Source organism: Aquimarina sp. 433, assembly GCF_054054605.1.
This window is the reverse complement of record NZ_JBSWZK010000004.1, coordinates 403,701-461,371: the sequence shown is the minus strand read 5'-3', so window position 1 is coordinate 461,371 and position 57,671 is coordinate 403,701. Positions and strand designations below refer to the sequence as shown.

Below are 57,671 nucleotides of genomic sequence, written 5' to 3'. Positions count from 1 at the left end.
CCTACCGGTGGAATTATATATGGTTATGATGGAGTAAGAGAGGCTTTTAAAACTGGTAGAGGTAGAATCGTAATGCGAGCCAAAGCAAGTTTTGAAGAGGTAAATGGAAGAGAATGTATTATCGTGTCTGAAATACCTTATCAGGTAAATAAAGCAGACATGATTAAGAAAACGGCAGACCTTATCAACGATAAAAAAATTGATGGAATTTCCTCTATTAGAGATGAATCTGATAGAAAAGGTATGCGAATTGTATACATCCTTAAAAGAGATGCGATTCCTAATATTGTATTGAATCTTCTATATAAATATACTGCCTTACAATCTTCATTTAGTGTAAATAATATTGCACTAGTTCAAGGAAGACCTCAGTTATTGAATGTAAAAGATATGATTCATTATTTCGTAGAACACAGACACGATGTGGTTGTGCGAAGAACAAAATATGAATTAAGAAAGGCAGAAGAGAGAGCTCATATACTGGAAGGATTAATAATTGCTTCAGATAATATCGATGAGGTAATTAAATTAATTAGGGCATCTTCAAATGCAGACGAAGCGAGAGAGAAGTTGATTAAACGATTCAAGCTTACTGAAATTCAGGCTAAAGCGATTGTTGAAATGCGTTTACGTCAACTGACAGGATTAGAGCAAGACAAGCTGCGCGCAGAGTATGAAGAATTAATGAAGACTATCGAAGATCTTAAAGATATTCTTGATAAGAAAGAACGTCGAATGGATATCATCAAAGAAGAGCTTCTCGAAGTGAAAGAAAAGTATGGTGATGATCGTCGTTCTCAAATAGAATACGCTGGAGGAGATCTTAGTATTGAAGATATGATTCCTAATGAGAAAGTGGTAATTACGATTTCTCATGCAGGATATATAAAAAGAACGTCTCTTACTGAATATAAGAAACAAAATAGAGGAGGAGTAGGTCAAAAAGGTAGTACTACGCGTAATGAAGATTTCTTAGAGCATCTTTTTGTTGGTACGAATCACCAGTATATGTTATTCTTTACTCAAAAAGGAAAATGTTTCTGGATGCGTGTTTACGAAATACCAGAAGGAAGTAAAACTTCTAAAGGTAGAGCTATCCAAAATCTTATCAATATTGAAAATGATGATAAGGTTAAAGCCTTTATTTGTACTCAGGATCTTAAAGATGAGGAGTATATTAATTCCCATTATGTCATCATGGCTACTAAAAAAGGTCAAGTTAAAAAGACCTTGTTAGAGCAATATTCTAGGCCAAGAACTAATGGTATTAATGCAATTACCATTAAGGACGATGACGAATTACTTGAAGCGAAATTAACAAATGGTAAAAGCCAGGTAATGCTTGCTGTAAAATCTGGTAAAGCTATACGTTTCGAAGAAGAGAAAACTAGACCTATGGGTAGAGGTGCTTCTGGAGTTAGAGGAATTCGCTTGGCGGATGATAATGACGAAGTAATTGGTATGGTAGCTGTAAATGATATGGAAAGTAATATTCTTGTTGTTTCTGAAAACGGTTACGGAAAGCGTTCTAGTTTAGAAGATTATAGAATTACGAATAGAGGAGGAAAAGGGGTTAAAACAATATCCGTTACTGATAAAACTGGAAAACTAGTTGCTATTAAAAATGTAACAGACGCTGACGACCTTATGATTATCAATAAATCAGGAATTGCTATAAGACTTTCTGTAGAAGATCTGAGAGTTATGGGAAGAGCTACTCAAGGGGTTCGATTAATAAATCTGAAGGGGAAAGATTCTATTGCTGCAGTAGCAAAAGTTATGCAAGAAGAAGAGGATGTTGATAATATAGATGAGAATATTGAAGAAATTGATATATCTTTGCAAAATGGAAATGATGCCAATGATGGCACAGCAATTGATGAAACAAAAGAAGAATAACAAAGAATCCCATAAAAAAACGAGTAATGAGAACTAAATTTATCTTGGCACTTTTTTTAACAGTTAGTGCACTAGGATTTTCACAAAAGAAAGCTTTAAATGCTGCAAAGAAGGCACTAAAGTCTGGTAACTTAGAAGTTGCCAATGAGGCACTTAAAGCAGCAGAAGGGCAAATAGAAACTGCAGAAGATAAGCTTAAAGCGCAATATTATTTATTAAAAGGACAAGCTACTGCAGCTTCTCCAGATAAGTCTCTAACTAAATTTGAAGAAGCAGCTAATGCTTACGCTAAAGTGGTAGAGATTGAAGAAGCTTCAGGAGGAAAGAAATTTTCAGCTCAAGCGAATACTGCATTGCAAACCTTACGCCAATCTCTAGTAGAGCAGGCAGTAGCAGACCAGAATGCAGGAGATAATTTAGCCGCTGCAGAAAAGCTATACTTAGGGTATAAGACTCAGAAAAAAGATACAGCATATCTTTACTTTGCGGCTTCTAATGCTGTAAATGGAAAGGATTATGACAATGCTTTAAAATACTATAACGAGTTAATTGAGGTTGGTTATAAAGGTATTGAGAACAAATACACAGCAGTGAATAAAGAAACTGGTGAGGTAGATCCTTTTGAATCTAAAGAGTTAAGAGATTTTTCTGTAAAAGCTGGTACACATATTAAGCCAGAAGTAACAAAGACGAAGTCGAGACAAGCAGAGATTACTAAAAACATTGCACTTATCTACATTACACAAGGTAAAGATGAGGAAGCAATAAAAGCTATGGAAGCTGCAAAGGCTCAGAATCCTAACGATCCTGCTTTAATGCAAGAAGAAGCGAACATGTTCTATAAGTTAGGTAATTTAGAAAAGTATCAGGAGTTAATGCAAGCAATTGTTGCTAATGATCCTGAAAATCCAAACCTTTTATATAACTTAGGAGTTAGTGCTTCTCGTTTAGGAGATAATGAGCAAGCAATTAAGTACTATGAAAAGGCATTGGAGATTAAGCCTGATTATAGTTCTGCGCAAATTAATATTGCTGCGATTATTTTAAGCGGAGAAACTGCATTAAATGAAGAAATGAATAGTCTTGGTGGTTCTGCAGCAGATTATAAAAGATTTGATGTTCTTAAGAAACAAAAACAAGATTTATATAGAAAAGCTGTTCCTTATTTAGAAGGAGCTCTACAATCTAAGCCTGATAATGTAGAAGCGGTTAGAACGCTAATGCAAATCTTCTACCAATTAGATGATCCTAAGGCAGAGGATATGAAAAATAAGTTAAAAGCTTTAGAGGGAGGCAACTAAATCCCTCTAGTTATTATAGATAAAAAAAGAGCGAATCAATTAGATTCGCTCTTTTTTTTTATTAATGTACCGCTAGAGGTTTTTCTAGTAACTGAAGATTACTTTGCAATCTTTCTCTAACAATATTCATCATTCTTTTATTCAATGCGGATGAATTTTTAATGTAAATCAAATATTCATCGACAGTAAATTGACCAATGATCATTCCTTTAAGGCTATTTCTGAATTTCATATCTTTTTGAACTGCATTTTCAATGTAAAGCAGTCTTTTTTCAACAGATAATTCATAAAAAGTGTTTTTTCTTTTTTTGATGTAATTTCTAAACACTTCAATTAATAATTCATTTTGTAATTTAATAATGGGCCGAATAGTCTTGTTCTGAAATTGTTCGTCTTCTGACATATTTTCAGTCACTCTGGCATTTAAAATTTGAGGCCTAATCGCCAGTAAATTTGATTCCCTGTTTTCCATAATAAAGAGCGTTTACTAAAAATACTGAATAGTTTTATCCAAAATTAAGAAGTATATGTAGAGTTTTAAACCATTTATGAACATTTATAAATAAGAAAGAGCTCCATAATGGAGCTCTCTTATAATTCGATAGACAAATGATGTTATTTGCTAATGAATTCTTTTTTAGTTTTCATTTCAACTGGCTTAATACTATTTTTTTCTAAATACTTATTGAATTTAGCCAATTGTTTGCTTTCTATTTTTTGATAGGTTGCTTTAGCATCATTTAATTTTTTTTCTAATACACCTTTATTCTCAATTTGAGATGAAGAAGGCTTTTCATACAAATTTGCAACTTCACTATATAATAGTGCGAGCTTTTCTCTTAATTGAGGTTCAGCTTCAGCAACGTAATTATCACCAGTTGTTACTACCAGAGATTCTTTAAGAGTAGTTAACTCTTTGATTAAAGCATCGGAAACTTTAGTTGATTTAGGATCATCTTTTTTAACCTTTTCAGCTTTGTTGATTGTCTGATTAATCTGATATACTATGTATGCAAGTTCTTCCATATCATTGTAAAGTTCTTTTGTAGTTTTAGCTTGAGCAGCACGATCGGTATCACTTACTTCAGAATTTGGATCATTTTTAACCGTTATAGAACTTTCATAGGAGTTTTTACCTTTTTTAAGAACTATCTTGTAAGTTCCTGCAGAAGCTCTTGGGGCAGTAAACCCCCCAGCAGTATAGGATTTACCCGCTGCTACCTTCGGAGCTTTAGTTCTGTAGTTCCAATTTACAATGTTAATTCCTTTTGATTTACCAGGTACAAGAGAAACGATTTCATTTCCTTGATTATCTTGGATAGACAAGGTCATTTTACCAAACGTGTGTCTTTTCTTTAAATAATATATAATCTGTCCAGCTGAAGATGGATTGCTTCCCACAAATTGTAGTTCTGTACTTCCACCACCAAAACCACCTTCTTCTTTTATAATACCTGGTTTTGTAGTAAAGAAATGCACATCTTTTTTAAGAACCTCCTGATTAATCTGCCTTAATGGTGAGATGTCATCAATAATAATAACACCTCTTCCATGAGTCCCTAATACTAGATCATTTGTTTTTTTCTGTAAATCTATAAAATGAACTGCAGTTGCAGGCATATTATTAGTAAATCGAGACCAATTCTTTCCCCCATCTATTGTTATAAATAATCCAAATTCGGTACCTAAATAAAGAAGATCTTCATTTTCATAGTCTTCTTGTATATTTCTTGCAAAGCCTATAATGTCATCAGTAACTAATGATTTCCAAGTCTTGCCAAAATCTGATGTTTTGTAAACATAAGGTTTCATATCGTTTTGAGCGTGACCATCAAAAACAGCATAAGCAGTTCCTTTAGCATGACTACTAGCTTCTATATGGTATACCCAGGTATTCTTTGGCACTCCTTGCAGGTTAGGAGTTGTATTGGTCCAAGTCTTTCCGCCATCTTGTGTAACTTGCACATTACCATCATCGGTTCCTACCCAGATAATTTTTTCATCCAACGGAGATTCTGCGATGGTAAATATTGTCGTATGAGTTTCTGCACCAGATTTATCGGTAGAAATACCACCTGATTCTTTATCTTGTTTAGTCGGGTCGTTAGTAGTAAGATCAGGAGAAATGATTTTCCAATTATCTCCCATATCCTCACTTATATGTAAAAATTGACTACCTATGTATAATCTATCCGGTTGGTGATCACTAATCGCGATAGGAGCATTCCAATTAAATCGCAAGTCAGCTTTTCCTTTCACTTCTAGTGGTTTTACATTTTTAGTGCTGTTTTTATCGATATCATATCTCCAAACGTTCTGAGCGCCTTGCATTTCTGAATAGATGATTTTTTTAGTTGGATGTCTTAAAACTCTAAAACCGTCTCCAACTCCAACACGTTTCCAATCACGAGCTTCTATACCACCAGGAGAAGATGAAGGCCCATACCAGGAACCATTATCTTGTAATCCTCCATAAATATTATAGGGTTCTTCATTATCAACACTGATTTGATAAAATTGTGATAGCGGTAAGTTGTCTACTATATCTAAAGTAGCACCACCATCCCAACTTCTATAAACACCCCCATCAGTTCCTACATACATTCGATCTGAATTGTTGATATCAAAAGTAATATCATGAATATCGGAATGCATATTACCAAGATTTTTAAAGGTTTTTCCTCCATCTCTGGATATAGAACCTGATAATCCACCTTTAACTACAATATCCGGATTCTTCGGGTCAACCACAATTCTAGCGAAGTAAAAAGGTCTTACTACTAGTCCAAAATCTCCATTAAGCAGCTTCCAACTAGCTCCAGCATCATCAGAACGATATAAACCCTTATCTTCTTTACTTTCTACTACAGCGTATACAATTTTTGGATTAGATGGAGCTACTGCAATAGCAAATCTTCCTAAATCTCCTTTAGGGAAACCATTATGGATTTTATTCCAAGTTTTCCCTGCGTCAGTAGATTTATAAAGAGCACTATTAGGCCCACCAGAATTAAAATTCCAGGCAGTTCTTCTAAATTCCCACATAGATGCATATAATGTATTTGGATCTTTTGGATCCATAATTACTTCATTGGCGCCAGTTCTTTCATTAACATAAAGGATTTTATTCCATGTTTTTCCTCCATCGGTTGTTTTATAAACACCTCGGTCTTCACTATCTCCCCATAACGCACCAATAACACCCACATATATTTCATTAGAGTTTTTTGGATTGATTTGAATACTACTAATTCTTTCAGAATTTTCAAGTCCCATTTTTTTCCAATTGGCACCTCCATCAGTTGTTTTGTAGATACCGTCTCCAATTGAAACACTGTTTCTCGTCCATATTTCTCCTGTTCCTACCCAAACGGTATTATCAGGATCATTGGGATCTATCGATACAACACCTATAGATTGTGCATAATCATCGAACATAGGTGCAAAACTGGCACCTCCATTAGATGATTTCCAAACTCCACCACCAGCAGTACCCGCATAGATGATTCTATCATTGGTAGGGTGGTTTTCTAAATCAATGATTCTACCACTCATAAGCGCAGGACCAATATGGCGCGCTTCTAACTTACCAAAAAGTTCTTTGCCTTTTAGAACTATATCTTGAGCTTGAATTCCAAAAGAAAATAGAATACTAAGCCCAGTAATTATAAATTTTTTATTCATAATTTTCTTGATTGATTTGTGTTTAAATGAAAAAAATCCCCAAACAAATGGGGATTGTATTCTTTTTGTATGAATTACTTTTTCTCAGGAAAAGCAAATTTAGCAGTATCAATTTCAGGATTTAACTTGATCTCCTTGAAACTCATTGTAGTAAAGTCACTTCCAACAGTGAACGGAAAGTACATTCCGTTTACTTCCTGGTAGTCACTAATAGATGTTTTAACTGTTTGACCTTTCATAGGACCCGCATTAACCTGTGTTTCCATGATAATAGGAACAAAATTTTCGGTATCAAAATAATAGTGAACAATATTTGGAGTAGATTGTCCATCTACAACGATTGGATCTTTAGTCATCTTGATTTTAAAAGTTTCTGTACCATCAATAGTCTCTTTTCCAACTAATTCTACGGTATATCCTTTTTCTTTATAGTTTACAAATGGATCGGGAAAATCTTTTGTTTGTTTTTTCATATTCTCCGTTGCTTCGTTATCACTTTTTTCAGCTTCCATCGTCATTTGATTTCTTTGCCACGAAGTAGTTCCGTCAAAAGCAGACCATATCATACGATTACCTTGTAATTCAATGGTTACCAATTGTTTTCCATCTTTTGTAGAAACTTGCTCAAATGGGATTTCCATACCTTGCATTTTCATAACGCCAACCATTTCCACTCCTTCTAATTTTTCCCAATTTTCTTTTCCACCCGTATTTTCAAGATAATTTGAAACAATTTCCTCAGCAGTTTGCGCATTTGCTGGAGCAATAATTGCAATAATTAAAGCTACGATTAGTGATTTTAAAGTATTCATTGTTAAATTTTTATTATTGTTACTGTAAAGTTAGACATTCGAAACCTATTTTTGTTACACTTATTTACAAGATATTTTAAAAAAATAATTATGAAGTTTGGTAAAGTAGAGCATCCTGAGCAAATCAATTTTATGTTACCCAAAGATCACAAGGATACCAAAACAGTTTTGGAAAAAGGAATATCCAAAGAAATTTCTATTTATGTGGGATGTGCCAAATGGAATAAACAAGATTTAAAAGGCTTCTACCCGAGAGGAACCAAAGATGAATTACAGTATTATTCAAGACAATTTAATTCCATTGAGTTGAATGCTACTTTCTATAGAATTTTTCCTGAAGATCAGTTTAAAAAATGGTATGATAAAACACCAGAGAATTTTAAATTCTTCCCTAAATTAGTTCAAAATATATCTCATCTTAAAAGGCTAAACGATGATGTACAACCTTATGTAGATCAATATTTGGCGAGTGCAATTCATTTAAAAGAAAAGTTAGGAACTATTTTTCTACAAATGCATAGTAATTTTGCACCTAAATATTTCGATAGAGTAGTGAGTTTTGTAGAGCGATGGCCGAAAGAATTACGTTTGGCTATCGAATTTAGACATACCGATTGGTTTAATGATGATTTGGTAGCAAATGAATTATATCAACTTTTAGAAGATAATAACATTGCAAACATCATTACCGATTCTGCAGGTAGAAGAGATTTACTACATATGAGACTTACAAATAAAGAGGCTTTCATTCGCTATGTAGGAGCTAATCATGAGACAGACTACGGAAGATTAGATGTTTGGGTAGAAAGACTAAAATCCTGGAAGGAACAAGGTATAGAGGATATTCATTTTTTTGTGCATCAAAATGTGGAAAAAGAATCTCCATTACTCTCTAAGTACTTTATTGAACTTTTAAATAAAGAATTGGGAAGCCAACTGACCTTACCGAATCACTCCTCTGAGGGAGCTACTTTATTCTAGTTCTTATTAAAATTACGGTTTTCACTTTCTTGTGTTGATAAAAAGTTGTAGAAAATAGTGTTAAAGTTTTAAGATTTTTTGCACTTAATCTTGTTTTTGTGTATTTTGCCGATGTTTTTAAGGATTGTTGTTAAGATTTTCCGACAAAATACTAAGGTAATGCTTTAATTTGAACTTGTATTAACGAACCAAAATCTCCCCCTATGACTAAACTATTACGCTTCACTTTATTATTTGTTTTTGTATTTACAACTAATCATATCTTTTCTCAAGAAGATCTTTTAAAAGAAAGAAATAGTACTTTTACAACTAATTCAACTGATTTAAATGAATTCGTTTTAGTGCCATTTACTAATTTTTCACAGAAAGAAGTTTTTTCCTACAAAGAGTGTAGTGGAGTACACAGTCATGGACACCATGAACATCATGAAGGTGATTTACATTCAAATAGTTTCACATTAATAGATATTATTTCTTCAGATGAAGGAGCAGACTTTAACTGTTCTGGTGGTTTCTGTATGGACGAGTCACATTTCCATAAAAGAGGACTTACGCTTAAGAAACAATTATTCGATTACTTTATGAGTATTTCTTGTTAGTATACTTTTCTTACTAAAAGGTATTTTCTCAATTTTATTGGGCAATGAATATATTCATCTATTTTTGTAGTCAAAAAATAGCATGAAGTTTTCCGAGTTAGGTGTTCCTAAAAATTTAAATAAAGGTCTAAAAGAGATGGGAATTATTATTCCCACTAAAATTCAGGAACAAGCGATACCTGTATTGATTAACGAAGATGTTGATTTTATCGGTAAGGCTCAAACAGGAACAGGGAAAACAGCAGCTTTTGGTATTCCATTATTGGCAGCAATTAATCCTAACAAAAAAGAAGTTCAAGCTCTTATTCTAGCTCCTACCAGAGAATTAGGCCAGCAAATAGCTAAGCAGTTATTTAAATTCACTAAGTATACAGAAAAAATCTATACCGAATCTGTGTATGGGGGAGAACGTATAGAAATACAGATATCTAGATTAAAAAGACCCACTCATATCATTGTAGCTACTCCTGGTAGATTAATAGATCTTATGGAGCGTAAAGCGGTTGATATTTCTAAAATTAAGACAGTCGTTTTAGACGAGGCAGACGAAATGCTTAGTATGGGCTTTAAAAAAGATCTTACAACAATTCTAAGTAAAACCAAAGGACGAAGAAATGTTTGGCTTTTTTCTGCAACTATGCCCGCCGCACTTAACGAAATTATCAATTCGTATGTAAGCAGAGATGCGATTAGAGTTTCGGTGGATAAACAAGATGCAGTAAATAAAGGTATCGATCATCACTTTGTAGTAGGAGAAGAAATAAATAAACTGGACACTTTAACGTATTTTTTGAAATCTCATAAAAAACAACGTGGTATTATTTTTACCAAAACAAAAGCCGCAGCACGAAAGCTATCAAAACAATTAATTGCAAAGAACTATGAAGTTGGTTTGTTAGAAGGTGACATGACACAAAAAGACCGAGATAAGGTAATGAGAGCTTTTAAAAAAGGTACTATGGAATTATTGGTGTCTACTGATGTGGCTGCAAGAGGAATAGATGTGGCAAATCTAGCTTTTGTAGTGCATTATCAATTGCCAGATCAAATAGAGTATTATACACACCGAAGTGGAAGAACTGCCAGAGCTGGTAAAACTGGTTTATCATTAGCATTAATAGTAAGTCAAGAAATCAAAGCTATAAGGGAACTTGAGAAAAAACTAGGGATTAGATTCACCCAAATTCGTTAAATCATCTACAAAATACCTGAAAACAGGGGGCAATACTTACCAAAAACGAGGTAAATATTTCTTATTCTATGTATTACTTTTGATTCGTATTGTAAATAATCGGTTAATTTTGAACAAAATATTAACTGGTATTACGTAAATACGGTAATTTAGAGCCAGCAATAAGATAATTTTTTGCTAATTATTAGGTTATTTATTTACTTTACGAAAAACCAACTTCATGCAAATATTAGACTACAAATTGTCATCAAAAGTTGATAACGCAATTCACATAGCGCAATCGATCGCTAAAGAATATCATAATGATGAATATAATGCTGCTCATTTATTAAAAGCACTTTTACATAAAGATGTAGGTTTAAAAGATTTTTTTAATCAAATCGATGGTGATATTTATTATTATGAAGAATGGTCAGAGGTTAGGATAGAAGCACTTCCAAGAGTAGTAAATGTGCCCGATACAATACAGGGCGATAAATCGATAGAAGCTGTTTTTAATGAAGCGGATACATTAAAGCTTAAGTTAGGAACTGATGAGATAACTCCACATGCAGTTTTGATCGCTTTATGTACTCCAGGAGTAGGGTTCTCATATGAGCAATTAAAAACTTTACCATTGAAAGCAGATGAAGTATTGATCGCTGCAAGTCAAGGTAAATCTACTTCAGGAAATAAGGTTGTTAAAAATGGATTAGAAAGTTCTGGTGGGAAAAAAGTTGACGCTGGAATATTAGATGAATATTGTATTGATAAAACTTTTGCTGCTAAAAATAAACAATTAGACGATGTATTTGGGAGAGATGCAGAAGTGAAAATGATTACTGAAATCCTTGGAAGACATTCAAAACCGAATGTATTAATTACGGGAGAACCAGGAGTTGGTAAGACCGTTCTTTTAGATGGTTTTTCGGAAGCTGTTATTAATGGTAATGTTCCAGAAGGATTAAAAGAGGCTCAGATATACGAATTGGATTTTATAAATCTAGTTTCTGGTGCTAGTTATAAAAGTGAAGTAGAAGATCGATTTAAAAAGATTTTAGCAGCACTGAAGGAGTTTGATAAGCCAGTTTTATTAATTGATGAACTCAATAATTTAACAGATAAAAATAGCGGTAATCAAGGTTTAGTAAATATATTGAAATCTGAATTGGCTAAAGGAGAAGTTACCTTTATTGCCACAGCAACAAATGATGCTTTTAGAAAGCATATAGAAACGGATGAAGGACTCGCCAGAAGATTTGAAATTGTAGCGTTAGATGAACCTTCAGAGCAGGATGCATTAACTATGATTTCTAATACAATTGACAAATATAAAAAGCATCATGGGTTAGATATTATTGACGAGACGATTGCGGAAGCTATTAGACTTTCTAAAAGATTTAATAAAGATAGAAGTTTACCTGATGCTGCAATAGATCTTATTGATAGGACTATGTCTGCCTCAAGATATATGATAGAGACTACAGCAAATAATGTAGAATCTTTATTAAAGGAAGTTAAGGAGATAGGAGAGAACAAGACAGAAGAATCCGACAAGGTGAATTCTATAAGTTGGATGTATAATAATCTCAAAAGTAAGTTCAGTTATCTTTTGTTTACCGAATTAGGAGAGGAAGAGATGATACTAGGCGAAGAAACTTTTGAGAATTACAAAACTAAAGTAGTTTCTATTTTGGATCGCTTTTTTAAGAAAGCTTCCGAAGAAAAAACCTTTATAGATAAGAATGATGTTTCTGCTACTATTGCTAATAAAACAGGTATTCCAGTAGGGAAACTTCAGGCAGATGAAAAGGAACGTTTATTGAATATGGAAGATCACCTGAAAAAAAGGGTGATTGGACAAGATCATGCTATTAAAACAATTTCTGAAGCTGTACTGGAATCAAGATCAGGTTTAAGCAAACCAGGACTTCCTATAGGCTCTTTCTTTTTTACAGGACCAACAGGTACTGGTAAGACGGAATTAGCCAAATCCCTAGCGGAGTTCTTATTTCAGACAGAGGATGCTATTATTAGATTCGATATGTCAGAATTTAAAGAAGAACATTCTGCAGCACTGTTATATGGAGCACCTCCAGGATATGTTGGATACGAAGAAGGAGGTTTATTAGTAAATAAGATCAGACAAAAACCATATTCGATAGTATTGTTTGATGAGATAGAAAAAGCACATCCTTCTGTATTTGATATTTTTCTTCAGATTTTGGATGAAGGTAAGTTAAATGACAGGCTAGGTAAAACTGGAGATTTTTCTAATGCTGTGATCCTTTTTACTTCTAATATAGGAAGTGAACATGTGGTGAAATCTTTCACGGATGGAGAAATTCCTGCATCTTCTGATTTATTAGAAATCATGTCGAGACATTTTAGACCTGAATTTTTGGGAAGGTTGACTGAAATAGTGCCTTTTGCTCCTATTACTAAGGAGAATGTCGTGAAGATCTTCAATATTCAATTAAAGGATCTGCACAAAGCATTGAATAAGCAAGAAGTTACTTTGGAGCTTACAGAAGCAGCTCAGGAATTTTTAGCATATAAGGGATTTACCCCCAAATATGGAGCAAGACCATTGCGTGGGGTGATTAGAAATGACTTAAGAGGTCCTTTATCTAAAATGTTGATTACAGGAAAGATAGGTAAAGGAAGTAACGTTAAGTTAGATATAAAAGATGAAAAAATGCAGTGGACATACGAATAAAAATCGTATCCTGCGATAAAATTAGTATATTTATAATTCACAATCATTATTCAGAGAAAGTATGAGCAATAACACATATGGATTAGGAGGAACAGAGGTAAAAACAGATGCCAGTGAAGCGATATTGGAAATCGGACAGAATAAAACACTTCTTGTTCAGAAATTAACTCAGGATCAACCAATAAAACCACAAATAGTAAGTGGATTAACTTCTATAGATCACGTATTTGAAAATTATAAACCTGAAGTAGAGGTGGAGTTTGAAGATGCTGATGGTGTTGAAAGTAAAGAAATGCTGAAATTCAATAATTTAGGAGATTTTGGTAAAAAAGGAATAACCAATCAAAGTAAATTTCTTAATGACTTAGATACAGAAAAAGATCAGTATCTAAAGGTTGTAAAACAACTAAAATCAAATAAGATCTTAAAAACAGCGTTGGCAGATCCAGATGCAAAAGCAGCGTTAATTAGATCGATACAATCATTATTAGCAGAGTTACAACAAGATTAAAAAGGATAAACAAATCATTTTATGGCAGCAGGAAAACAAGCTCAAGAGAGTGTTAAAATAGAAAATCCAGCAAAGGAATTAAAAATAAATGAAGAGAAATTAGCTAGATATGGTGGTTTTGATCTTTTAGAGTCATGTATAGATGACGTTCAAAATATGAACCCAGATCGTAAGGCACGTAAAAAGATTTTTCTTACTGAGTCTACAAAAAAATTAGAAAGAGCCAAATTAGAAAAAACCTTAGAAATTTGGAGAGATGTTCTTTCTTCTTCGGATGATTTATCAGAAATGGTAGAAGAATCAGAAAAGCGTTCTGAAATTGCTGGTAAATCTTTAGAAAGAAATTTAGGAGCTGCTTTAGAGCAGACAAGAGATTTAGAACAATCGTACAGATCAGTTGCTCTATTCTTTAAGAATACAGAATCACAGAAAGTAAAAAATATCAATATTATGAATGCTGAGCTTGAGCAGCTGAAAGATCTGGATAATACTAGATTTATTGATGCAGTTCAGGAAGAGCTAGTACAAGGATATGACCGTTTAGATCTTAGAGATAACTATGGTATTCTTGTGATACCTGGTTATTTAGGTTCTAATAAGGTTGTAGAGAAATGGGCTAAAATTGCTCATGAGAATAAGGTAATGATGATTACAGATTTTGAGCATCTTGATGAACCAGATGATGTAATGGAAATGTTTGAAGCTGCGAATCTTACAGGTGGAGATAAATACAGATCTAATGTAATGATGACCTGTAACTGGTTAGTAGGACGCGGAAAGCACGATGAGGTAGGAGAGGAAGATGATCTTTTTGTTCCGCCATCTAGTGCATTAGCAGGTCAAGTATATAGAACATTAATGTCTCAGGTAGCTGCTGGTAAGAAACATGGTGGAATTAATGAAGTAGATGGTGTTCGTTTTGATCTTAAGAAGAGTGAGATTGCACAGTTAGAAAAGCTTGGATTAGTGCCTATGGTAAATGAGTATGGAAAAGTAATGGCTTTTTCTGCTAAAACTTTATTTAATGGAGATAATCTAGGATTACAAACATATTCTGTAGTTAGGGTGTTTGATTATGTGACCAAAGTTTTAATGGACTTCTTAAACAGAAGAGCTTTTGAAAACTTTAATGCTAGAACTCGTAAAGAACTTATGGGACAAATAGTGAAGTTTTTGGATGGTATTACTGGTCCAGACAAGTTAATTGAAGACTTTTCTATTAAGCGTTTCGAACAAGATCCGAATCAGAAAGATAGAGTATATCTGGATATTCATATGAAACCTTATTTCCCAGCTAAGAACTTTATGATCAAAATGGATGGTCAAAAAGGTGATGATGGAACGGAATGGGATGCTGATTATGAGCAGCAGTAAATAGAAAATACTACTAAATCATATTTCTTAAAAAGCGAATGTTATTATTAATGTTCGCTTTTTTTATTATTCATTCTTGACTGTACTTTGGCAATAGCCGATAATAACTTTTCGAAGTTTACGGGTTTCGAAAAATATTTGTCAAATCCAAGCTTTAAGAATTTTTGGGCATCACCAGGCATAGCATACGCAGTAACAGCATATATTGGTGTGTTTTTAAGTAACTCTAGTTTTTTGAATCGTTTTAATAACTCACACCCATCCATTTGATTAAGTCCTAAATTTATATCTACCAGGATTAAATCTAGAGAAGATTTCTTAACAATTTCTAGGGCAGATGGCCCATTTTCGGCTATAACCACATTAGATGCATTTTTGGTAAGCATCTTATTCATCACCATTGCGTTAATTTTATTATCCTCTACGTAAAGTATATTCATATGTTTTTCGGAATTGTAATCACAAACTTAGTTCCTTGGTTTAATTTACTAGTTACTTTAATTTTTCCTCCCAAGATTTCAATATATCTTTTAGATAAACTTAAACCTATACCTGTACCTTCATACTTTCGACTTAAACCAATACTCTCTTGTATAAAGGGATCAAATATCTTTTTTAGATTGTCTTTCCCTATTCCGATCCCAGAATCTTTAATAGATATTTTCACTGTCGACTTTTCATCCTTCACCTTTATCATCACTTTACCCGTATCTGTATATTTTATAGAATTGTGAATGATATTGTTTAGTGCTGTGCTAAAAATATCCTCATCTATATTAGCAGAAGGACAACGTTCATCGAGTTTTAAAATATAGTCTAAATTTTTAGAATTCGCAAAATGGCGATATTCTCTAAATGAAGTTTCTACTGTATAGTTCATATCTACTTCCACATAATTCAGATTTTTTTGTATGGTTTCAATTTCGCTATAATGAGATAGATTATTGATGGTAGCAAGCAAACGTTCTTTACTTTCATCCAGAAACGCGCTTAGTTTTTTGCGATCTCCAGGGTTTTCTTCCTCTAGTAATAGCATATTACATATGGTCATAATACCATTTAGTGGTGTACGAATTTCATGACTAAAATTCGAAAGAATGTTTGATTTTAGATTGCTTAGTTCCTGTTCTTTTAAATGCGCTTCCTTAATGGCGAGTTCTGCCGTTTTTTGTTCTGTGATATCATGAAAACTAACTAAAACAGCGTTAATGCTATTGTTTTCATCTTTTATTGGAGTGTATTTCGATTCTAACCATTGTACGGCTCCTTTGCGAGTTGTTCTTTCTATCTCCTTTTTAGCAGTATTACCTTTTAAGGCTTCATTAAACTCATTGGCAAAAGTACTTTTAAAATTTACAGGCATTACATCTATAAAGCGACATGTGGTAGTCGTGGGATCGATGTTAAAATCTCTTTTGATAATGTTTATAGAATCTTCATCTGCCATTAAAATTTCACCACTTGTGTTAAGCAAAATAGTATAGGAAAAACCATTATTTACCATAGCAGCCAATCTACTTTTATCTTCAATGATGGTACGTTCATTTAATTTTTTCTGGTGTACATCAATCAGATTTCCAATCATTCGAATAGTCTCACCTTTATTATTTTTTTTGCGATAACCATATACTTCATAATGTCTGTACTGACCATCGAGATGTTTCAGACGATAATGGTTAAAATAATGATATCCTGTTTTTTGAAGATTAGCTTTATGTCTTTCCATCGCCTCCTTAGCATCTTCTGGGTGAATCATTTTTCTAAAGGCTGCTTCAGGAACAAAATCAGTGTCAATGGGTAATCCTAGCATTCTTCTAAAATCCTTACTATAAAAAACCATGTTAGTTTTTATTTCATGGTCAAATAATCCAGATCGTATTCCTTTAAGTGCAAGTTTCTTAGTTTCCTCGTTATATTTGAGTTGTTCTATATAATTTTGTTGTTCGGTAATATCCGAGAAGCACCCATTGACGAATATGACTTTATCTTTGTGCTTTATGGCTTCACCTATAACTCTGATCCACTTTTTATTTCCTTTCTTAGTAATTATCTGATCTACATAATCATAAGAAACCCCATGATCAATGAGATTATCCCAATAGTTTTTTACACGTTCTCTAGAGGCTTCGGGATAATAATGAAGTGCCTCTAGCATATTTAAAGAAGTACCGACTTCCAGGTCGTGCAAGTGATAACATTCATCAGAAAAATATACATTATCATTGATAGGATCGTAATGCCAAGCTCCAGTTTTGGTTAAACTTGATAAACTTGTAAGAAGCCTGTGTTCTTCATGTTCTTGGGTTACATCAATACCGAAGGCATAAATTCTTTCTTGACTATATATCAAATCAAACTTAATATATAGAATAGTATCTGAAGCTAAAGTGGCAAAACCAAAAGTTTTGCTTATTTGTTCTTGGTTTTGATAGAGTAGGGAAATTGTATCTCTAAATACGGACTCTTCATCATCTAAAAGAAAATTATAGATGGATTGTCCTTTGATTTCATCTTTAGGAAGTTTAAAGAGTATTTCACATCTTTTATTCACCTCACAAACGTTTCCTTTTTGATCAAAAATCATAAGAAACAAAAGTGTTTTTTCAGTGAAAAAACTAAATTCGTTTGTGTTTAATGTCATAAGTAGTGGATGGTAGTTCTTTTTTTAAAGTTACAAAATTGATTGAGATAAAGAAATTTTCTTCAGAATAATTAAAACACAAGAATGACACAGATTTATTTAATAAAAACTAATATTTCCCCATGTCTTTATTAATAAAATACTAGATTAATTGTTGGTTGTGTTCTTATATAGAGGTAGTTAAAATATTTTTTGCATTAAATTTTTAACGAAAACAGATTACAAAACAAGCTTATTTGGGTCGTTTTATGAAACGATATACAAGTATGATGATCCCAAAACCTATAAGGATGTATAACCCATATGATTGCCAGAACGAACCACTTTTGGTAGTTAATAAAAGTGGAGTTTCCTTATTGTAGAGTATAGTTATTCGATCTCCTTCACTATCTAAGGGACCAATAAATGGGATATGCATTAGTTTTACGGTACTGGTAAGGCTATCACCTTCTTTGGTTTCGTACGATACTTTGGCGGTAGCGGAAGATCTTCTAGATCTTACTTTAAAATTAATTTCTTTGATGATTGCTTCTGTTTCTATATACTCTGGTTCGCTAGCTTCTTGAGCAATCAGCGTAATTGGCAGGAATAGTATAAGGAAGAATAAATGGTAGATTTTAAGATGTTTCATGATTGGTGTATTAATGCTTCTAAGATAGTATATCGAACTAAGATTAGAAAATGAAATATCTTTTAAAAATAAGGTGATGATGTGATAATTAGATGCTGTTTTTTTAAAAGTATTTGGAGTGATTATCTATGATGAAAAATGTAAAACTCTTCTGGATTCATTCTCAGAACCAATAGTGTTATTTTAATATTTCCCCATCATATATTAAGTTTCTTCTAATTTCATTAGCGATATTTTGCTGTGAGTGAATTTTAACCTTTTTATGCTCGTTGTATTCAAAGTAAAATTTTCTTTCAGGTAAAATATTGGATTCCATCTCATAAAAACCATTTCTGGTTATAGTTTCAAGTTTTCCTTTTTCACTGTAATTGTAGCAATCCAGCATAAATGTTTCCTCATCTTCATCCATCAAATATGATAAAACTTTTTCTACTCTATCATTATTATAATAAGCTATTTTAACTTGATGTAACACTATATCGTGATCGTAGTTTTCTAAATACAAATACCATTTAATCGTATTATCATCTTCATAATCAATAAACACCGTTCCCCAATTTTCATTTTCATTACGGAAACTATATACCAGTTTGTTATTTAAAAAATGATTTTGTATTGAAGCTGTTTTTTCTTCATTGTAAACTTTAGGTTGTTCCAATTGATCTATTGCTGAACTGTATGGAGTGAAATCTAAATAAGAATCACTCCAATTTATTTTTGAAAATGAAACAGACTTAATTTGTTCTTTTCTTTCATTAAAAGATCCTAGATTGTTTTTAAAAACATGTCTGATTTCTTTTAAAGTCATTTTACCTCAACTTTTAAATTTTTATAGTGAATATTATTAAGAACTATACAAATTAATTAATAATAGGTCATGGTATAATAATATAGAATTATAACCTTTCGATAAAATGGTTTATTTTTTTAATTCCTTGTGAGTTACTATTTAGTAATTAGAAACAAGGAATATTCTTACTCAGTAATAAAGAGATATAATAATAAGATTTTTACGTTTTAAGTCTCTGTTTTAATTCTAATAATTCGGCATTGATCTCATCTACGATTTCATCAGAATAGCAGTACTCTTGATCCGTAAGAATTTTTTTAGTTGCATCAATAGCTAGTGCAAGATCATTATCTAAATCATTAATAGGCCATACATAAACTCGACAAAACTGAAGAACACAATAGACAGCTGATCTTAAGATAGGTGTATTGTCGCCATATGGGTCTTTTTCTTTATGTAGTAACAAAGTTTTCCTTACTTTAGAAGGTAAATCAGTTTGTTCCATCAGTTTGGCAAACCAATCTGCAGCTCTATCATTATCCCATGGTTTACTGTCCCACATGATTTATTATTTTAATTAGCTATATTCTGTAATTCAGAGAATAATTCATCAGCATTTTCTCTTATACCATCTCTAAATTCTGCTGGAATTTTAGAGCTACATCTTTCATACCAATCGTCAAAGGTAGTTTTAACTTGATCAATATCTATTTTTCGAATACGTCTTTTAGCCATATCAGGATATTTTTTACTGAAATAAACGAATGCGTCTATGTGAACTAAAAGAGGTTGTGCGGCTTGTTTAGCCGTTCGCATCCATTCTTCTATTTCTAAGATTTGTTTTATGGCTAAGTTAAAATATCGAGCTGGAGCAAGGTCTGCAGCTTCATTTCCATCAGGAGCGGAACTAAATACTTTCATTATTTTTTACAATTGTTATTTACAAGTTGGTACTACTTTTCTTGGTTTTTTAAGTCTAGGAACATCATCAAAACCTGATAAGACCTTTATGTAGAAACTTTAAAATAGATATAGCTGTGCGTTATTAATAAAAAAGCCATTTTCTTTTTGAGAAAACGGCTTTTTAAATGTTGGATTATTTCTTAATACAAAAAGGTATCTTCTTCCACATAGTGATAAAGAGCTTCTATTTTTTCTTCTCGATCGAACTCTTTATTCAATTTTTCCATGTTTTCATAAATAGCCTTAAAAGTATGAAATTCTACTAAACCAGTTATAGATTTATCTATGTCAAATAAAATTTTAGGAACAACATCATCTTCAGTTTCAACATAGTCATCAGGATCATCTTCTTCATTTTCTAAAACAAAATAAGTAGCTGTTTCTAGATCTTGAAAATCATCTTCTTTTATATAAATCCACCCATCTTCTGGTAATTTATTTCTTTCATTATAAATCTCGTCAAATTTCTTGTATGTTATCATACTTCTATTTCTATTTACATTTAACTTTAGCTTTTCTCTTAAGTTTTTTCTTTCTTCCGCCACCCCATTTTTTCTTTCCTCCACTTCCATCTGGGTGATATACTTTATGGAATGTATTATGATCATTTCTATCAACTAATTCAAGAACACCTGGTTTATCGTTGTGATGCCAGGTAAGTCCTGGAGGTGAGGTTGATTTATGGCCTCCTCTTGGACCAGGAGCTACATGATCAACAACACCAGGATATTTCTTCATCATAGTTTGTTTAAGTTTTGGATCTTGTTCCATGGCCTCGAAAAGTTGTTTGTTACCTTCTCTAAAGTGTTTAGCATCAGAAGCATTATGCATGCTATTTGGTAATTGAGCATCATAAAAAGAATGATAAACGCCTAAATCTCGAACACCCTCACCAGCGTAAAGACCGAAACCATCTGTTAATCTATTAGGATCATTAACGTACTTGTAGACTTGGAAACCACCAGCTATTCCTATTGGGTCAACAGAAATGTAATTTCCTTCATCTGGTGTATAATATCTAAATCTATTATAGTATAAACCAGTTTCTATATCTTCATACTGTCCTTGGTATCTAAATGGACAATCGTTCAATGAACCTTTTACAAGTTTACGTACTTTTCCATAAATATCATACTCTACTTGCCAGGTTTTTTCACCTTTACTATTGTACATTTCTACGGGAGTTCCCAGATAGTCTGTAATGATAGAGTAGGAGTCTTCTGCTGTAATTTTAGAAGCAGGCTTAAATGTACCTTCATCAAAAACCCAGGTAATCAGGTTTTCTATAGGTTCGGGTTTACTTTCTGCCAGCATTCCAAATTCATCTACTACTAGTTCGGGTCTGTCTTTGAGATCATAACTCCATTCGTGGAGAGGAACGTTGCCGTCCCATACAAAGCGGGTGATGGAACCTCTCTGTCTACCTGTGGTAGACATCTCTCCTTGATAAGGAGAGAAGCCTTTTTGGAAATTTATTTTTGCAGTTCTGCGACCTAGAGCATCATATTCGAATTGGGTAGTGTTGTTTTTAGGGTCGGTTACGGATCTTAGCATTCCGTTTCCGTACCAATCGTAGTCCCAGTTTCCTTTGTTAGTTATTTTAGTAATTAGATTCCCTTCTGCATCATACTTAAATATATTTCCATCAGCTTCTAAAAGTTGTCCACCAGTTCCATATTTTCGATCACCTTTGCGTTCCGTTCTGTATAAATTACCCACCTCATCTGGTAATTTGTAATCAAACTGCTTGTTTTCATATCGAGCGCTAGCCAGATTATTAAATTCGTCATAACCATAGGCTACCGTTCCACGAGTTAATTCGTCGACCATTTTGGTCAATCGGTCATTTACATTCCAAGTATACGTGCGATGGCGCATTTCTCGATTGCCAGCAGTTACTTTGTGTTGTATAGGTCTACCAGCATGATCATATTCTATATGATTGGTAATACCACCAGGAAGTATGCGTTCTACTTCCATACCCAAACTGTTGTGCTCAAATTGTGCGGTCCAAGAACCTCTCTGTCCACTTTGGGTGGACATCTCTCCTTCGGAAGGAGAGAAGCTTTTAGAAGAAACGGCAGCATTCATTTCCTCAATCAAGCCAAGTTTATTTCTAGTTAAGGCAATATTAGCACCTAAACTACTAGTGATATTGGTGCGATTGCTTAGTGCATCGTATTCGCTTTCTACAATATGACCGTCTTGCTTTTCGGCAATGATTCGTCCCGCAGAATCTCTAATGAGTTGTACATGGCTATGTTCGTTGATAGCTTCTGTTAAATTACCATTGAGATCATAACTATAGGTTTCCCAAGTACCATCACTATGTTCTACTCTTGTAATTCGCCCATTATAATCATATTCGTACTCTGTATATTTATCATCTGGTCGATTTACTCTTAATACTTTTCCTGCGCGATCACGATCATATTTTCTGGTCAATCCATCAAAACCAATTTCTCTAATGATTTCTCCCTTTTCATTTCTAGAAAAACGATAGTATTCATTATGCTCGTTGGTAATAGTGTTTAACTGTTCTTCGGTATCGTACTTAAAAAATACTTTCCTGCCATTTTCTTCTCGCATTTTAAGGCTTCCCATTGGCGTATAGTCAAAATTCACTTCACGTTTCTTTTGATCAATGGTTTGGATTACCTCATCATAAGCGTTGTATTTTAGTTTTACCAAATTTGTATCAGCTTGTCGTATTTGGTAAATACGGTCTAATTCATCGTAGAAGAATTGCTGCTGGTGATCTTCAGAATTTTTAGTATGTAAACATCTTCCCCAAGCATCATATTCCCAATGAGATTCTGCACCATTTGGCAATGTTAACCTGTGTAAGTTATGATCTTCATCATACGCAAGTTTAGTCCGATTACCAGCATTGTCTCTTACTTCATCGATCAGTCCTTGCTCATTATATTCAAAGGAAGTAACACCTCCATCCAATCCAATCACAGCATGTAGACGATCATTTTCAAAAGTTTTTACTACGGATCCACCAGCAGGATCTTTGGTAAGCACCAATCTATCTTTTTCGTCATATACAAATCCAATAACAGAACCATCTGGCTGATGTAATCCAGTAAGATTTCCGCGTTCGTCATAACTATATCCTGTAATGTTTCCTTCTTCATCGATATCCCGATACGGTTCCATATATGGAGTATATTCATGAAAAATATGATCTCCCATTGGATCGGTTACTTGTGTACAAAGATTTAGATTGTTGAAATAATAAATACTTTCTTGTTCTAAAGAATTGGTAACAATATTGTATCCTTTATGATATTCGATACTACCAGATAGAATACCACCATCTCCCCAAGTTCTGATACATTTAGCTCCCGTGGTTTTTCCATCATATTCCCAATAGAACGCTTGACCATTACGGTCTGTTTTCTTAACCATTAGATGATTTTCATATTCCATCACCGTTTTTTGATCCAATGCATCAATGAGTTCGGTTAAATCTCCTTCTTTGTTATAGTTGTATCTAACGAGTGTTCTGGTTTCTCCTTGGTGTGTTGCTGTTATTTCGGTAACTCTATTGTCTTCATCTAATTCTAAATCAATCCTTCTACCTGCAGTATCAATGATTTGCTCTAACTGATACACCGCATTATATACAAATTGAATTTCGAAACCTTCGGGATTTCTTAAACTAGTAGGTTTATATAGAGAGTCAGTAAATTTTGTAAACGTATAGGTCTGTTGTGTTTGATGATCGGTAACTTCATAGGTACGACCATCGATGAAAGTGAGTGTTAGTTTTTCAGTTCTGTTATAAGACGATTCATTTTCTACAAGTAGCATTGGGAAAGAAGTAATTCTTCCATCTGGTAAACGCATTACAATACTATCTTCGTCATAGTCTACGTGCAAGGCAAGGTCATAGTTGCAATGCATTCCGTATCCCATAATGCCTTCATAGGCAGAATCTGAGTACCAATTTCGTTCCCAACGAATAGGAATTGGTCCGGCAATGCTAAAATCTTCTCCTTCATAAACCATCCGACCTGTAACAAGATCTACAGGTTCGAATCCCATTTTACACATCTTTTTACTAAGACCTTGTGTGGCAGGGAACTTTTTTAATACTTTATGATTTAACTTTGTTAATCCTTTTCCAGCTCCTTTCATCAACGCACCAAAACCATAAGACATTACTAGAGCCATTAACATTCCCATTAAATCCGGAGCGTAAGGTCCACCAACATTTACAGGTTTTCCCATGGGCATAGGAATACTCATCGACGATGGTAGGTATAAACTAGGAACAGGTTTCATCTTTTTTCCTGGAGTAGCAGATAATGGCATCCCAATATCATTACAGGTCATGGTCATATATCCTGCTGGTGTAAAGTAAGAATCTTCTACACTTACTTTGGTACTTCCAAAAAAGTTCATGGAATCATGTCCAATCATAGGAGCCATGGCAAAGGGACCACCCATTGGTATGTGGATCACAGTACCGATCATACCAGCTGTACCACTATTTCCTTTTGGTACACAATTTACATTTACCGTAGACCCAATAATAGGAACATAATCCATAGGATCTATTACCATTCCAACATATGGATAGGGTAATGGAGTAGGAATTCCTGGCGGAAGTACAGTGATATGTATATCAATTCCGATGACAGGAGTAAAATGTTTACTAGCTAATAACATATCTAAAACCAGTTTAAAATTGAAAGACTCTTTTTTTCCATTTCTTTACGATGTGCTTCTACATTTGTTCTCCATTGTTCTCCTTCGATTTCTTTCATAAAAACATCAACAGATTCACATTCGTTTAGATCTCTACTCTTTTCGCATAGATTGTAATAGTCTGCTGCGATATATGCCATACAAGTTGATTTTATCAATTCTGGAGCTAAAGAAACTCCATATTGATACGCTTCAGTAACAACAGTTGCATAGCGTTTTTTATCTCTTTTTTTAATCACATTATATCCTAGCCACCAAGCGGTTAATGCTTGCGGACCAAAGCCAAATTCTATAGAAGTTTCAGCTTGTTTACAAAATAAATCTGCTGCTAGATCCTTTTGTTTTTGTAATTGCTTGCAGCTAGCTTGATATCCATAGGTCTGCACTATGATAGGTTTGCAGTTATCTTCTCCACCAGACAGTCCTTGTTTTGCGATAGCCATTGCTTTTTGCAGTAGTTCATCAATAGCTTGATATTCTTTAAAATTAAAAAGCATACCTGCATAAATCACATGCGCTGTTGCAAATGCAGACTTACTACCAGATTTCTGAGTGATCATTAGTCCTTTCTTTCCCCAGGTATGAAGTCGTGGTAAATTCTTTTTGGTAACGCTTTTAGACATTTCGATCATACATTGTCTAAATTGAACTTCGGGATCATTAGGATCTCCTGCAGCAGCGATTTTATTAATAGCTCCTTGTAAATCTATAGGAACGGCTAAAGACTGAGCAATATCTGAGTGTGTTTTGACGAGATTGTCAAAATATCGTTCTTCTACATAATCAAAAAACATAATCCTAACCTTATCCGGTAATCCTAGCTGTATCAGATGATCAATCCATTTACCATAATCTTTGGTTTCCTCTACAGAATATGGATACAAAGACAATGCTAGATGTAGTTGAGGATTAGGCATCGCTTTTTGGAATGTACTTAACATTTCCAGCAATAGAAGATTATGATCTGTATCTTCATTTTCTAGTTTGGTCTCATATTCAGAAATATTCCAATCGAATTTTAAATCTCGTGCATTAAGTTCTTTCTGTAGTTCTTTATCCTTTTTAAAAGTTTCGATCCAATCTTTAATCAGATTTCTACTATGAGTTTCTTTATTTTCAAAAGCTGTTAATAATACAATAGGAACATCTGGCAAACCACCATTGGGAGTGGATTCTAAACGCAGAAACCCTTCATATAGTCTAGCTTGATCTGGTTTGATTAACCATCGTACCAACTGTATATGATTATTTGGAGTTACCTCATCTATCCATTTTTGTTGAATGGTAGTGATAAGTTGTGCTATGGGATTGTGTTCATTATTCATGATTAATTACCCACAATTAAGATTTAACAATCCTCCTTTTACATTGGTCATGGTAGTACCATCGATATCGGTCATCCCTTTACTCGTCAGTTTTAGTTCTGCTTTTCCTTCTACAAGTGTACTCGGCGCACCCACTTCTACTTTTGCAGCACTATTGATAGTAACTTTAGAGCTACCGTCGTTTAGAATTTCTTTAGACTTAACGTTTACATTGTTTTTACCATCGATATTTACCGTTTCTTCTGCATTGATATTGATCTCTTTAGAAGAAAAATTAATTTTTTCTGGAGCGCTAATGTTTATTTCTTTTTTAGAAGTATCCAGAATAATAGAATTGCCATTTTTATCGGTTATGGTAATCGTTTCTTTCCCATCTTCATCAGAAAAGGATAGGGTATGACCTCCTCTCGTTTTGATAGCTTTGATATCATTTTTCTCGGTTTTCCAATCTCCTGCATTACTACCTCCTGTAAACAGAGCTCCCATCACATATGGTCTCTCGGCGTTTCCGCCTTCAAATCCAACAATTACTTCTTCTCCTTTTTCTGGCGTAAACTGAAATCCTTTGCCACCACCAGCATGAGGTGTTAGTACGCGTAACCACGGCGTTTCTTCCCCGCTTGCTTTTTGCCAAGGAAACTGCACTTTTATTCTGCTCATTCCTTCAGGATCCGAATTATCCATAACAGTGGCTACCTGAGATTCACTTTTTGGAAAAGCCATCATATTGGTATTTGGATAGACATCTAAATCGGCTGTAACTCCAATAAAATTATTTTGGTACTTACCATTTTCTGTAGAGCTATGAGAAACACTAATGATTCTGAAACTGCCATAATCGGTTTGGTCTCCTTTGATTTTGATAACCTGTCCAATGTTAACACCAGGGTTATCACTTACACCTTGTACCTGGACTTGTCTAATTTCTGCAGCTTTCTTTTGCTGTTCTACGTGTGTATCTAATCTCTTCTTTAATTGTGGATCGTAATAAGAGTTTACATAGATGCTTGTTTCTTTGGCAAAAATCGCTTCACTTTTTTGACTGGTAAACCCATTAAAACCATTTACTCCAGAATTCACCTGAGCGGTAGTCATTTCGTGCTGCTCATCTGTGAGATAATCATTCGTGAAATATTTGAAGTTATTAGGAGTAGGGCGAAGGTTAATAGAAAACTCCTGTAAATCATGGCCATAATTTAACTCTACAGTTTCTTTATCTTCCGGTTTTCCGAATACTAATTTGCTTCCATCATAAAAGAACCATTCACTGTATTGGGCCGCCAGTCGGCTAGCATATTCAAAAGCACTTTCATTATGCTGCACACTGTAATGAAGGCTTTCTGAATTGTTAGGACTGATTGTAGTTTCCAACTTTGATTTGTCATAGCCTTGAAATGTTTTATCTAATATTTCAGATAGTCCAACGTCGCTATGCGAATCATAATGTGGTCCATCATCAGTAATGATGCTACAAGAATGTGCCTTGATAGAAACCATATCACCATTTTGTTGATGAAACCCTTTAGTATTACTTACGGAAGTTACAATACCTTTAAACTCTAGTTCTTTATATCCATTAGCGGTATCTAAAGAGGCTATTTTAATAGTTATAATTTCTCCCAGGTAATTTTTGCTCTCCGAAGCAATTTCTCCTGAAACACCTTCTAATACATCCATTCTACAGATTAGTTCCAGAACGTGATGGGCATCAATCTCTTGATGAAGCATTAATCTTTTGTAAGCTTTAATAGGAGTTCCTCCTATGAAAATTTGAGTGTTTGATTGCAGCGCCATGATTTAGTTATTTATGTTGGTTGTATTCTATAATACTACTAACGAAATTTTCTTTATCGTGTTTATATATTAGTATACGATTGGTATACTGAGTTAACATTTTAGACGGTTCAATCGATTTGGGGGAGAAATTGATACATCGAACCGTATAATAGACCTCTTTATGTAATCAAAGATAGTACCTAACTATTGTCATATAAAAATACTTAATTTTTTATGAGTGATGTAGTTACCTATGTTATTTTTATGTTTTCCTACATAAAAATGGGTGTTTTTCCCCATTAGATTACGTCTTTGTTATTAGATACAAATGGTAATGAAATTGTTACCCTTTTTTGAGAAGAAAATAGTATTTGGGTATAATATATGGGATAAATAATGATAGAGTAGAGGTGAGATTACATTCTATCCAGGTAATAGTTTTCTTCTTAAATCTACTTCTATCCATTGGATAAATAATTCCTCGAAGTATTGAATTTTATCTGGGCAACCTCTTTGAAAATCCTCGCAGGATATTCTTTTGGTCTTTTGATTATGTATTATAGTAATTTGCAAAAGACTATTATCGGTTGTTTCATTACTGTAGTGATCAGAACTGTTTAATACGTTATGCGTAATGATATATGCTAACAAACTATCTTTTTGTTTTTTGGAGATATGTTTTACAATTTTTTTGGAGTAACTACTATCTTTTTCAAAACCTTCTTTGGATGGATGATAAGTAAGTATAGTATCTCTTAAACTAAAACTATCGTACTCAAAAGCTCCTCTATCTACATATACTTCTAAACGATTTGTTGGTTTATTTGTATCTGTCGAATTACTTTGTTGTGTGGCTTTTTTGCATCCAGAAATTATAGTAAATACTGATATTGAGGTTATTATAAGTGTTTTAAGAATTCGAGTCCTATTCATATCACTAAGATATTCTTTTTGCACACTACTTTTTAAAATACATTGTATTGTTTTTTTATCTTGGATGATCTAAGATCTTTTGATGTTAAAAAAGTAATGATTAACATGGAAAGAAATAACGGAGTTCTTTTAATTTTTTATCATGAAAAGTAAATATATAAATATCATCAGATAGGGGATGAGTCTTCATAAGAATAGTAATAATTCCATTTTTTTCGTCATCTTTATTTTTTATAAAAGACACAGGAAAATCTTCTTGAAAATTTAGTAAAGTGTAATTGTTAGAAAAGATAACATTCTTATGTTTAACTGTGAATTTTGACAGCTCTAGATTAATTTTTTTGAATGCGTACTTAGTTTTGGAGACTTCAATTTCCCAATGTAAGTACTTCCATATTTCATCAGAGTTTTCTAGAATAGCTCCACAATCATCTATTTGCTTTTGCACAGTATTAGGTTTTCCAATAAAAGATTTTAGAACTACTATTTCTCCTTCTAACGGATATTTATCATTTATAAATAAAGGTTCTGATAAATATTCAACCTCAGGTTGTTGAAACAAAATGGTATCTCCTTTTATTAAGGAATCAGTTGGTATAGGAGTTATATTGCTTTCACAAACAGTGGAAAGTAATATGATTAAAAATAGTTTGATATGTGTTGTTTTTATCAAGATAATTACTAAAAAAAATGTGAAGTCGTCATTAGCATATCAAAAGAAAAATTTTTTTGATTAATTGTATATAGCCTATTTCTTTTTTTCAAAAACCTCTCTTTTTAATAAATCTCCTTTTTCTGAATATTTTTCGGTCATTAGAAGTTCGGCGCCTTTTTGATTATCGTCAACAAGATTGTAATAATTCCATTTGTTTATTGGTTTGCCTTCTCTGTAAATAGATTCTAAATAAGTGTTTTCTTCAATAAATCTATTATATTTAATTTCAATCCATTTTTCCTGTTTTAGTATTATTTTTTAGTTCTCCTTTTTCAGATTTACTGGTAAATTCACCTTCCTTTTGTTCAAAGTAAGGGACAATACTTCCTGAGTCTAGGACTCTGTACTTGAAAATTTCACTACTTGATGATTCTCCATCGTAGATATAAAAATTTCTTAAATTAATGATACCATCTTTAATATAAAAATTATTTGTGTAGGCATATTGATCTCCACTACCAACTAAACATATATTTAATCCATCTACCAATTCTTTGTTATTGTCATGAACCACTAGATCTAGTCTTTTAAGAATACCATGACTTTGACTATAATTTTCTTTTTTGTAAATCGAAATAATGATTTTTTGGTTGAATTTAAAACTTTTTATTAAATCAAAATCCGGTAACTCTTTTTCTTTTTCAGGGGAATAAAAACTATCATAAAAAGGGATGAAATAATTTTTAGTTTCATACATAAAATTATTTAAGTTACTTTCTGATTTATTAATTTGGTTTGACTTTTCAATTTCTTCAAGAAGCAAATTATATTTATTTTTATCTTGAGATTCACTATTAGAATATGACCAAAACTCAGGGAAATTAGTCAATAATAGTTTAGAACCTATTTCTTGATCTATCCATTTAGATTCAGATGATGTTTGCTGTTCTGTAGAGGAGTTATTTACATTTGAATTTAAGTCGTTTATATCGCTTTTCGAAGTAATCGCACATCCTAAGGAAATAATGACAACTGAGAATATTATTATATATCGAATCATTGTATTTTGGTTAATCCATCTAGATTTAACTTACTCATTTTTCCATCGTGATAAATATGAATTGTATCGGGAGTCTTTAATTTGAAATAACTCTTAAACTCCATATCAATAATATCTACTGGAGATTTAACACTTTCGCATTGTATGGTGAGCCAAAATGAGGTAATTACACACTCAGAAATTTTTGGAGTTAGTATTTCTCACAGAGTTCTTATTTGTTCTAATCTTTAAGGTTAAATATTACAAATGATGATAATGAATCTTTCTCGTATTCATATTGTTCAATAAATCCTAATTCATTCCTATATATTTCATCTATTTCTCTGCTAAGTCTGTTTAAATATTGTCGTTTTCCTTGAATAATATTTTCATCAAGTACTACTTCGTTTTTTGAATTTTTCCAAATTAAGATATTCTTATCTAAGAAAATAGAATCCATTTCAAAACCGCGATTGGTTTTAATTGCTTCAGTTACTAAAATTAGTTCGTTTTTATCATAGTAAAAACCATATCTTTTCGAAATTTTTTTTGCGTAAAAGGTTATTTTTTTCCTTTTCACATCATTGATCCATATTTTTAAATTTTTAGAATCATAATCCGGATGTCCGATAATATCATTTTCATCAGAATCTCCTAAGAAATTACCATTTAAATCTTTCAATTTTGATTGAATGGATTTGTATTTTATTAACTCATCATTCTTCATTTCTTTTTTATCATATGGATGATAGCTAGGAATGGCATTTGCAAATTTCGGTAAATAATAATCTATTGTATCTTGTTGTTGTTTAAGATTTAAATTATCACTACTATTTTGAATTTTATCAAGACTATTTTCTTTAGAAATTATAGCAGTTTTATCATTTGTTTTGCATGAACATACAAATACAAAAGTGCTCCATAGGATTGTTAAAAATATTTTCATTACTATTGCTTGTAGTTTGGACTGAAACTTCCTTTGTTAAGATGTAAATGATGATGATAATTACCTTTTACCTCTTGATAGCTTTCTATATGAAAGATAAAAGAAAGGGAAAGATCTTGTATTGAAAAACTCTTGTCTTCAAAATAAAATGAATAATCATATGCATATATTTTTTTTGCATTAGAATCTATATATAAAGATAGTGCTAAAGGATAACATATTGCATAGAAATCTATCCAATACTTTTTAAAAACATTTGTAGTTAAACTATCTCTGATTCCTAAACCAAGGAGTTCTTTATCTAAAATAGGATGAACTTTTTTACTTTCTTTTGTAGATATAGATGTATCTCCTTTAATGCTAGTTAGCAATAAGCTATTTGAATCTTTATCTTTTTTTAAGCTGTTTATTAAAGTATCTTGTACAACCTTTTTAGATAGATTATTATTCTGAGTGTTTTTTTGTGATTGTTTACAAGCTAGGAAAATCGTTAAAATTGTAAAGTAAAATACTATAGTTCTCATTTTATTCTGTTTTCTTTTTCAGAGAATAAAAACTATCGTAAAAGGATATGAAACGATTTTTAGTTTCATACATTACATATATTTTCATCTTATATATTTTTTTAGGCTAAATTTTTCTTTTAAGAAAGGTGAATCTTATGTTTAGAATTACTAGAAATAAGCGAAATTACATGTCGTTTTAGTATTTATAGTTCAATAGAAACTAATATATTTAATTAGGTATTCCTACTATTTTACCTTCATTAGTTATTTTAAATTTTTCAATATCTGAAAAGTTTGTTCTTCCTTCTTCGTCTTCCATATAGTACCTAATTGAAATGTAATAATCTTCATCAATAAAAAATAGCTTGGTCTTTGCAAAAATGCCATCACTATAATTATAATAAATATTTAGGGCATCTACAATATTGTTTTTATTATCAAGAATAACTAAATCCTTTCTATTTGTAAAAATCATATTACCATCATAATCTAAACTTGAGGATTTTCCTTCAAAAACTAATAGTTTTTTATCATTTACAAAAGATAATTTTTTTACTAATTTAAAAAAGTAATATCCTCCTTCTGATTTTAGAAAAACTGAATCTTTGGGATTTTTAGAATCAGATAAATTAGGTTTATAAAAAGAATTGAAATTTGAATCGTCAATAGCTTTAAAATGAATACTTGGATTACCATTTATGGTATCATAATATTTGAGAATTTCTGAAAGTAGAGAAGAATCGTTTGCAATTTTACTTTCTAGATCTTTGAGTAACAACTCTTTTTTTCCTAATGGAAGTTTTGTTTTTAAAGTGTCTTTTAATATTCCATTTTGATCACTATTAACAGCAATTGAGTCACTTATATTTGTGTTAACTTTTTTTTCACTGTATTTACAGCTAAATAAAGAGTTAGTTACAAATAATATTAATATTATAATTAAACCAAATTTTGTTACGTCCATATTATCTGTATTTTCCTACGAATTCTCCTGAATGAAGATGATTGTTATGAAGTTTTCCTCCGTCACTGGCATGATTAAAGGCTTTTTTGTTTTTACCTCTTAAAATTTCAGTAAATCCAAAGTTATGTAATGCATCAATAACTTTTTGATCTTTTATGTTATCTCCAAGATAATTAGTATCAATACTTTGTCCATTTATATGCTTTACACTTGGAAAAGATGTTCCATCTTTTTCACAACTACCACCAGACTTAATATTTGTATATTCAATTTCTGCTAGTACACCAATAAAACCAGCAAAGTGTTCTGGTCCACAATATCTCCTAGCTGTTTTAGTAAAATTAAAGACTATTTTTTGATCTCCTATTGTTTTATTAAGTTGATCTGGCATTTTCACAATTAAAGTCTTTCCTGATCCTTTTTCATAAGTGACTAATCTGTAATTAGTACCTTTTTGTGGATGATAAAACTTACCATACGTCCTTATTGTTCCGTCAGGATAAGTATATTTTTTTCTACTTGCAGCGTGAGAATATGTAACTATATTGTTTGCATCATATCCAGATTCAACGGTGTGGGCTGTTACTTTATCATTAGACACACCCTGTTTTCTTTTATCTATTTCAAATAGATCACAGGCGCATATATTATAAATATCACCATTTTTGTTATGATATCTGTATTTTACATTTTTAAGAGCTTCAAAATTTAATTTAGTAATATGTCCATCGTGATAAATATGAATTGTATCAGGAGTCTTTAATTTGAAATAACTCTTAAACTCCTTATCAATCATATCTCCTGGAGATTTAACACTTTTACATTGTGTGGTAAGCCAAAATGAGGAAGTATCTCGCTTCTGTATTTTTACACTTTTTACAGTGTTTTCATATACCCAATCTTTGGATGCTTTGTGATCTCGTGACCCTCTATAAGGTTCTATTTGTATAGTTTTACCTTCAAGTGATTTATCAAAAACAAGTTTTAACTAATTTCTATTATTTGTAATCTCTGATTTTGCATAGATATAACAGCCTAATTCGTTTTTAATGCTTAGGTACTGTTTTCTATCTATCCATCAAAGTCACCACAATCTTCTTTTTCAAAGCTACTTGGGCTAGGAGTAAATAAATTATTTATCCTATCTCCAATGTAATCCGATGGAAAATCCCCATCTATACTCATTGCATAGATCTCATCTTCAATTTCATTAAATTTGAGTATGATTTCTTCTTCTATATTATTTTTAATTGAAATTTCTAATTCATTCTCTTTGAAAACTATCTTTTCCAATACATATTCAAAAAAAGGTTCTTTGTTTTTAGGAGGAACTGAATTTCTGCAGTAGTTATATATATATACTTTTTTATTCTTTTTATCTAAAAATATTGAAGGAGAATCACACATACATCTACTGTTGAAGTCTATCCAATATTTTTTATAGATATCTTTTTCGTCTTCAGTTTTTATAGATACACCAATTAATTCTTTATTAAATAGATTATTAAAAATACTGTCTGTATTTTTTTTATCTAATTCAACATTATTGATTAAACTAGATTTGTTAGCTTCTTGAGTTGTTGTTGAATACTTTTTATCCAATAAGTTCTCAGGCTGAGTTTTTTTTGAAACTTCTTTACAAGAAATTAACAAAAATAGTAATATAGGGAGTATTAATCTCATAAGTCTATTTTATTAAGTTCTCATTTTGTGAGTTTTTAAGCATTTTGTCTAAAATCTTTAAAGGATCAAATAAATCACGTCTTCTTTTAAACGATCTTCCGCTGGAAAAACTATCTGATTTAGCGTGTAACATTTCACTTGTATTTACCCATCCAGGTTTAAAAGTTTTTTCTTTTTCTTCCCCTGTATAAAATTCAATGTGTAACATTCCTCTATTTTCTCCTGAAGGTTGTTGAAAATTTGTACCGTCACTTCTAATTAATTGACCAACTTCTGCAATTTTTTGCCCTCTTTTCACTCTGTCTCCTACTTTTACTTTTATGGTATTCTTATCAACTTCCCCATACCTAACTACCATATTGTAACCTTTAACGTATTCGTAATCGTGCTCAATTACAATAACATCAGTATTCATATAAAAGTTTTCACTGGCTTTAACGACACCGTCGCCTATTGCATATATATGTTCATTAACTTTTGAGTATAAATCTCTAGCGGCATGAATCCTATTACTTCCTCTTGGAAATCCAAAAGTAGCAGCATTTTTTTCATGCATGGTATAATCGTAATCCTTATAACGTTTCGTTTTATAGTTTCCAGGATAATTTTGGGGAATACTTCTAAACGGAAATAATAGCTCAGGAGTTTTTAATTTAAAATAACTTTTAAATTCTTTATCAATCATTTCTCCTGCATTCTCTACACTTTCGCATTGGGTGGTTAGCCAAAAGCTAGTTGTTTCTCGTTTAGAGATTTTAGGTTCTGGTATTTCTTGCACCGTTGTTGTTCTAACATAATCTTTCGCATTATTTAAATCTGGGGATCCTCTAAATGCTTCAATTTGTACTTTTTTGCCTACTAGAGCTTTGTCAAAAACTAGTGTTAATTGATTTTTGTTATTTACAATCTCTGATTTGGCATATGTATACCAACCTGATTTACTTTTAGCATCGATATATGTTTTTTCTTTGTCTGCTGTAGTCGCTTTGGGGTCTCCCTGGACATAAAAAGACCAACGGATATTATTTTTATCATCTTCTGTAGCTGACGTATTGTAAGTATCTAGTATATATACGGCGTCTGTACCCATACTAATGGTCTTTGGCCCGCTTATCTTTTTAGGAAAACTCTTTTTGTTTTCTTTTTTATCAGCCTCTGCATCCCTTGTTAACGTAATAAAAGTTTCATTTTTTCTCGTTTCTGCCAATGCTTCAGCATCTTTGATAGCTTTTTTACCTTCTTCGGTTTCGTCTTCGCGGATATATAAAGTTTCTTGCCAACCTTCAAAACTTTTATGTGCGTCTTCTCCTTCAGTTTTGATTTTATCTTCTTTAGGGCGTAATTGTATTTTTTTGATCCCTACTTCAATCTTATTTTCGTTTGCTTCTTTGTATAGAAATAAGTTTCCATTTTCCTTATTTCCGTTTTCTTCTTTTACATCAATCTCAATCCAATCGGATGCTTCTGTTTCTGTAGTAGTATCTTCTTTTTTGGCAAATACTAAAACAGGGAGAATATCATCTTTGGTTTTTAGCAATTTAAGATCACTTTCTTTTTCATGGATTTTGACCTTAACTTTTTTATCCTTTAAATTTTTAGTTTCTGTAACCAAATATACCTGATACCCCATAGGTGCAGAGGTAAGCTTTTTGTAGTATATTTTAGTTTCATTTTTATACTGGTCAAAAGTTAGTGTACTATCTTTTGCATGGCTTTGTAAAGGCCATTTTTTACCTGTTTCTTTAATATTAATGACCTTTGTAATATCAGCTAAGCGTACTTCTTTGTTTTGGGAAGATAGTTCGTCATTTATACTTTTATGAATAGCTTTTGCTACGTTAGATCGTTTGGTTTTGCTATCGGTACTAGTATTTTTATCAAAAGTATATTGATAAGTTCCATCTTTTAAAGATTCTTCTTTTACAGTTTTCTCAGCAAAATAAGCATTGATCACCTGAGGTTCTTCGACGTTTTCTAGTGTCAATGTTTCATTATAGGTAAACCTTCTGTTTGCCGCAGTGATAGTATCGATAACTATTTCTAATTCTTTTGTACTCATAGCATCTTTATATATAGTTTAGCAAAAGCGATGTACCTTTATCTTTATAAGTGATATCCAGCACATGGTTGTTTTTACTATCAAAAACTTGATAGGTGAAGAGGTCTTTTTGACGGTGATATTGTATTTTATGTATTTTTTCAAAGATCTGATATAAAACATCTAAGGTAAGTTCACCCGTACTGATTTGTAAGAGACATTGATCAGTTTTGTTGGTTTCTTTAATGTCATAAGTTTGGGAATGATACTTATTGCCGATATCAATATTTTTAATAGTAAAATTTTCTTCATCTAATTCATATCTAATTACCATTTCTTCATCTTGCACACGATCCATTGATTTAGGTGGCACATATAAGGATATGTCTGATGCTGTTAAGGATAATGAAGTGCCATATTGATGATCTTTATAGGTTTTTGGTAAACTATCCATATAACTAGATGCTTTTAAAGAATCGACAAAGTGTTTTTGTGCTTTTATTTCTTCCTTAGCAAATTCATGAATCTTTTTTAGAGCTTCTGTATTATTTTGTAAATTAAATATATAATTCGCGTCATAATCATTAAGGGAAGTATATCTAATTTCCATTTCATGTTTTTGTGATTTACAAGAACATAAAAACATCAACATCGATATGATTGCATAACTAAATCTCATCATAACTCAATATTTAACATAATTGCAAACGGTTGGAATTTGCTTTTATCATCAACGTTTTTAAAATGTTGAAGACAAAACATCGCTACCAAACCAGGTATCCATTGTTTTGCCATTCCATCGGCTCCTCCATCTTCCCATCCAGCACCAAAGGTGTCGAAGAAAGATAGGTTTGTGATTGTTGCACCGATTTCACCATCTTGATCGTATATTTCATAATTAGCAAGGCATCCTTGAATTCCACCCACAAAAGTTGCAACTTCATTAACATTCGGGTTTACTCCTTGCAAAGCACTATAATAGGGGAGACTAGTGCTAAAATTATATACTTTTTGAGGGTTTTTAGTAACGTAATTATTTTTTTTATACTGATCTACTAACTCCTGTTCTAGTTTTGGTATAAATTCCTTAAACTGGCTTGAGTCTTTGATTTCTCTAACGGGATTAGAATTATTATCAAAGATGAAATTACTTCCTTGTCCAGTAAAAAAATGATTGGCAAGATCTCTACCATTTTTTCCAAACCCATCTTCTATATCAGAAAAACTCCATAAAACAGCTTTCATTTCTGTTTTTAACATGGCAGTAGGGTAGGACTTAGTAAGATTAATATTGGTAATGTCATAACCTGACATTCCGTTTTTTTTCATGGTACTTTCACTAGGTGCGTCGGCATATATCCAATCATAGGCGCGCTTTCCTTTAGAATTTACAATTATAATCTTACCATTTTCATTAATACGATTACCCTTGTTAACCACTCCAGTTTCCAAAATTATTTTTTCTGATGAACTTTCATTAGCCGCGCTTCTATAAACATTATTTGCAGGACTAGTGGTAGTATTTGAATTGGTGTTTTGCGCATTTTGAGGTTTGTCAATGGATACTAAATCCAGAGAAACTGTACCATCTGCTTTTACCTTACCGGAATAGAGCAATTCGCTTTTACCATCTTTAATTTCATTTCCGTTTTTAGCTTTCACTCGAACTTCCACATTCTCACCAACCTCCATGTTTTCGGTTTGTACAAACATAGTTGCTTTTTCACCATAATTCATGCGGTCTATTTTCTCTTTTCCCGCTGCATCCATCCAATAGCTCTCTACAACCTTAGGAGCTTTGTCATTACCCATCATAGCACCAGGAATGGTCATTGCTATCTCCTTGAACTTTTCGCTAGCATTACCTCCTGTATTAATTTGCATAGGTTGCATGATGGTAACTTTGCCACCTGTACCGCACATACATTCAGAGTCTTCGTATAAGAACTTTTTACTTCCACCAAGTGTAGAAGTTTTCGTAGTTTTTGTCCATTTTTGTAAAGCAGGTATGCAAGGTAAATATCCACCACTGGTAGGTTTTAATTTACACTGACCAAAGGTGGCAGGTACTTGCGTATCCATATCTGTGGCCTTAAACTTGCCTTGAATTTTTACCTTTTGATTTTGCGTTACTAGCAATTTTGCAGGTACAAAACCTTGATTACATTCTAGTAAAGCTCCATCTAACACATATATTTTACTACTCATCTTTTTCTAAATTAAAGGTTATAGTAGTTGATTTCTTGTACAAATCCTTTACTTCAAAAGAATATGCTAATTCTCCTTTTGTGACTAAACCCATCTGAGGTTTCACTTTATAGGAACCTTTATATTCTAAATCCAGCGTATGTTTATCTCCTGGTTTCGTTGGCAATTTGCCTAGGAAATTATTTAGTTTGGGTAAAGGAAACTTTTTGTCTTCTATATTCATTTCGGCTTCTGAAGTAATCGTTACTTTCGTGAAACCAATGTCTTGTTTAGTAATTTTCTTTTGTTCAATAATTGGGATATTGATATTGCCCACAGCATTAGCAGCCACTTTAGGTTGATCTGCTAATTGTTTGTCTTTAAATTCTTGATAAAAAATATTAGAAAAAAAGAACTGATAGAAATTATCTTCTAAAAATACTTGTTGGATATTGTCTTCTTGTAATTGCCAGTCAAAGTCGCTCGTCATTTTTAATAAGTCCGGAAACTCTTCTAACAAATCCACCTTAACTTCTTTCCACTTTTGTCTTATCTCTTTGGTATTAACAACCCTATTGAATTTAAAACTTTTGTCCAGTTTTATTTCCAAAACATCATTGATAGCAGCTACTTTTAACGCAACTCTTTGTGATTTATCCACTTTACGAATTACACTAAACTTTTCATTCAATAGTACTCGCTTTTTTACTTCCATTCTGAAATTCAGTAAGCCTTCCTGATCCAATCCAAAAAAAGTAAAGTCAAACTCTATTCCTACTGCTGTATGGGATGTGTTATTTCCTTGCTCAATGATGTTCACCACCTCTGAAGTATAGGAACGAGTTGTTCTTTCTCCATTGAGTTTTATGATTTGATCGGTATGGGGCAGGGTTCTTGGCATTTTGAAATATTTATTATCCAGCTTGGGTTACACGTTGTCTATTTCCATTTACTCTATTTGGTCCCATACCAATACTGCTATAATGCGCTGAGAAATGGAAATAACGATTTCTTAATGTTCTTAATAGCATGTGATGTTCTGGATTGTTGTAAGACATTGGAACTCCGTCATTAAAAACGTATTCCTCTAATATAGTTTTGGTAGTGCTCAACTCGGATGGAATAGGGTATTCTCTATTAACTTTACCGGTCAATATACTTACATTTTTGTTTTTAGAGAATTTTGCCATAATCTGAAGTGGAATATAACTATATCGATTACTCAATCCTTTTCTATCTCCTGTGAGAGTTCCCCAAAAATCACTAACTGTGATTTCATTCGGTTTATACCAGCCTTGTTCAATTAAAAATTCTCTTTCTGCTCTTAGATCTTCGAGATTGGTTAATGTGTAATCTAGTCTTAGCTCTTCATCTGCATTGTGGACATAACCACCTCCAATATCAGAATGTACTCCTGGAAGATATTTTTCTACACCTCTATTACCAGTACTTCGAATATCGGTAAGTCTAAAATTACTTCTGTGTTCATCCGCAGCTGCTAATTGCAAGGTGTGTTGTGATTTCTTCACTGCATTTAACTTAAGTTCGGCGGTATTATTTCCATGTGCTAATCCTAATGAAGCAACAGTATCGAATAAACCTGCAAAATGGATTGCTATCATCTTTACTTTGATACCTTTTTGCTGTAAAAATTCTCCTAGAGCACCATTGTCAACATCGTAATAAATGATCGTAGTTGATACTGGAGCATATTCTCCAGAACCAGTGGTAATTATTTCTTTTACCTGACCTTTTCTTTGAGTTATCTCATGAATAAAGTTTCTTGCTGCTGCGGCTCCTCTACTAAATCCATAAGTTTCGATAGTAAGAACATTGATGTCTTTTTCACCTGTTCTTTCGATTTTATTCGCAACTTCTTCACATCCTTTTTTTACTTTTGCTCGAACACCAGTAGATCCGGTTCCGAGTCCCATTCCTATTTTAGAATCATAGCCTTCATTTTCTGTACCTATTCCTTCTATATAAATTGAAAACTTTTTAACTTTTTCTTCATCTACAGGCTCGTAGGCTGGTTCTAATCGCGAAATATTAGAATGATCATTGTCATAACTCCCCGTTTTATTAGGGCTCCAAGGAGTTCCCCACCAGAAATCCCGATATTTTCTTACGAGCTCTTCATCATGTGGTTCTCCACGTTTCATTTTTTCGTATTCTAAACGAATATTGGTGTTTTCTCTATTATTTGCAGTTCCGTCAAAAAAGACAGCTGCGGTAATATTTACGCTTTCTTCTGGAGTCAGTTCCTCATATTCTGCGTTGCCTACGTGTACGGGAGCTGTTTGTACATTAACTCCGCTAAGTACGCTTTTGCTAGTTTCTTGTGCTCCTGTTGATGTTGCTGTTAACCCAATACCTCCCATATAATATTTTAATTAGAAGTTTCGTATATCTTCACTCTTGCTTTTTTGATTTCTATTTTTTCCGAATCGTTTTGTAGAGCCAACTCAATATTGCTATTGTATTTGTCAATTTTAAGAGTTAATTCTGCCGGTTTCTGATTAGGATTTTTAAAGAAGGTGTGAAAAACTTCTTGAATTTCTTCTTCATTGAAGTAAATTCGACTTCCAAATTCATTGTTATTTTCATCTTCCCATTCAAACCTTATTTCATCAGGTACTGCGTATTCTTGAAATTCGGATAAGATTTTATTGGAACCAAGAGTATATAAGTTTTCACCATTATAAAAAGACATTCGAATTTCTTGTAATGTTCCTTTTTCATAGAAATTGACAGATGGTTTCCAAGAAAATTTTTGTCTATAATGTTCCCATTTTCCAAATGGAATTGCATTTGGATTCATTTTAGCTTTAACTTCTTCGCTAAAATCCTCTTCTAAAACGGAATTGATGAATTCATCCATTGATAGCACAGCGGAGGGAGCAAATTCTTTTATACTTACTTCAACCTCGGAAGCATTAAAACGTGCTACTTCAATTGTTTTCCCTCCTCCTAGAAGCCAAACTACGATCATTCCACCAGGAGCAAGACCTATATTAATGTCTCCATAAGTATCTTTCTTACCTAAGCGGTTAATAAACCCTTCTTTAAATAGATTATTAATAAGATTACTAGGTAGATCAAAGCTTCCTCCATAAAATTTCTTTTCTAAATAGGAAATCCAAACAATTTCTAATCTGATAGGAATAGGTTTTAAATCTTCGCCGACCACATGAGTGGGACCAACTTTTCCCCAACCTTGATGCAGTGTATGTCCTGAAGGGATATAAATACTTTCACCGTTTTCAAATATCAAATGACCCTGATGAATTTGCATCGGATTATATTTTGGAGCGGATGCTGTAGGTCTCCATTCGTATTTTTCCATTTCTTTCGAAGTCTTCATTGTTGCTTTCTCAGAGTTGTTTTTTTGGCAAGAGACAATACCGATACTTGATATTGTACATATTAAAATTAAAATAATAGTCTTTAGTTTACTATTATTCACCATATTCCACAGTTTCTGCACTAGCAATTGTGATTTTACCTCCTGCATTTGTTTTAATCTCTCCACTGGCATCTGTAGTTATCTCTTGTGCTTCTTGCTTATATTCACTACTTATTACTTTAATCGTTTCTCCAATTTGTCTATCTTCATTAGTAGCACTAATAAAATAATCTTCAGAAATTGTTTCATTCTTGTTTTTGCCAACAGAAATATCCAAGTTTTCATCTACATTTATTTGCATATTCTTTGCATTCAATGTCATATTTTCTCCGGCAGAAATGGTAATATCATTATTAGCAGTGTCTATATGGATGATATTTCTATTTTTATCAGTAATCATGATAAACTCTGAACCATCAGCGTCGTTTAGTTCAACAGTGTGTCCACTTCTGGTTCGTAAGGCTTTGACATCATTGTTTGCTGTATTCCAACCAGCTGGGTTGGCTCCTCCTGTATATAAAGTACCTAATACATATGGTCTTTCTGCATTTCCTCCTTCAAATCCTATTAAAACTTCTTCATCAATTTCTGGAATGAAGTGAAATCCTTTTTCTCCTCCAGCGTGTGGAGTTACAATTCGTAACCAAGGAGTGAACTCACCAGTTTCTTTTTGCCAAGGGAATTGAACTCTTATTCTACCGATACCATCAGGATCGCTATTTTCTTTTACAACGGCTACCTGAGTCTCACTTTTTGGAAATGCCATCATATTGGTATTTGGATATGCGTCTAATTCTGAAGTAACTGCTTCGAAATTATTTTGATATCTACCATTTTCAGTATTGGTATGCGTTATTTTAATCACCCGAAAACTTCCGTAATCTCCATTGTCACTTTTAATATTTATAAGTTGACCAAGTTTTACTCCAGGATTATCACTGGATCCTTTTAAGATAACTTGTTTTATTTCTTCGGCTTTTTTCTGTTTTTCAACATAGCCATCGATTCGTTGTTTTAAAGAAGGATCGTTATAAGAATTTACATAGATATTGGTTTCATTCGGAAAGATTTCATCAGATTTGTTACTGGTAAAACCATTGTATCCATTTACACCAGAACTTACCTCTGTAGTAGCCTTTTCGTGCTGTCCATCGGTTAAATAATCATTAGTAAAATATTTGTAACTATTAGATGAGGGTTTTAAGTCTAATGAAAACTCTTGTAGATCATGACCGTACGTAAGAACAACTTCATCTTCATCTTCTGGTTTTCCAAAAACCAATGCACTACCATTATAATAAAACCATTCTCCATATTGAGCAGCCAATCTACTTGCATACTGAAAAGCACTTTCTTGGTGCTGTACACTATAATGAATGTTTTCGGTATCTGATGGACTAAAAATAGTTTCTAATTTCGATTGATCGTATCCCTGAAAGGTGTTGCTTAAAATAGAAGCAAGATCCATATCATTAAAAGAGTTATAATGAGGGCCATCATCAGCAATAATACTACAACTATGAGCCTTAATCGTTACTAGATCTCCATTTTGTTGATGGAATCCCATAGTGCTATTTACAGAAGTAACTACTCCCTTAAATTCAAATTCTTTATATCCAGAGAATGTACCCAAAGAAGAAATTTGAATGGTAATAATCTGACCTAGATAATCTTTAGTCTGAGAGGCAATATCTCCTGTGAAATTCTCTAAGACATCCATTCTACAGACCAATTCCATGATATGATGTGAATCAATTTGTTGATGCAACATTAACTTTTTGTAGGCACTTATAGCTGTTCCTCCAATGAATATTTGTGTTTTCGACTGTAACGCCATAGTATTATATTTTTAGGGGTACTATCAATATCATTAATAGTATTTAATTGTAATAAAGTTACCGAATTTATAATTGATACATACTCTTATCAAGAATCATTAAAGTACTCTCGTTTTTAAATCAGGTAAGTTTATCCGCGAATTATACTCCTTTTACTACTTAAAAAAAGAAATAAAAGACCAAAAATCATCTACCAATTAGGATAGTCCCTATATGGATATAGAAACTATGCATAATTGATATTATGAAACTCAGAAAATTCAGTTTTAAGTTTTCGAAGGCCAATTATTGGTAAATGTAGTACCTTTAATTGTGATCTCCTTTGCTGAAAGTACTAAATGTATCTGTAAAGGTTTTGCGCTTTCTGCATTAAAATGTTCAGTATATTCAATACAGTATGCATCTTTAACTTCTACATTTTTAAGACTAGACATATTATCTCTTCTAAAAAAAGTGATTTTACAATTTTTAGTAATTGTAGGAGAGATCGTCCAATCTAAAAAATCAGCACTTGCGGTGGATTCTATTAATAAGCTTACTTGTCCGCCTTGTGGTTTTGCACAAGGTCTTCCTGTATAATCGGTATCTTGTCTAAAGGAGAATGAGCAATCCAAGATATTTATCTCTTCCCCATCAAGATCTAGTTTTGCTAAAAATGACATAAGTGATAATTTTAAAATGAATAACTACATATCAATTCCATATTGTTTACACATTTGTAAAAAGAAGAAATGATTATGTAAGATGAGAAAGGGAGTGAAAAACACTCCCTTTACCTAATGTTATATCAAACGGGGAAGTTATACCCAGTCGTTTTCGTGTTCACCATTACCAATACCGATTTTTTGTGCAGAAATAGTCAAAGTCTCAGTCATAGGATTCTTTCCAGTAGCATCAAAATTTTCAAAATACTTAACTGCATAAGCATTTTCAAAAGTTAGCTCTTTAAGAGTAGCTTCGTTATCTCTTTTAAGAAATACAATAGAACCATTTCTCATTTCAAAATTATTGAACATCCAATCAGATAAACCTGTATCTGCAGTAGATTCTACTTCCATTTTTATCATTCCTCCTCTAGTAATGGATGAAGGACGACCAGTTGCATCAGTTTCTTGGTGTAAACCATAGTTGCAGGATAAAATGTTATACTCTTTTCCACCAACTTTTAATTTTGCTTTAAAAGACATAATAAATAAATTTTAATTAATAAATAATAATAATAATTGAATATAATAAATGTAACTTGTACGATGTAAAGATAGCAAAATATGTGGTAATCTGTATATTATGCTTTTGTTAAGTGCTTTAAAAATAGTTGTTTTGGAAGGAAAAGGACTACACTGTTTTCGGGGAATTTGCACTTTGTCGTGAAATTCATCTACCAAAAAAAAGATCTCAACGAGAAAATTGAGATCTTTTTTTAACAAAATTTTAACAGATATTTTTTATGCTCTTTTGCAAATAATAACGTCATTTTCCTTAATTCCATTCCCTTCAATAGTTCTAGTAAAGTCAATATGAGATTGCATTCCCATCCAATTAGGTTTGGTGTAAAAAATCCATCCGTAAGGATTGTTTTTATCATCTAAGAACTCAATTTCACCTTCTGGATGTCTATCGTTGTAATCATTAATAAAGAAGTAAAAAAGCTTACCAAATTCCATTTTCTCTGGTGCTTTTAGTCTAAAATTACTTAACTCGTCTGTAGTTTCTCCTTTGTTAAATTCAAATGAAATTACCAATGGGTTGATTAATTCATCATCTTTAGGATCCTTCATTTTCTTATCGATAGGGTAGAACCACTTTTTATAGATTGGAACTGGTATTGAAATTGCAAATTCATATAGCTTTACTATCATTATAGGTATAATAAAGCAAAGAGAAGATGCCGCAAATATATATTTGTAATCAGGCTTGTATATTTCTACCACAAATAGGAAAGTGATTAAACCAATAAACACTGTTACTACTGTGTACAGAAATTCGGGCCAAAATTTAGTAAGATTATCATCTAATAAATTAGGGAAAAATCTCCTCATTGCTAGTACATGTAGCGTTCCTAGGCATAAGAAAATGATTTGAAAACCTATAAAGCTATTCAAAGGAATATTATTAAGTACTTTTTCGTTGCTTAATAAAGCTGTGCCTGCAAATACAAGTAAAACAACTAGCATGTATAGCAAGAATTTCTTTTTATTTTTAACAAAAAGTTTTTTTAACCCAGCAACTACTCCCATTAATATAGCACTAACTGCTAATAACAAGATTCCTACCTTAAAAAAATCAGCATTTACTGCTGCAGCTTGTAATGTTAAATTCATATCATAGTGGTTAGACCCATTCTGGGACTGTTAGTCTCATTTAATACAAATGTCTCTTCTTTATTCGAATATGTTACGTTAATTGTTGTGTCTATCTCCATAGGGATAAAATAGTCACAAAAGATACTAATAAATTTCTTAGTAGCTCCCCCAATTATATACTTATCGATATTTTTTTGGTCCACCGGACCTATATTAATTTCCCAAAAAGGGTAAGAAATGACCGTTTCATTTAGTTCTAAAACTAAATCTACACCTAATTGGTTTTTGCTATCATTGTCTTCATCTTCAGCATCTTCTAATGTGTGATATTTTCTTGTAATACTTACTTTTTCTTCGATTATCTTTTCTAAACTTAAAGCTGTTAGTTCAATTTCACCTGAGATTTTGTGTACGTAAGGAAGAAGTTGTAACAACTTTATGCTATAATCAGAAGGAATTTCTGGATCTAAATTCCAAAATTTTAAGAGAAAATCCGTTTTTAAATTTGCAAATTCATTTATCAGCTGTCGTTCATTTTTTTCAATATTTACACGTTGTGTAAAAAACTCATTTTCTAAAGGTGAAAAAAACGACCGAGCATCTTTTTCTTGTTTTTTTTGCTTTTGATGCAGCTCCGTAAAGGAAATATCACTTTTTGCTTTTACTGGTTCGTGAAAAAAACCTTCCGGAAGTGTGTCATACAGACCATTTCTGGATAAATGCAATTGTAATTTATCTTTATCCCGTGAATAGGTGTCTAGTTTTATGTCAATAACATCCCGTCTGTAAGACCTAGAAAAGGTACTGTTGTTAAATATATCAATGTCTGTAAGATCTAAACTAGACTTCTCTAAAATTTCAGTAACAAAAATTTCTGCTTTTAGATTTTGATAAGTTGAAATCAGTTCTTCGTAGACAACCTGTACCTCTTCGTTGTTCATTCGTTTAGTTGGTGTAAATGAATGGAATTATTTGTTTTGTGCGGTTTTGTTGTTAGTATATTTAGGTTTCTTTCCTGCAGCTACAAACATTCTTTTCCAAGGTTGTTCAGATAAAATACTTATTTGCACACCGTTTCCTCCTGAGTTACCTCTACGAGATGTAGAATGCACAAATCTATCATTTCCGAGGTAAAAACCAACGTGTGTAATTTCTCGAAATTCTGATCCTTTATTATTAAAAAAGATCAAATCTCCCTGCTTTAAGTTATGAAGTCCTTTAAACTTATTGGTGTCATCAGCTTTAAATTGTTTATCTGCAGTACGTTCAATTAAATTGCCATAAACATCGTGATATATATACTGTGTAAAATAAGAACAATCTATACCTTTCTTAGTATTTCCTCCTAGTAAATAAGGCGTGTTCATCCATTCATCTATAAATTCAAATAGAGCGATATTATCAACTTCTTTAGGCGCAATTCCTAAAATAGCACCATATTTTTTCTGAATAGGTAATATGGCGTTTTGTTTAGCTAAAGCAATAGAGTCTCTTCTGGCTTGCGCAAGTGCTTCTTGTTCTGCTTTCTTGGAACCTCCACAACTTATTGCCCCAATAATGATTACAAATAAGAAAAACGTTTTATAAAGTGTATTCATGCGTCAATGAAAATTTAGACAAATATAAAAAAACTTATGGTTATTTTCTACCCTATATACAGGGATAACAATAAAATAAAATCATAAAAATAGGGATTCTTGTATTTTTATTTAGTTTATTGTATTAACAAGCCCTAGTAAATAAAATCTTTAGTAAATTGCAATTGGTTTTAGGGTACATTAAACACACAAATTACTATTCATGAATTCTTCTTATTATAAGCTGCCTTTAGATACTTTTGGAATTGTTAAAAATAAAGATATCGATAGTTGTGATTTGAAACAATCTATAGTTGGTTTTATTCATCTTATCACAACTTCGTATTTTGGTGAGTGTACCTTTGATGAAACCTTTGGGTGTTCCATCTGGAATGTGGATTTTGACAATCTTACGAGTACCAATAAATTAAGAAACACGATTTCTGAATCATTGGTAGAAAGTATTGCTTCTCAGGAACGAAGACTTAGGAGAGTTACTGTTGATGTTAATATCCAGCAAGAAGAATTTAAGAATAGGGGAAGTTTAAACAGAATTAAGAAGAGAGTAGATATAAGAGTTAACGGTGTTATAAGTAGAACAAATGAAGAATTTGCTTGCTTAGAAAGATTTTATATAGCTCCATTATCGTTTTAAAAGAGTTTATGAGTACGGAAAATAAAGTTCAGATAAAAAATAGAATGATCAAAAAAGCGGCTTCGCTTTGGGGAGTTTCTCCAAACGAAATCGAAAGTTCTTTTGATCCCGTTGTGTCTCTTTTGATAGGTGCATGTGCCTCAGAAATTGAAAAAATTTCTAGTGAAATAGATAATTCTCAAACCCGTATCACAGAGCGTTTGATTCAGTTAATGACCCCAGAAACATTGTATGGGTCTAGACCGGCGCATGGAATTGTATATGCGGAACCTATAGAGAAAAGAACAACAATTACACCAGAACATCTGTTGTACTTTAAAAAGAAAATAAAAACAAAAAACGCTAGTACAGAATTAAAAAACATATATTTTTCACCAATTCAAAAAAATCAATTGGTCGATGCTACTATTGATCGAATGATTTGTGGAGATAAGATCTTTGAATTAGAAGGTAAGAGGAAAACCGCTAGTCCCTTGTCTTTGAAAGATACAAAAGGGTTGTCGCCATCTACTTTATTTTTAGGTATAAAAACAGATCAGGATAACATATCATTAAAAGATGTGTCATTTTATTTTGAATTGTTAGATGTACAGGAAAATGAATTGTTTTACCATCACCTAAAAAATGCGAAGTTTTTCTTTGAAGAGAAAGAGTTTGCATCTATTCCGGGTTATTTTAATAGTGATATTTTCCGCAGAACGAATTTGGAATCAATATTTGATTATAAGCCTAATAAGACTAGAAATATAGAAGAAAAAATAAGTAAATTATACAAAAAACACTTTGTTTCCATTAAATCTGGTATTTCTATAGGGTCGAAGGGGAATTTACCAGAAGAATTCTCTAAATTTATAGATCAGCAAACTCATGAAGATTTAGTGGATTATAGTTGGATAAAAATAGAGTTTCCAAGAATTATTAATGATGCTATCTTAGAGAGTGTATATTGTACTTTCAATGCGTTTCCTGCATTGAATCGAAAATGGGAAAGTATTTCCTATCAATTGAAAGATTATATAGACATAGTTCCTATTAGTACACAAGATCTGTTTTTAGATATTAAGGGTATTTCCAATACCTCAGGAAAAGAATATAGGTTAAGAGAAAATGATTCGGCTGCGGATGATAAAGGAACATACGTAATTCGTAGAGATAATGTAAGTAAATTGGATTATAGAAAAGCAAGAGAGTATTTGATTCATTTGATTGAGTTGTTGAAAGATGAGAGTGCATCATTTTCGTTTTTTGGAAATGATTTCTTACAGTCTAATATTAATGAACTTAATCAGAATATTTCGCTTTTAGAAAAAAAGGTATCGGATATGAAAAAGTCTTCAGAAGAGACTAATTATATTTCGGTTAAGCCTTACAAGAAAAAAGATACTTTGTTAGTGGAGTACTGGGTTACAAATGGAGAAGATGCTAACCAGATAAAGTCTGGTAATAGTTTAAGTATTTATCAAGGGAGTGATCTAAAACAAAAAGGGAGTATGTTTTTAACATCTACATTCCAAGGGAAAAACAACTTAGGAATGGAAGAGCGTTTGAATGCTTACCGAAGAGCTTTGTTATCAAGAAATAGAATTGTAACAAGAGAAGATGTTAAGGCATTGTGTTATGAGTTATGCAGTACCAAAGTTCAGGAAGTAAAAGTAGGTAAGGGTTTTAAAACCGATATTCATGTTTCTAAAGGTCTTATTCCCTGTATAGAGGTGCAGTTAATAGAAAATAAAGAAGAAATCACTTCTGATGTAGAGTGGAATTCTCTAAAAAGTAATATTTTGTCAATTTTGGAACAACAATCTTTGAATGTTTTTCCATATAAAATAACAGTAATAAGTTAATTAGATAAGAAAATAGATACTAATGAAGACATCGAATAACACAAAAAATTATCATTTAGATAAAAGCGTAATATTGTTCTTTGTAATAACAATATTGGTTACAGCTACTGTTTTTGCTTTTAAGTATGTAAACTATACGCCTTGTGAAATAATAGATTTTTCTTTTAAGGATGGCGAGGTTAGAGTAGGGGATCCTATTCAGTTTGAGGACATGACAATTGGAGCATTAGAATGGAAATGGGATTTTGGGGATAGTACAACGGTAGATACCAGAAGAAAGCCATATCATACATATAAAAATCCTGGAGATTATACGGTTTCATTAATTGTTAATGGAAAGTGCCCTAAAGTTAAAACCATTTCTGTATTGGAGAAAAAAGAAATTTTAGATCCATCTAAGAAAGCTAAGTTTGAAATTCTTACTCCTAGAATTCGTGTTGGAGAGAAATTAAAGGTACAGGATAATACCCTTAATGCTACTACTTGGGAGTGGAATTTTGAGGATGCGTTGGGAGCAACTTCTAAAGAGCAAAATCCAGAGTATACCTATAGTACATCTGGTAAAAAGACCATTACTTTGATTGTAAACGGAGAATTAAAATATGCTACCACAAAAACAATTGAGGTTTTACCTAAGAAGAAAGAAACGGTTAGAAATGATGATATTGTTGTCCGAGATATATCAACAATCCCTGATGATCCAATAGGACAGGATCCTATAGCAGATGATCCAGTCGATGAATTTAAAGCACCTTTTATAAATGAAAAATCATTTAAAGCTAAAGTGATTCTGGTTTCTACTAAAAAATTAACGGCTAATGATTTCAAGGACTATTTATGTGGTAATTTAGATTTACCAATAATTGTGCGTAAAAAGAGAACTACGTTTATAGAATTTTGTGAAAAGATCAAAGGAAAAAGTATTACTATTAAGGATTTGAAGTTAACCCATGAGGAAAATAACTGTATTAAAAATATAGTAATCGATTACAGAAAGAATAGTATTTTCTAATAACTAAGAAATATCAAAGATGGAATTATCAAATAAAAATCATCATAGGGTCAACTGGATTGACGGTATGAAGATTAATAAAAACCATTTTATTGAAGCAGATAATGCATTTACTAATTTTTCGCAACTTATTGGAGCGAAAGATATTAATGCAATTAATTATGGTTTATTACCAGATTTAGCAGGAGATGAAGCCGTTGATATGGTTTTTTCAATGGATGGTCAGGATACGATTAAAGTGCAACTTAATAGATGTGTTGCTGTGACTAAAGGTGGTTTTATTATTAATATAACACCTGAGATATCGTCCGCTTTAGAACAAATAGGTAGTATTATAAGTACTGAATATAAAATTAATAGTACAGATGAAGAATGTTATATTGTTCTTAGTGTTGATCCCTACGGTAGAGTACCTGTAGGTGATGCTAATCCGGAAGAAGAACCACCACGACATCCTTATGTTTTGCCAGAATATAGTTTACATGTTATTAATTTAGCTGAAGCAAATGAACAAGAGTTTGGTAAACATCATATTACAATAGGTAAGATAGAGTTTAATGATGGGGTAGCCTCCTTAGCAGAAGATTTTATTCCGCCATGTGTTTCTATTCAGAGCCACCAGGATCTTAGATATATTTATACAGAGATACATACTTTCTTTAACGCTATAGAGAAATATTCTATGAATATTATTCAAAAGATCTATCAAAAAAAGCAATCGAATGAACTGGCTACGATGGTGCTAACATTAACTCAAAACTCATTGCAATATTTGGGAGGAATGTTGCCAGAGTTCCGTTTATATGATCGTCATTTACCACCAGTAACGATGATTACTAAATTAATGTCTCTAGCAAGAGTTATTAAAAATAGTATGGATGTATATGCGGGAACTGGTAAAGAAGAACTTTTAAATTATCTTTCTGATTGGTGTGATCTAAATCAAGGGGCATTCGAAAATGTGTTGATTGAAATGATGGATTTAGATTATCAGCATACCGATATTAATAAAGCGTTGCATAATGTTTCTAGTTTTACGAAATTGATGCTTTCGCTGTTTAAAAAATTAAATGAGCTTGATTATATTGGTAAGAAATCGGATTCTAATATATTTGTGAAAGAAGAAGTAATAGCAAAACCAGATGTAAAAAGTAGAAGAAGCTTTTTATTAGATTAATGTGTATTTAAATAATATTTTAAGAAAATGAAACCAAAAAACAGTAAAGAAAGAAGAAACAGCGTTTTAAAATTTGCATTATTATTTTTATTTACGGTTGCTTTAATTGTTACTGCCTTCTTCTTTGATTTTGATAGAGTACCTCTTAAAGAAAACGAAGTGCTAAGAGAACGCACTGCGATTGTTGAAAAAGATGCGAAATTTCAAAAAGATTTTTCTAAAGGAATGTTTAAAATAGAGAAATTAATCGATTCGTTAGATCGTCCAGGTAAAGAAGATAATTTATATTATATAAATAGAAATCTAGAATCTGAAATAGGAGACCTGAACGAGGCTATAGATCAAAAAGATACAACATATAGATATAAAATGTATGTAAATATAGTAACTTCTTACAGGCAAATTAAAGAGTTAAAAGCTGAGCTTGCGAAACAGAAAAAAGAGTTTCAGGAGTTTGAAGAATATAAAGAAGCTTTAGAAAAAACCAGGGAGCAGTTAGATAGAGCTAGAACTGATTTGGATCGTTGCAGAGCTTCACGAAGATAAGATCTACGGATTAGTAAGAAACTAAAAAAGTCGACAAATAGAATGTCGACTTTTTTAGTTTTATATGTTAAAAGAAAATTATTTTGCTTTCAACCAGTTTTCTCGTTTTAATAAGGCTTTTTTACTTGGTTTCGAAAATTGAGTGATCACCACCTCAGGATCAACACCAAATCTTATCAAAGCTTTTTTCTCTTCTCCAAGTCTTCTGTATATAACTGTTGCCTTTTTTCCTGGTTTGTATTTACTAATAACATCGTTAAAAGTACCAAGGTCAGAGAATGATTTGTTGTCTATAGCAACGATCACATCTCCTTTAGCGATACCTGCAGTATATGCTGGTGTTCCTTTTTTTACATATTTAGAAACTACGGCATTATCATTGTCATCAAAAGTAACATCTACCCCTAAATAGGCTTTCTTAGCATTGGTTTTAGGGTATATCGCTACAGAACCTAATAGTTTTTTAAAATCCGGAATCTGACTGTCGAAAATATATTTTTCAAAGAAATCATCAGCAAAAGATTCTCCTGCATATTCTCTTAAAGTAAAAAATAAATTTTCGATAGTATATGGAATTTCTGTCTTTCCATATTTTGTCCAAACAAGTTTTAGGTAATCATCTAAATTAAGATCATCTTTATCTCTAAGAGAAAGATCTAAAGCTAATCCTAACATGCTTCCATAAGAATAATAGGATACAAATGTGTTTTCTCTATTGGTTGGATCCATAGAAGTAGCTGCATCTACAAAAGGAGCCTGATAACTCATTTCTATAGGGTTAAAGTATTGAAGTGCAGGAGAATTCCATACATAATTATAGGTCTTGCTCAAGCTTTCGATATACTGATCAGGAGTAATAATACCTGCTCTACATAGTATTAAATTGGTATAATAACTTGTAAATCCTTCTGCAAACCAAAGCTCACCAGACATGTTTACGTTTTCAAAATCAAAAGGCTCTAGAGAAATTGGGCGAATACGTTCTACATTCCAAGCATGAAAAAATTCATGAGCTACAGTGCCAATGTTTTTTTCCATTCCTCCGTCTGCCAGGCTTCTAGTACTGGTTAAGATTGTAGAGTTACGATGTTCCATTCCGTCACCCGAAACGGTAGGCATGTAGCTGGCAATAAAAGTATATTCTCCGTAGTCAAAATTCGGATAATCTCCATAAATAGCTTTAGTCTGCTCTACGATTTTCTTTATTTGTTCAAAATATTGATCAGCTTCTTCTTCTGTACCTGGATGTAGGAGTGCTAATTTTATGGTGTACTCAGTACCAGCTGCTGGAACTTTAAATTCTTTGACTGTATGATTACTAATTCCCGCAGGACTATCCATAAAGTACTGTAAGTTAGGAGCTAAGAATTTGTTTCCTCCTAACGGAATTAGTTGAGTAGCAACTTTCCAGTTTAGATCTTCTCTAACTAAATAAGTTACCTGTACTGGCCTCTCTTTTAAGGTAGGAATGTACATGAAAGTAGCAGGCATATTAAGATGAGCATGTGTTTCATTTATCTGCGAGTAGGTGCCATCAGCACGATCGGCAAATAAGGTATACGACAGGTTGATAGTTCCATCATGTCCAGAAACATCCCATTGGTAAGGATTGGGTCTCGTCACAGTAACATCTTTGCCCTTGCTGTCGGTTATTTTGACATTATAAACATTTTTAGCAAATTCATGAAGCGCGTATCTTCCCGGCGATGTTCTACTCATTCTTAACGAAATGGTACCACTTTCTAAATTAGTAAATTTAGCACTGATCTCAGCTTCATGATGTACAGCATTATCAAAAGAAATTTGGTATTCATTTCTTACTTGAGAATAACTGGAAGAAATGCAGAGTAGAAATAAAAGTAAAAAGAAAAATCTAAAAGACTTCATTAAAAGAGTTTTTGGTTAAAAGATACATGCGTTCAAAAGTGGCAAAAATAATACAAATTATTACCAAAGTTAGGTGGGAAGTTTTAAATATATCTGGGGCTCTGAAAATAAATTAATACATACTAATTTATTCAAAAACAGAGCTCAAAAATACAACAAACTCTTAACTGCACAAATTAAAGGCACGAAAATTGAATAGGATAAGATAAAACGAATCACAAGATTTTCTTAATTTTTGAAGGTTATAAAAATATATGTTAATTATTGTTTAATAAATAGCTGTAAAAGTTAAACAGTTTTGTAAATTTGAATGAAAAAGAAATTTTAATTTGAAAATAGATGAGTATATATACTTTTATATTTTCAACAAACACTATAAAATTTAGATGAAAATAGGAGTAGAAACATTGATAGAGACAAATGGGCATGGTTTAAATGGGTTTTCCATTGATGAAATTGGAGATGATCATATCAGTACAGGTATGGAAACTCCAATGAAAGAAGATGCTTTTGATATTACAGATGAAGAGAAGAAAGAAAAGATCTCTTATTTGTTTCGGGAGATAATGGAGGTAATGGGATTAGATCTTACTGATGACTCCTTGCGAGGTACTCCTGATCGTGTTGCTAAAATGTATATAGAAGAAATTTTCTCAGGTTTAGATCCTAAAAACAAACCAAAAGTAGCGCTATTTGATAATAAATATAAATATGAGCAAATGCTCGTAGAAAAGAATATTACTTTTTATTCTAATTGTGAACATCATTTTGTTCCTATTATAGGAACGGCTCATGTTGCATATATTTCTTCAGGAAAAGTTATTGGTTTATCAAAATTAAATAGAATTGTTCAGTATTATGCAAAAAGACCACAAGTACAGGAACGTCTTACAAATCAAATAGCTATGGAGCTAAGAGAAGTTTTACAAACTGAAGACGTCGCTGTAATTATTGATGCAAAACACCTTTGTGTTTCTTCTAGAGGTGTAAAAGATGATACCTCTGCAACAGTAACAACGTATTATGGAGGTGCATTTAATAGTCCAGAGAAAATAGCAGAACTTCAGAATTATTTAAATAACTAATCAGGTTTAAAATTCGGTTTTATAACTATCCATATGCATTATACAAAGGAACAAATTAAGACAATGGAGCGCGTAAAACGTTTAAAAATAATTAATGCTGTATCCGGAATCAAACCAGCAAATCTAATTGGTACTATAAATAATGATGGCGTAAGTAATGTGGCTATTTTTAGTTCAGTAGTGCATTTAGGGAGCGATCCTGCGTTAATGGGTTTTATTATGAGGCCTGTAGGTGATGTTCCTAGACACACCTATGATAATATTCTGCAGAATAACTGTTATACGATTAATCATGTGCATAAGTCTTTTGTAAAAAAAGCACATTATACTTCGGCAAAATTGGATAGTAAAGAATCAGAATTTGACAGATGTGGTTTAACAGAAGAATTTATTAATGATTTTAAGGCTCCTTTCGTAAAGGAAAGTAATCTAAAAATTGGTTTGCGGTTTGTGGAATCTATTGATATAGCTATTAATGGGACTATTTTAATGATAGGAGAAATAGATCATCTAATACTACCAGAGGAGACATTTCAACATAGCGATGACCTTGATTTAAGTAGTATGGATACTGTTGGTATTTCTGGGTTGAATTCCTATTACAGCCTAAATAAAATAGAAGAGTTTCCTTATGTAAGAGTATCCGAAATGCCAGATTTTAATTAAATGAATCTTCTCGAAATTCAGTTGTTGTTAGATTTTGGGTTAGTAATTCTTATATGGATTGTACAGTTAATAGTTTATCCTAGTTTTAAATACTACAACATTAATAATCTTGTTAATTGGCATAGGATTTACGCCTTCAGAATTGGTATGATCGTTATGCCTCTAATGTTGGGGCAAATTGTGATTAGCTTTATTAGGTTGCTAGGACCTTATTCTTTGCTAAATATTTTTCATATACTGTTAGTGACATTAGTGTGGTTTTCTACTTTTTTTCAATTTGTACCAATGCACAATCAAATTGCAGATAATACAGGCAATGATGAGGTAATAGTTAAGTTGATTAGAAACAACTGGCTCAGAACAGTTGTTTGGACATGCATATTCATTTGTACTCTCTTTCAATCTCCAAAATAAATTTAATTAGTCTTTTCAAACATTTCCTTATATCCTGTTAAAGTTGCATTCTGATTATTTTTTTGTTTAAGTATTTTGTAATTTTATTAAACAAAATATTTATATGAAAAAATCTCATCTCCCAACAAAAATTTGTAAGGTCTGTGAAAGGCCATTTACATGGAGAAAGAAATGGGAAAAAGTATGGGAAGAGGTGCAGTATTGCAGTGTGCGCTGTAGAAATAATAGAAATAAAGTTAAAGGTTAAAAACAAAAGGAATACATGAAACGAACAGGTTTGGTTTGGTTTAGAAATGATTTAAGAGTTTTTGATAACACCTCCTTGTATAAAGCTACTAATGAAAATGATCGTGTAATTGGAGTCTTTTGCTTTGATCCACGCTTATTCAAGGTGGGTCAATTCGGATTCAA

At 32.3% G+C, this 57,671-nt stretch carries 51 protein-coding genes (2 of these 51 cut by a window edge); 17 read left to right on the top strand and 34 right to left on the bottom strand.

The features are described 5' to 3' along the window. Nucleotides 1–1,899: the 3' portion of a DNA gyrase subunit A gene (gene gyrA / locus ACWNT5_RS11390; protein ID WP_299600132.1), read on the top strand. The gene continues 648 nt to the left of window position 1, outside the view; the window shows 1,899 of its 2,547 coding nt (coding positions 649–2,547); its start codon lies off the left edge, out of view; its stop codon occupies nucleotides 1,897–1,899. A 26-nt stretch (nucleotides 1,900–1,925) separates the two neighbouring features. After that, nucleotides 1,926–3,200 (top strand): tetratricopeptide repeat protein, encoded by a 1,275-nt coding sequence (locus ACWNT5_RS11385; protein ID WP_299600135.1) that lies wholly within the window; start codon nucleotides 1,926–1,928, stop codon nucleotides 3,198–3,200. Between the two features lie 61 nt (nucleotides 3,201–3,261). On the opposite strand, the gene ACWNT5_RS11380 is transcribed toward ACWNT5_RS11385, so the two are convergent. The 3 genes from ACWNT5_RS11380 to ACWNT5_RS11370 all read right to left on the bottom strand — a co-directional run bounded on the left by ACWNT5_RS11380 (nucleotide 3,262) and on the right by ACWNT5_RS11370 (nucleotide 7,696). Continuing rightward, complete coding sequence (locus ACWNT5_RS11380) at nucleotides 3,262–3,672, bottom strand: glyoxalase (RefSeq protein WP_299600138.1); 411 nt, start codon at nucleotides 3,670–3,672, stop codon at nucleotides 3,262–3,264. Nucleotides 3,673–3,815: 143 nt separating this feature from the next. Further along, nucleotides 3,816–6,884: a WD40/YVTN/BNR-like repeat-containing protein gene (locus tag ACWNT5_RS11375; protein ID WP_456517384.1), complete on the bottom strand. Its 3,069-nt coding sequence runs from the start codon at nucleotides 6,882–6,884 to the stop codon at nucleotides 3,816–3,818. Nucleotides 6,885–6,958: 74 nt separating this feature from the next. Next, nucleotides 6,959–7,696, bottom strand: coding sequence for a LolA-like protein (locus ACWNT5_RS11370; RefSeq protein WP_299600144.1), 738 nt, complete (start codon nucleotides 7,694–7,696; stop codon nucleotides 6,959–6,961). Between the two features lie 90 nt (nucleotides 7,697–7,786). Between ACWNT5_RS11370 and ACWNT5_RS11365 the strand changes: the two genes are divergently transcribed. The 6 genes from ACWNT5_RS11365 to ACWNT5_RS11340 all read left to right on the top strand — a co-directional run bounded on the left by ACWNT5_RS11365 (nucleotide 7,787) and on the right by ACWNT5_RS11340 (nucleotide 15,051). Continuing rightward, a complete protein-coding gene (locus tag ACWNT5_RS11365) occupies nucleotides 7,787–8,677 on the top strand; it encodes a DUF72 domain-containing protein (protein WP_456517383.1) in 891 nt (296 codons plus the stop codon). Between the two features lie 203 nt (nucleotides 8,678–8,880). Continuing rightward, nucleotides 8,881–9,276: a hypothetical protein gene (locus ACWNT5_RS11360; RefSeq protein WP_456517382.1), complete on the top strand. Its 396-nt coding sequence runs from the start codon at nucleotides 8,881–8,883 to the stop codon at nucleotides 9,274–9,276. 82 nt (nucleotides 9,277–9,358) lie between these two features. After that, a complete protein-coding gene (locus ACWNT5_RS11355) occupies nucleotides 9,359–10,468 on the top strand; it encodes a DEAD/DEAH box helicase (protein ID WP_456517381.1) in 1,110 nt (369 codons plus the stop codon). A gap of 220 nt (nucleotides 10,469–10,688) precedes the next feature. Next, nucleotides 10,689–13,166, top strand: coding sequence for an ATP-dependent Clp protease ATP-binding subunit (locus tag ACWNT5_RS11350; RefSeq protein WP_299600156.1), 2,478 nt, complete (start codon nucleotides 10,689–10,691; stop codon nucleotides 13,164–13,166). Nucleotides 13,167–13,227: 61 nt separating this feature from the next. Next, on the top strand, nucleotides 13,228–13,677 hold the full coding sequence (locus ACWNT5_RS11345; protein WP_299600158.1) for a hypothetical protein: 450 nt from the start codon (nucleotides 13,228–13,230) through the stop codon (nucleotides 13,675–13,677). 21 nt (nucleotides 13,678–13,698) lie between these two features. Further along, nucleotides 13,699–15,051: a DUF5458 family protein gene (locus ACWNT5_RS11340; protein WP_299600160.1), complete on the top strand. Its 1,353-nt coding sequence runs from the start codon at nucleotides 13,699–13,701 to the stop codon at nucleotides 15,049–15,051. Nucleotides 15,052–15,098: 47 nt separating this feature from the next. Here ACWNT5_RS11340 and ACWNT5_RS11335 read toward each other — a convergent pair whose 3' ends face one another. From ACWNT5_RS11335 to ACWNT5_RS11190, 30 genes are all read right to left on the bottom strand, one after another. Next, nucleotides 15,099–15,491 carry a response regulator gene (locus ACWNT5_RS11335; RefSeq protein ID WP_299600163.1) on the bottom strand — a complete coding sequence of 131 codons (393 nt, stop codon included), beginning with the start codon at nucleotides 15,489–15,491 and terminating at the stop codon, nucleotides 15,099–15,101. Next, nucleotides 15,488–17,692, bottom strand: coding sequence for a PAS domain S-box protein (locus ACWNT5_RS11330; RefSeq protein WP_456517380.1), 2,205 nt, complete (start codon nucleotides 17,690–17,692; stop codon nucleotides 15,488–15,490). Before ACWNT5_RS11330 ends, ACWNT5_RS11335 begins: the two co-directional genes overlap by 4 nt. Nucleotides 17,693–17,924: 232 nt before the next feature. Continuing rightward, entirely contained in the window at nucleotides 17,925–18,323 is a 399-nt protein-coding gene (locus ACWNT5_RS11325; RefSeq protein ID WP_299600168.1) for a hypothetical protein, read from the bottom strand. Between the two features lie 178 nt (nucleotides 18,324–18,501). Next, the gene (locus ACWNT5_RS11320) at nucleotides 18,502–19,131 is read right to left on the bottom strand and encodes a hypothetical protein (protein ID WP_299600171.1); all 630 of its coding nucleotides are present in this window, start codon (nucleotides 19,129–19,131) and stop codon (nucleotides 18,502–18,504) included. Between the two features lie 202 nt (nucleotides 19,132–19,333). Then, entirely contained in the window at nucleotides 19,334–19,675 is a 342-nt protein-coding gene (locus ACWNT5_RS11315; RefSeq protein WP_299600174.1) for a hypothetical protein, read from the bottom strand. Nucleotides 19,676–19,686: 11 nt separating this feature from the next. Further along, a complete protein-coding gene (locus tag ACWNT5_RS11310) occupies nucleotides 19,687–20,034 on the bottom strand; it encodes a hypothetical protein (protein ID WP_299600177.1) in 348 nt (115 codons plus the stop codon). 182 nt (nucleotides 20,035–20,216) lie between these two features. Further along, nucleotides 20,217–20,558: a DUF7716 domain-containing protein gene (locus tag ACWNT5_RS11305; RefSeq protein ID WP_299600180.1), complete on the bottom strand. Its 342-nt coding sequence runs from the start codon at nucleotides 20,556–20,558 to the stop codon at nucleotides 20,217–20,219. 10 nt (nucleotides 20,559–20,568) lie between these two features. Next, the gene (locus ACWNT5_RS11300) at nucleotides 20,569–24,759 is read right to left on the bottom strand and encodes a DUF6531 domain-containing protein (protein ID WP_456517379.1); all 4,191 of its coding nucleotides are present in this window, start codon (nucleotides 24,757–24,759) and stop codon (nucleotides 20,569–20,571) included. A gap of 2 nt (nucleotides 24,760–24,761) precedes the next feature. Continuing rightward, entirely contained in the window at nucleotides 24,762–26,123 is a 1,362-nt protein-coding gene (locus ACWNT5_RS11295) for a hypothetical protein (protein WP_456517378.1), read from the bottom strand. A 6-nt stretch (nucleotides 26,124–26,129) separates the two neighbouring features. Continuing rightward, the gene (locus ACWNT5_RS11290) at nucleotides 26,130–27,917 is read right to left on the bottom strand and encodes a type VI secretion system Vgr family protein (protein ID WP_456517377.1); all 1,788 of its coding nucleotides are present in this window, start codon (nucleotides 27,915–27,917) and stop codon (nucleotides 26,130–26,132) included. A 405-nt stretch (nucleotides 27,918–28,322) separates the two neighbouring features. Continuing rightward, nucleotides 28,323–28,856 (bottom strand): hypothetical protein, encoded by a 534-nt coding sequence (locus tag ACWNT5_RS11285; protein ID WP_456517376.1) that lies wholly within the window; start codon nucleotides 28,854–28,856, stop codon nucleotides 28,323–28,325. Nucleotides 28,857–28,932: 76 nt separating this feature from the next. Then, nucleotides 28,933–29,505 carry a hypothetical protein gene (locus ACWNT5_RS11280; RefSeq protein WP_456517375.1) on the bottom strand — a complete coding sequence of 191 codons (573 nt, stop codon included), beginning with the start codon at nucleotides 29,503–29,505 and terminating at the stop codon, nucleotides 28,933–28,935. A gap of 268 nt (nucleotides 29,506–29,773) precedes the next feature. Further along, entirely contained in the window at nucleotides 29,774–30,547 is a 774-nt protein-coding gene (locus tag ACWNT5_RS11275) for a hypothetical protein (protein WP_456517374.1), read from the bottom strand. A 220-nt stretch (nucleotides 30,548–30,767) separates the two neighbouring features. After that, entirely contained in the window at nucleotides 30,768–31,472 is a 705-nt protein-coding gene (locus tag ACWNT5_RS11270; RefSeq protein WP_456517373.1) for a hypothetical protein, read from the bottom strand. Between the two features lie 2 nt (nucleotides 31,473–31,474). Next, nucleotides 31,475–31,996 carry a hypothetical protein gene (locus ACWNT5_RS11265; RefSeq protein ID WP_456517372.1) on the bottom strand — a complete coding sequence of 174 codons (522 nt, stop codon included), beginning with the start codon at nucleotides 31,994–31,996 and terminating at the stop codon, nucleotides 31,475–31,477. A gap of 211 nt (nucleotides 31,997–32,207) precedes the next feature. Beyond that, entirely contained in the window at nucleotides 32,208–32,942 is a 735-nt protein-coding gene (locus ACWNT5_RS11260) for a hypothetical protein (RefSeq protein ID WP_456517371.1), read from the bottom strand. A 1-nt stretch (nucleotide 32,943) separates the two neighbouring features. After that, the gene (locus ACWNT5_RS11255; RefSeq protein WP_456517370.1) at nucleotides 32,944–33,738 is read right to left on the bottom strand and encodes a hypothetical protein; all 795 of its coding nucleotides are present in this window, start codon (nucleotides 33,736–33,738) and stop codon (nucleotides 32,944–32,946) included. A gap of 275 nt (nucleotides 33,739–34,013) precedes the next feature. Beyond that, nucleotides 34,014–34,625 (bottom strand): hypothetical protein, encoded by a 612-nt coding sequence (locus ACWNT5_RS11250; protein ID WP_456517369.1) that lies wholly within the window; start codon nucleotides 34,623–34,625, stop codon nucleotides 34,014–34,016. 4 nt (nucleotides 34,626–34,629) lie between these two features. After that, complete coding sequence (locus tag ACWNT5_RS11245) at nucleotides 34,630–36,684, bottom strand: M23 family metallopeptidase (RefSeq protein ID WP_456517368.1); 2,055 nt, start codon at nucleotides 36,682–36,684, stop codon at nucleotides 34,630–34,632. A 7-nt stretch (nucleotides 36,685–36,691) separates the two neighbouring features. Further along, the gene (locus ACWNT5_RS11240) at nucleotides 36,692–37,345 is read right to left on the bottom strand and encodes a hypothetical protein (RefSeq protein ID WP_456517367.1); all 654 of its coding nucleotides are present in this window, start codon (nucleotides 37,343–37,345) and stop codon (nucleotides 36,692–36,694) included. Further along, the gene (locus tag ACWNT5_RS11235; protein WP_299600201.1) at nucleotides 37,342–38,871 is read right to left on the bottom strand and encodes a DUF4280 domain-containing protein; all 1,530 of its coding nucleotides are present in this window, start codon (nucleotides 38,869–38,871) and stop codon (nucleotides 37,342–37,344) included. The genes ACWNT5_RS11240 and ACWNT5_RS11235 overlap by 4 nt, the downstream gene beginning before the upstream one ends. Further along, nucleotides 38,864–39,751 carry a hypothetical protein gene (locus tag ACWNT5_RS11230; protein WP_456517366.1) on the bottom strand — a complete coding sequence of 296 codons (888 nt, stop codon included), beginning with the start codon at nucleotides 39,749–39,751 and terminating at the stop codon, nucleotides 38,864–38,866. Before ACWNT5_RS11230 ends, ACWNT5_RS11235 begins: the two co-directional genes overlap by 8 nt. 13 nt (nucleotides 39,752–39,764) lie before the next feature. After that, nucleotides 39,765–41,231: a T6SS phospholipase effector Tle1-like catalytic domain-containing protein gene (locus ACWNT5_RS11225; protein ID WP_299600205.1), complete on the bottom strand. Its 1,467-nt coding sequence runs from the start codon at nucleotides 41,229–41,231 to the stop codon at nucleotides 39,765–39,767. Between the two features lie 8 nt (nucleotides 41,232–41,239). Continuing rightward, the gene (locus ACWNT5_RS11220) at nucleotides 41,240–42,214 is read right to left on the bottom strand and encodes a DUF2931 family protein (protein ID WP_456517365.1); all 975 of its coding nucleotides are present in this window, start codon (nucleotides 42,212–42,214) and stop codon (nucleotides 41,240–41,242) included. A gap of 94 nt (nucleotides 42,215–42,308) precedes the next feature. Then, nucleotides 42,309–44,093, bottom strand: a complete 1,785-nt coding sequence (locus ACWNT5_RS11215) for a type VI secretion system Vgr family protein (RefSeq protein WP_299600210.1) — start codon at nucleotides 44,091–44,093, stop codon at nucleotides 42,309–42,311. A 267-nt stretch (nucleotides 44,094–44,360) separates the two neighbouring features. Next, a complete protein-coding gene (gene tssD, locus ACWNT5_RS11210; RefSeq protein WP_299600212.1) occupies nucleotides 44,361–44,756 on the bottom strand; it encodes a type VI secretion system tube protein TssD in 396 nt (131 codons plus the stop codon). Nucleotides 44,757–44,894: 138 nt separating this feature from the next. Continuing rightward, on the bottom strand, nucleotides 44,895–45,281 hold the full coding sequence (tssD, locus tag ACWNT5_RS11205; protein WP_299600215.1) for a type VI secretion system tube protein TssD: 387 nt from the start codon (nucleotides 45,279–45,281) through the stop codon (nucleotides 44,895–44,897). Nucleotides 45,282–45,539: 258 nt separating this feature from the next. Further along, the gene (locus ACWNT5_RS11200) at nucleotides 45,540–46,415 is read right to left on the bottom strand and encodes a TssN family type VI secretion system protein (protein ID WP_299600218.1); all 876 of its coding nucleotides are present in this window, start codon (nucleotides 46,413–46,415) and stop codon (nucleotides 45,540–45,542) included. Further along, nucleotides 46,412–47,338, bottom strand: coding sequence for a hypothetical protein (locus tag ACWNT5_RS11195; RefSeq protein WP_299600221.1), 927 nt, complete (start codon nucleotides 47,336–47,338; stop codon nucleotides 46,412–46,414). Before ACWNT5_RS11195 ends, ACWNT5_RS11200 begins: the two co-directional genes overlap by 4 nt. A 27-nt stretch (nucleotides 47,339–47,365) precedes the next feature. Next, nucleotides 47,366–47,995, bottom strand: coding sequence for a C40 family peptidase (locus tag ACWNT5_RS11190; protein ID WP_299600223.1), 630 nt, complete (start codon nucleotides 47,993–47,995; stop codon nucleotides 47,366–47,368). 202 nt (nucleotides 47,996–48,197) lie between these two features. On the opposite strand from ACWNT5_RS11190, the gene ACWNT5_RS11185 reads away from it, so the two are divergent. From ACWNT5_RS11185 to tssO, 5 genes are read left to right on the top strand one after another with little or no spacing between them, the layout of a single operon-like run. Further along, nucleotides 48,198–48,629, top strand: coding sequence for a GPW/gp25 family protein (locus ACWNT5_RS11185; RefSeq protein WP_299600225.1), 432 nt, complete (start codon nucleotides 48,198–48,200; stop codon nucleotides 48,627–48,629). Nucleotides 48,630–48,637: 8 nt separating this feature from the next. Further along, entirely contained in the window at nucleotides 48,638–50,473 is a 1,836-nt protein-coding gene (locus ACWNT5_RS11180) for a type VI secretion system baseplate subunit TssF (protein WP_299600227.1), read from the top strand. Between the two features lie 22 nt (nucleotides 50,474–50,495). Then, on the top strand, nucleotides 50,496–51,485 hold the full coding sequence (locus tag ACWNT5_RS11175; protein ID WP_299902936.1) for a PKD domain-containing protein: 990 nt from the start codon (nucleotides 50,496–50,498) through the stop codon (nucleotides 51,483–51,485). 19 nt (nucleotides 51,486–51,504) lie between these two features. Then, nucleotides 51,505–52,662: a hypothetical protein gene (locus tag ACWNT5_RS11170; protein ID WP_299902938.1), complete on the top strand. Its 1,158-nt coding sequence runs from the start codon at nucleotides 51,505–51,507 to the stop codon at nucleotides 52,660–52,662. Between the two features lie 27 nt (nucleotides 52,663–52,689). Continuing rightward, a complete protein-coding gene (tssO, locus tag ACWNT5_RS11165) occupies nucleotides 52,690–53,208 on the top strand; it encodes a type VI secretion system TssO (protein ID WP_299600234.1) in 519 nt (172 codons plus the stop codon). Between the two features lie 78 nt (nucleotides 53,209–53,286). Here tssO and ACWNT5_RS11160 read toward each other — a convergent pair whose 3' ends face one another. Further along, nucleotides 53,287–55,095 (bottom strand): M61 family metallopeptidase, encoded by a 1,809-nt coding sequence (locus ACWNT5_RS11160; protein WP_299600236.1) that lies wholly within the window; start codon nucleotides 55,093–55,095, stop codon nucleotides 53,287–53,289. A 386-nt stretch (nucleotides 55,096–55,481) separates the two neighbouring features. Between ACWNT5_RS11160 and folE the strand changes: the two genes are divergently transcribed. The 4 genes from folE to ACWNT5_RS11140 form a co-directional block, all read left to right on the top strand. Beyond that, nucleotides 55,482–56,180: a GTP cyclohydrolase I FolE gene (gene folE, locus ACWNT5_RS11155; RefSeq protein ID WP_299600238.1), complete on the top strand. Its 699-nt coding sequence runs from the start codon at nucleotides 55,482–55,484 to the stop codon at nucleotides 56,178–56,180. 33 nt (nucleotides 56,181–56,213) lie between these two features. Beyond that, nucleotides 56,214–56,846 (top strand): flavin reductase family protein, encoded by a 633-nt coding sequence (locus tag ACWNT5_RS11150; RefSeq protein ID WP_299600240.1) that lies wholly within the window; start codon nucleotides 56,214–56,216, stop codon nucleotides 56,844–56,846. A 517-nt stretch (nucleotides 56,847–57,363) separates the two neighbouring features. Next, nucleotides 57,364–57,507, top strand: a complete 144-nt coding sequence (locus ACWNT5_RS11145) for a DUF2256 domain-containing protein (protein ID WP_299600242.1) — start codon at nucleotides 57,364–57,366, stop codon at nucleotides 57,505–57,507. A gap of 15 nt (nucleotides 57,508–57,522) precedes the next feature. Then, nucleotides 57,523–57,671, top strand: partial view of a DASH family cryptochrome gene (locus tag ACWNT5_RS11140; protein WP_456517364.1) — the start only. 1,153 nt of this gene lie beyond the right edge of the window; only the first 149 of its 1,302 coding nucleotides appear in the window; the start codon lies at nucleotides 57,523–57,525; the stop codon falls past the right edge of the window.

What these genes read in the sequence shown, in the direction of transcription:
- ACWNT5_RS11385 (WP_299600135.1), top strand. Translation starts at nt 1,926, where the DNA reads ATGAGAACTAAATTTATCTTGGCACTTTTTTTAACAGTTAGTGCACTA.
- ACWNT5_RS11380 (WP_299600138.1), bottom strand. Translation starts at nt 3,672, where the DNA reads ATGGAAAACAGGGAATCAAATTTACTGGCGATTAGGCCTCAAATTTTA.
- ACWNT5_RS11375 (WP_456517384.1), bottom strand. Translation starts at nt 6,884, where the DNA reads ATGAATAAAAAATTTATAATTACTGGGCTTAGTATTCTATTTTCTTTT.
- ACWNT5_RS11370 (WP_299600144.1), bottom strand. Translation starts at nt 7,696, where the DNA reads ATGAATACTTTAAAATCACTAATCGTAGCTTTAATTATTGCAATTATT.
- ACWNT5_RS11365 (WP_456517383.1), top strand. Translation starts at nt 7,787, where the DNA reads ATGAAGTTTGGTAAAGTAGAGCATCCTGAGCAAATCAATTTTATGTTA.
- ACWNT5_RS11360 (WP_456517382.1), top strand. Translation starts at nt 8,881, where the DNA reads ATGACTAAACTATTACGCTTCACTTTATTATTTGTTTTTGTATTTACA.
- ACWNT5_RS11355 (WP_456517381.1), top strand. Translation starts at nt 9,359, where the DNA reads ATGAAGTTTTCCGAGTTAGGTGTTCCTAAAAATTTAAATAAAGGTCTA.
- ACWNT5_RS11350 (WP_299600156.1), top strand. Translation starts at nt 10,689, where the DNA reads ATGCAAATATTAGACTACAAATTGTCATCAAAAGTTGATAACGCAATT.
- ACWNT5_RS11345 (WP_299600158.1), top strand. Translation starts at nt 13,228, where the DNA reads ATGAGCAATAACACATATGGATTAGGAGGAACAGAGGTAAAAACAGAT.
- ACWNT5_RS11340 (WP_299600160.1), top strand. Translation starts at nt 13,699, where the DNA reads ATGGCAGCAGGAAAACAAGCTCAAGAGAGTGTTAAAATAGAAAATCCA.
- ACWNT5_RS11335 (WP_299600163.1), bottom strand. Translation starts at nt 15,491, where the DNA reads ATGAATATACTTTACGTAGAGGATAATAAAATTAACGCAATGGTGATG.
- ACWNT5_RS11330 (WP_456517380.1), bottom strand. Translation starts at nt 17,692, where the DNA reads ATGACATTAAACACAAACGAATTTAGTTTTTTCACTGAAAAAACACTT.
- ACWNT5_RS11325 (WP_299600168.1), bottom strand. Translation starts at nt 18,323, where the DNA reads ATGAAACATCTTAAAATCTACCATTTATTCTTCCTTATACTATTCCTG.
- ACWNT5_RS11320 (WP_299600171.1), bottom strand. Translation starts at nt 19,131, where the DNA reads ATGACTTTAAAAGAAATCAGACATGTTTTTAAAAACAATCTAGGATCT.
- ACWNT5_RS11315 (WP_299600174.1), bottom strand. Translation starts at nt 19,675, where the DNA reads ATGTGGGACAGTAAACCATGGGATAATGATAGAGCTGCAGATTGGTTT.
- ACWNT5_RS11310 (WP_299600177.1), bottom strand. Translation starts at nt 20,034, where the DNA reads ATGAAAGTATTTAGTTCCGCTCCTGATGGAAATGAAGCTGCAGACCTT.
- ACWNT5_RS11305 (WP_299600180.1), bottom strand. Translation starts at nt 20,558, where the DNA reads ATGATAACATACAAGAAATTTGACGAGATTTATAATGAAAGAAATAAA.
- ACWNT5_RS11300 (WP_456517379.1), bottom strand. Translation starts at nt 24,759, where the DNA reads ATGTTATTAGCTAGTAAACATTTTACTCCTGTCATCGGAATTGATATA.
- ACWNT5_RS11295 (WP_456517378.1), bottom strand. Translation starts at nt 26,123, where the DNA reads ATGAATAATGAACACAATCCCATAGCACAACTTATCACTACCATTCAA.
- ACWNT5_RS11290 (WP_456517377.1), bottom strand. Translation starts at nt 27,917, where the DNA reads ATGGCGCTGCAATCAAACACTCAAATTTTCATAGGAGGAACTCCTATT.
- ACWNT5_RS11275 (WP_456517374.1), bottom strand. Translation starts at nt 30,547, where the DNA reads ATGATTCGATATATAATAATATTCTCAGTTGTCATTATTTCCTTAGGA.
- ACWNT5_RS11270 (WP_456517373.1), bottom strand. Translation starts at nt 31,472, where the DNA reads ATGAAAATATTTTTAACAATCCTATGGAGCACTTTTGTATTTGTATGT.
- ACWNT5_RS11265 (WP_456517372.1), bottom strand. Translation starts at nt 31,996, where the DNA reads ATGAGAACTATAGTATTTTACTTTACAATTTTAACGATTTTCCTAGCT.
- ACWNT5_RS11260 (WP_456517371.1), bottom strand. Translation starts at nt 32,942, where the DNA reads ATGGACGTAACAAAATTTGGTTTAATTATAATATTAATATTATTTGTA.
- ACWNT5_RS11255 (WP_456517370.1), bottom strand. Translation starts at nt 33,738, where the DNA reads ATGATTGATAAGGAGTTTAAGAGTTATTTCAAATTAAAGACTCCTGAT.
- ACWNT5_RS11250 (WP_456517369.1), bottom strand. Translation starts at nt 34,625, where the DNA reads ATGAGATTAATACTCCCTATATTACTATTTTTGTTAATTTCTTGTAAA.
- ACWNT5_RS11245 (WP_456517368.1), bottom strand. Translation starts at nt 36,684, where the DNA reads ATGAGTACAAAAGAATTAGAAATAGTTATCGATACTATCACTGCGGCA.
- ACWNT5_RS11240 (WP_456517367.1), bottom strand. Translation starts at nt 37,345, where the DNA reads ATGATGAGATTTAGTTATGCAATCATATCGATGTTGATGTTTTTATGT.
- ACWNT5_RS11235 (WP_299600201.1), bottom strand. Translation starts at nt 38,871, where the DNA reads ATGAGTAGTAAAATATATGTGTTAGATGGAGCTTTACTAGAATGTAAT.
- ACWNT5_RS11230 (WP_456517366.1), bottom strand. Translation starts at nt 39,751, where the DNA reads ATGCCAAGAACCCTGCCCCATACCGATCAAATCATAAAACTCAATGGA.
- ACWNT5_RS11225 (WP_299600205.1), bottom strand. Translation starts at nt 41,231, where the DNA reads ATGGGAGGTATTGGGTTAACAGCAACATCAACAGGAGCACAAGAAACT.
- ACWNT5_RS11220 (WP_456517365.1), bottom strand. Translation starts at nt 42,214, where the DNA reads ATGAAGACTTCGAAAGAAATGGAAAAATACGAATGGAGACCTACAGCA.
- ACWNT5_RS11215 (WP_299600210.1), bottom strand. Translation starts at nt 44,093, where the DNA reads ATGGCGTTACAGTCGAAAACACAAATATTCATTGGAGGAACAGCTATA.
- tssD (WP_299600212.1), bottom strand. Translation starts at nt 44,756, where the DNA reads ATGTCATTTTTAGCAAAACTAGATCTTGATGGGGAAGAGATAAATATC.
- tssD (WP_299600215.1), bottom strand. Translation starts at nt 45,281, where the DNA reads ATGTCTTTTAAAGCAAAATTAAAAGTTGGTGGAAAAGAGTATAACATT.
- ACWNT5_RS11200 (WP_299600218.1), bottom strand. Translation starts at nt 46,415, where the DNA reads ATGAATTTAACATTACAAGCTGCAGCAGTAAATGCTGATTTTTTTAAG.
- ACWNT5_RS11195 (WP_299600221.1), bottom strand. Translation starts at nt 47,338, where the DNA reads ATGAACAACGAAGAGGTACAGGTTGTCTACGAAGAACTGATTTCAACT.
- ACWNT5_RS11190 (WP_299600223.1), bottom strand. Translation starts at nt 47,995, where the DNA reads ATGAATACACTTTATAAAACGTTTTTCTTATTTGTAATCATTATTGGG.
- ACWNT5_RS11185 (WP_299600225.1), top strand. Translation starts at nt 48,198, where the DNA reads ATGAATTCTTCTTATTATAAGCTGCCTTTAGATACTTTTGGAATTGTT.
- ACWNT5_RS11180 (WP_299600227.1), top strand. Translation starts at nt 48,638, where the DNA reads ATGAGTACGGAAAATAAAGTTCAGATAAAAAATAGAATGATCAAAAAA.
- ACWNT5_RS11175 (WP_299902936.1), top strand. Translation starts at nt 50,496, where the DNA reads ATGAAGACATCGAATAACACAAAAAATTATCATTTAGATAAAAGCGTA.
- ACWNT5_RS11170 (WP_299902938.1), top strand. Translation starts at nt 51,505, where the DNA reads ATGGAATTATCAAATAAAAATCATCATAGGGTCAACTGGATTGACGGT.
- tssO (WP_299600234.1), top strand. Translation starts at nt 52,690, where the DNA reads ATGAAACCAAAAAACAGTAAAGAAAGAAGAAACAGCGTTTTAAAATTT.
- ACWNT5_RS11160 (WP_299600236.1), bottom strand. Translation starts at nt 55,095, where the DNA reads ATGAAGTCTTTTAGATTTTTCTTTTTACTTTTATTTCTACTCTGCATT.
- folE (WP_299600238.1), top strand. Translation starts at nt 55,482, where the DNA reads ATGAAAATAGGAGTAGAAACATTGATAGAGACAAATGGGCATGGTTTA.
- ACWNT5_RS11150 (WP_299600240.1), top strand. Translation starts at nt 56,214, where the DNA reads ATGCATTATACAAAGGAACAAATTAAGACAATGGAGCGCGTAAAACGT.
- ACWNT5_RS11145 (WP_299600242.1), top strand. Translation starts at nt 57,364, where the DNA reads ATGAAAAAATCTCATCTCCCAACAAAAATTTGTAAGGTCTGTGAAAGG.